The organism is Lysinibacillus sp. NPDC093692, assembly GCF_050280125.1.
Lineage (GTDB): Bacteria > Bacillota > Bacilli > Bacillales_A > Planococcaceae > Lysinibacillus.
In genome coordinates this window covers 173,015-230,685 of the sequence record NZ_JBNNUW010000005.1, presented here as the reverse complement: position 1 = coordinate 230,685, position 57,671 = coordinate 173,015, and the positions used below count along the sequence as shown (strand labels likewise).

Annotated in this window: 43 protein-coding genes and 1 other annotated feature (2 of these 44 running past the window's edge); of the genes, 33 read left to right on the top strand and 10 right to left on the bottom strand. The window is 37.9% G+C overall.

What is annotated here, in order from left to right:
- The 6 genes from dhaK to ACQKN4_RS08065 form a co-directional block, all read left to right on the top strand.
- Positions 1 to 1,446: the 3' portion of a dihydroxyacetone kinase subunit DhaK gene (dhaK, locus tag ACQKN4_RS08090; RefSeq protein WP_427483238.1), read on the top strand. Its footprint begins 306 nt before the window's first position; only the last 1,446 of its 1,752 coding nucleotides appear in the window; its start codon lies off the left edge, out of view; the stop codon is at positions 1,444 to 1,446.
- Positions 1,447 to 1,577: 131 nt separating this feature from the next.
- Positions 1,578 to 1,789, top strand: a binding site (T-box leader).
- A gap of 90 nt (positions 1,790 to 1,879) precedes the next feature.
- The gene (leuS, locus tag ACQKN4_RS08085; RefSeq protein WP_079561666.1) at positions 1,880 to 4,297 is read left to right on the top strand and encodes a leucine--tRNA ligase; all 2,418 of its coding nucleotides are present in this window, start codon (positions 1,880 to 1,882) and stop codon (positions 4,295 to 4,297) included.
- Positions 4,298 to 4,394: 97 nt separating this feature from the next.
- On the top strand, positions 4,395 to 4,916 hold the full coding sequence (locus ACQKN4_RS08080) for a sigma-70 family RNA polymerase sigma factor (protein ID WP_079561665.1): 522 nt from the start codon (positions 4,395 to 4,397) through the stop codon (positions 4,914 to 4,916).
- A complete protein-coding gene (locus ACQKN4_RS08075) occupies positions 4,903 to 5,838 on the top strand; it encodes a DUF4181 domain-containing protein (RefSeq protein ID WP_427483237.1) in 936 nt (311 codons plus the stop codon). The genes ACQKN4_RS08080 and ACQKN4_RS08075 overlap by 14 nt, the downstream gene beginning before the upstream one ends.
- Before the next feature lie 908 nt (positions 5,839 to 6,746).
- Positions 6,747 to 8,018: an L-lactate MFS transporter gene (locus tag ACQKN4_RS08070; protein WP_079561663.1), complete on the top strand. Its 1,272-nt coding sequence runs from the start codon at positions 6,747 to 6,749 to the stop codon at positions 8,016 to 8,018.
- A 419-nt stretch (positions 8,019 to 8,437) separates the two neighbouring features.
- On the top strand, positions 8,438 to 9,130 hold the full coding sequence (locus ACQKN4_RS08065) for an AIM24 family protein (protein WP_427483236.1): 693 nt from the start codon (positions 8,438 to 8,440) through the stop codon (positions 9,128 to 9,130).
- 245 nt (positions 9,131 to 9,375) lie between these two features.
- On the opposite strand, the gene ACQKN4_RS08060 is transcribed toward ACQKN4_RS08065, so the two are convergent.
- Positions 9,376 to 10,626, bottom strand: coding sequence for an NAD(P)/FAD-dependent oxidoreductase (locus ACQKN4_RS08060; RefSeq protein ID WP_427483235.1), 1,251 nt, complete (start codon positions 10,624 to 10,626; stop codon positions 9,376 to 9,378).
- A gap of 497 nt (positions 10,627 to 11,123) precedes the next feature.
- Between ACQKN4_RS08060 and asnB the strand changes: the two genes are divergently transcribed.
- The 4 genes from asnB (at position 11,124) to ACQKN4_RS08040 (ending at position 17,433) form a co-directional block, all read left to right on the top strand.
- Positions 11,124 to 12,971: an asparagine synthase (glutamine-hydrolyzing) gene (asnB, locus tag ACQKN4_RS08055; RefSeq protein ID WP_079561660.1), complete on the top strand. Its 1,848-nt coding sequence runs from the start codon at positions 11,124 to 11,126 to the stop codon at positions 12,969 to 12,971.
- A gap of 436 nt (positions 12,972 to 13,407) precedes the next feature.
- The gene (locus ACQKN4_RS08050; RefSeq protein WP_079561659.1) at positions 13,408 to 15,021 is read left to right on the top strand and encodes a putative polysaccharide biosynthesis protein; all 1,614 of its coding nucleotides are present in this window, start codon (positions 13,408 to 13,410) and stop codon (positions 15,019 to 15,021) included.
- Positions 15,022 to 15,030: 9 nt separating this feature from the next.
- Positions 15,031 to 15,744 carry a pseudouridine synthase gene (locus ACQKN4_RS08045; RefSeq protein WP_427483233.1) on the top strand — a complete coding sequence of 238 codons (714 nt, stop codon included), beginning with the start codon at positions 15,031 to 15,033 and terminating at the stop codon, positions 15,742 to 15,744.
- Positions 15,745 to 15,915: 171 nt separating this feature from the next.
- A complete protein-coding gene (locus ACQKN4_RS08040) occupies positions 15,916 to 17,433 on the top strand; it encodes a GGDEF domain-containing protein (protein ID WP_205756639.1) in 1,518 nt (505 codons plus the stop codon).
- A 200-nt stretch (positions 17,434 to 17,633) separates the two neighbouring features.
- On the opposite strand, the gene ACQKN4_RS08035 is transcribed toward ACQKN4_RS08040, so the two are convergent.
- Positions 17,634 to 18,809 carry an MDR family MFS transporter gene (locus ACQKN4_RS08035; RefSeq protein ID WP_427483230.1) on the bottom strand — a complete coding sequence of 392 codons (1,176 nt, stop codon included), beginning with the start codon at positions 18,807 to 18,809 and terminating at the stop codon, positions 17,634 to 17,636.
- A gap of 550 nt (positions 18,810 to 19,359) precedes the next feature.
- Complete coding sequence (locus ACQKN4_RS08030; protein WP_049667439.1) at positions 19,360 to 19,581, bottom strand: DeoR family transcriptional regulator; 222 nt, start codon at positions 19,579 to 19,581, stop codon at positions 19,360 to 19,362.
- Positions 19,582 to 19,936: 355 nt separating this feature from the next.
- Between ACQKN4_RS08030 and pepV the strand changes: the two genes are divergently transcribed.
- The 7 genes from pepV (at position 19,937) to ACQKN4_RS07995 (ending at position 28,100) form a co-directional block, all read left to right on the top strand.
- Positions 19,937 to 21,343: a dipeptidase PepV gene (pepV, locus tag ACQKN4_RS08025; protein WP_427483228.1), complete on the top strand. Its 1,407-nt coding sequence runs from the start codon at positions 19,937 to 19,939 to the stop codon at positions 21,341 to 21,343.
- 27 nt (positions 21,344 to 21,370) lie between these two features.
- Entirely contained in the window at positions 21,371 to 22,216 is an 846-nt protein-coding gene (dat, locus tag ACQKN4_RS08020; RefSeq protein ID WP_427483226.1) for a D-amino-acid transaminase, read from the top strand.
- 329 nt (positions 22,217 to 22,545) lie between these two features.
- Positions 22,546 to 23,550 (top strand): nuclease-related domain-containing protein, encoded by a 1,005-nt coding sequence (locus ACQKN4_RS08015; RefSeq protein ID WP_079561653.1) that lies wholly within the window; start codon positions 22,546 to 22,548, stop codon positions 23,548 to 23,550.
- Positions 23,551 to 23,553: 3 nt separating this feature from the next.
- Complete coding sequence (locus tag ACQKN4_RS08010; protein WP_427483223.1) at positions 23,554 to 24,486, top strand: diacylglycerol/lipid kinase family protein; 933 nt, start codon at positions 23,554 to 23,556, stop codon at positions 24,484 to 24,486.
- A 312-nt stretch (positions 24,487 to 24,798) separates the two neighbouring features.
- Positions 24,799 to 25,446, top strand: coding sequence for a tRNA (guanosine(46)-N7)-methyltransferase TrmB (trmB, locus tag ACQKN4_RS08005; protein WP_427483222.1), 648 nt, complete (start codon positions 24,799 to 24,801; stop codon positions 25,444 to 25,446).
- Between the two features lie 11 nt (positions 25,447 to 25,457).
- Positions 25,458 to 26,321 carry a YtnP family quorum-quenching lactonase gene (locus ACQKN4_RS08000; RefSeq protein ID WP_079561650.1) on the top strand — a complete coding sequence of 288 codons (864 nt, stop codon included), beginning with the start codon at positions 25,458 to 25,460 and terminating at the stop codon, positions 26,319 to 26,321.
- A gap of 552 nt (positions 26,322 to 26,873) precedes the next feature.
- A complete protein-coding gene (locus ACQKN4_RS07995) occupies positions 26,874 to 28,100 on the top strand; it encodes an ATP-grasp domain-containing protein (protein WP_079561649.1) in 1,227 nt (408 codons plus the stop codon).
- A 500-nt stretch (positions 28,101 to 28,600) separates the two neighbouring features.
- Here ACQKN4_RS07995 and ACQKN4_RS07990 read toward each other — a convergent pair whose 3' ends face one another.
- A complete protein-coding gene (locus ACQKN4_RS07990) occupies positions 28,601 to 28,915 on the bottom strand; it encodes a peptidase M4 (protein ID WP_053485038.1) in 315 nt (104 codons plus the stop codon).
- A gap of 338 nt (positions 28,916 to 29,253) precedes the next feature.
- Here ACQKN4_RS07990 and ACQKN4_RS07985 point away from each other — a divergent pair, with 338 nt between their 5' ends.
- The 9 genes from ACQKN4_RS07985 (at position 29,254) to ACQKN4_RS07945 (ending at position 39,914) form a co-directional block, all read left to right on the top strand.
- Complete coding sequence (locus ACQKN4_RS07985) at positions 29,254 to 30,330, top strand: M42 family metallopeptidase (protein WP_079561648.1); 1,077 nt, start codon at positions 29,254 to 29,256, stop codon at positions 30,328 to 30,330.
- 78 nt (positions 30,331 to 30,408) lie between these two features.
- Positions 30,409 to 30,930 (top strand): DUF84 family protein, encoded by a 522-nt coding sequence (locus tag ACQKN4_RS07980; protein ID WP_079561647.1) that lies wholly within the window; start codon positions 30,409 to 30,411, stop codon positions 30,928 to 30,930.
- 94 nt (positions 30,931 to 31,024) lie between these two features.
- Positions 31,025 to 31,543, top strand: a complete 519-nt coding sequence (locus ACQKN4_RS07975) for a hypothetical protein (protein ID WP_427483219.1) — start codon at positions 31,025 to 31,027, stop codon at positions 31,541 to 31,543.
- Between the two features lie 172 nt (positions 31,544 to 31,715).
- Positions 31,716 to 32,540 (top strand): DUF1444 domain-containing protein, encoded by an 825-nt coding sequence (locus tag ACQKN4_RS07970; protein WP_427483217.1) that lies wholly within the window; start codon positions 31,716 to 31,718, stop codon positions 32,538 to 32,540.
- Positions 32,537 to 33,151, top strand: a complete 615-nt coding sequence (gene ytpR / locus ACQKN4_RS07965; protein WP_427483215.1) for a YtpR family tRNA-binding protein — start codon at positions 32,537 to 32,539, stop codon at positions 33,149 to 33,151. The genes ACQKN4_RS07970 and ytpR overlap by 4 nt, the downstream gene beginning before the upstream one ends.
- A 663-nt stretch (positions 33,152 to 33,814) precedes the next feature.
- The gene (locus ACQKN4_RS07960; protein ID WP_427483213.1) at positions 33,815 to 37,120 is read left to right on the top strand and encodes a DNA translocase FtsK; all 3,306 of its coding nucleotides are present in this window, start codon (positions 33,815 to 33,817) and stop codon (positions 37,118 to 37,120) included.
- A gap of 228 nt (positions 37,121 to 37,348) precedes the next feature.
- On the top strand, positions 37,349 to 38,662 hold the full coding sequence (murC, locus tag ACQKN4_RS07955; protein WP_079561643.1) for a UDP-N-acetylmuramate--L-alanine ligase: 1,314 nt from the start codon (positions 37,349 to 37,351) through the stop codon (positions 38,660 to 38,662).
- Between the two features lie 111 nt (positions 38,663 to 38,773).
- Positions 38,774 to 39,280 (top strand): DUF948 domain-containing protein, encoded by a 507-nt coding sequence (locus ACQKN4_RS07950; RefSeq protein WP_079561642.1) that lies wholly within the window; start codon positions 38,774 to 38,776, stop codon positions 39,278 to 39,280.
- A 133-nt stretch (positions 39,281 to 39,413) separates the two neighbouring features.
- Positions 39,414 to 39,914, top strand: coding sequence for a YtxH domain-containing protein (locus ACQKN4_RS07945; protein ID WP_427483210.1), 501 nt, complete (start codon positions 39,414 to 39,416; stop codon positions 39,912 to 39,914).
- A 50-nt stretch (positions 39,915 to 39,964) separates the two neighbouring features.
- Here ACQKN4_RS07945 and ACQKN4_RS07940 read toward each other — a convergent pair whose 3' ends face one another.
- The gene (locus tag ACQKN4_RS07940; RefSeq protein ID WP_427483208.1) at positions 39,965 to 42,118 is read right to left on the bottom strand and encodes a cell division FtsA domain-containing protein; all 2,154 of its coding nucleotides are present in this window, start codon (positions 42,116 to 42,118) and stop codon (positions 39,965 to 39,967) included.
- Positions 42,119 to 42,299: 181 nt separating this feature from the next.
- On the opposite strand from ACQKN4_RS07940, the gene ACQKN4_RS07935 reads away from it, so the two are divergent.
- On the top strand, positions 42,300 to 43,385 hold the full coding sequence (locus tag ACQKN4_RS07935) for a bifunctional 3-deoxy-7-phosphoheptulonate synthase/chorismate mutase (protein WP_079561639.1): 1,086 nt from the start codon (positions 42,300 to 42,302) through the stop codon (positions 43,383 to 43,385).
- Positions 43,386 to 43,994: 609 nt separating this feature from the next.
- Entirely contained in the window at positions 43,995 to 44,999 is a 1,005-nt protein-coding gene (ccpA, locus tag ACQKN4_RS07930) for a catabolite control protein A (RefSeq protein WP_079561638.1), read from the top strand.
- Positions 45,000 to 45,104: 105 nt separating this feature from the next.
- On the opposite strand, the gene ACQKN4_RS07925 is transcribed toward ccpA, so the two are convergent.
- The 3 genes from ACQKN4_RS07925 to ACQKN4_RS07915 are packed head-to-tail and all read right to left on the bottom strand — an operon-like array spanning position 45,105 to position 47,568.
- Positions 45,105 to 46,265 (bottom strand): acetoin utilization protein AcuC, encoded by a 1,161-nt coding sequence (locus tag ACQKN4_RS07925; RefSeq protein ID WP_079561637.1) that lies wholly within the window; start codon positions 46,263 to 46,265, stop codon positions 45,105 to 45,107.
- Positions 46,262 to 46,912, bottom strand: a complete 651-nt coding sequence (locus tag ACQKN4_RS07920) for an acetoin utilization AcuB family protein (protein ID WP_079561636.1) — start codon at positions 46,910 to 46,912, stop codon at positions 46,262 to 46,264. Before ACQKN4_RS07920 ends, ACQKN4_RS07925 begins: the two co-directional genes overlap by 4 nt.
- Before the next feature lie 23 nt (positions 46,913 to 46,935).
- Positions 46,936 to 47,568 (bottom strand): GNAT family N-acetyltransferase, encoded by a 633-nt coding sequence (locus ACQKN4_RS07915; RefSeq protein ID WP_079561699.1) that lies wholly within the window; start codon positions 47,566 to 47,568, stop codon positions 46,936 to 46,938.
- 344 nt (positions 47,569 to 47,912) lie between these two features.
- Here ACQKN4_RS07915 and acsA point away from each other — a divergent pair, with 344 nt between their 5' ends.
- The 5 genes from acsA (at position 47,913) to ACQKN4_RS07890 (ending at position 54,485) form a co-directional block, all read left to right on the top strand.
- The gene (acsA, locus tag ACQKN4_RS07910) at positions 47,913 to 49,640 is read left to right on the top strand and encodes an acetate--CoA ligase (RefSeq protein ID WP_427483205.1); all 1,728 of its coding nucleotides are present in this window, start codon (positions 47,913 to 47,915) and stop codon (positions 49,638 to 49,640) included.
- 474 nt (positions 49,641 to 50,114) lie between these two features.
- Entirely contained in the window at positions 50,115 to 51,149 is a 1,035-nt protein-coding gene (gene argC / locus ACQKN4_RS07905; RefSeq protein ID WP_427483203.1) for an N-acetyl-gamma-glutamyl-phosphate reductase, read from the top strand.
- Between the two features lie 105 nt (positions 51,150 to 51,254).
- On the top strand, positions 51,255 to 52,487 hold the full coding sequence (argJ, locus tag ACQKN4_RS07900) for a bifunctional glutamate N-acetyltransferase/amino-acid acetyltransferase ArgJ (protein WP_079561634.1): 1,233 nt from the start codon (positions 51,255 to 51,257) through the stop codon (positions 52,485 to 52,487).
- Positions 52,450 to 53,223, top strand: a complete 774-nt coding sequence (argB, locus tag ACQKN4_RS07895; RefSeq protein ID WP_427483201.1) for an acetylglutamate kinase — start codon at positions 52,450 to 52,452, stop codon at positions 53,221 to 53,223. Before argJ ends, argB begins: the two co-directional genes overlap by 38 nt.
- A 131-nt stretch (positions 53,224 to 53,354) precedes the next feature.
- Positions 53,355 to 54,485, top strand: a complete 1,131-nt coding sequence (locus ACQKN4_RS07890) for an acetylornithine transaminase (RefSeq protein ID WP_427483199.1) — start codon at positions 53,355 to 53,357, stop codon at positions 54,483 to 54,485.
- A 346-nt stretch (positions 54,486 to 54,831) separates the two neighbouring features.
- On the opposite strand, the gene ACQKN4_RS07885 is transcribed toward ACQKN4_RS07890, so the two are convergent.
- The gene (locus tag ACQKN4_RS07885) at positions 54,832 to 55,713 is read right to left on the bottom strand and encodes an NAD-dependent epimerase/dehydratase family protein (protein ID WP_427483197.1); all 882 of its coding nucleotides are present in this window, start codon (positions 55,711 to 55,713) and stop codon (positions 54,832 to 54,834) included.
- 92 nt (positions 55,714 to 55,805) lie between these two features.
- Positions 55,806 to 57,671 carry the 3' portion of a transglycosylase domain-containing protein gene (locus tag ACQKN4_RS07880; protein ID WP_427483195.1) on the bottom strand. It continues 1,251 nt past the right edge of the window, so only the last 1,866 of its 3,117 coding nucleotides appear in the window; the start codon falls outside the window, past its right edge; its stop codon occupies positions 55,806 to 55,808.

Below are 57,671 nucleotides of genomic sequence, written 5' to 3'. Positions count from 1 at the left end.
AAAAATTACAGCGGAGATATAATGAATTTTAAAAATGGCGCTCACTTAGCCATGGAGGATGGCATTCAAGTAGAGTACGTCCGAGTAGAAGATGATATTGCAGTAGAAGATAGCCTTTATACAGTAGGGCGCCGCGGCGTAGCAGGAGTTGTGTTAGTACATAAAATTGCTGGTGCAGCCGCTGAAGAAGGTATGGATTTGATACAGGTCAAAGCTGTAGCGGAAAAAGCAGCGGCAAATGTTCGAACAATTGGTCTGGCGCTAACTTCCTGTACGGTTCCTGCTAGTGGATCACCTACTTTCAAATTGGGTGAAGACGAGATGGAATATGGTGTCGGTATTCATGGAGAGCCAGGAAGAAAAAGAGAAAAAATGATGGCTGCAGATGAATTAGCTTTACGTATGATAAATGACCTTTTAAAAGATTTAAGATTAGATAAAGATGCTGAAATTGCTGTTCTAGTAAATGGATTTGGCGGTACACCACTTCAAGAACTTTATCTGTTTAATAATGCGGTTTCTAGAGAGCTGAGTAAAAGAAATATACGAATCAATAGAACATTTGTCGGCAATTACATGACAAGTATTGATATGGCTGGAATCTCTCTTACAGTAATGAAACTAGATGATGAACTGAATACACTATTATCGAAAGAATGTAATACACCTGCATTTAAGGTAGATGGACCAGTTGGGCGTGTAGAATACGTAGATATTAATGATAACGTAGAAGAGAAACAAGTTTTCTTTGAGACGGAAACAGGGAAAGAACACGCTATCATCAAAAATGAGGTAATCACATTAAATAATATGATTTATCTTGTAGATAAAATGAGCGAGATTATTATTAAGAACGAAGTGCCTTTCTGCGAATTGGATACCCATGCAGGTGACGGCGATTTTGGAATGAGTGTCGCTAAAGGTTTTAAGGAATTAAAACGAGGATGGAGCTCGATTCTAAATCATGAACATTTAAGTATTGGGACTTTCCTTGATGGTTGTTCCATGATTATTATGGAACATTGCGGAGGAGCTTCTGGTCCAATTTGGGGCGGGGCTTTCCGAGCTGCTAGTAAAGCAGTGGAGGGAAAAATGGAATTAACTGTCGGAGAGTTTGCTGAAATGTTACAAGCTACGCTGAAAGGTATACAATCTGTCGGTGAGCGTTCTTTCGGAAGAGGGGCAGAGGTAGGCGATAAAACGCTTGTAGATGCGCTTGTACCTTGTGTAAATTCCTGGTTAGAAAGCGCTGCAACTGGTGCGGACTTTAAAACAGCTTTTGAGAAAGGGGCAGAGGCTGCTGTTAAAGGAGCGGAATATACAAAGGAAATCGTTGCTCGAATGGGTCGTGCCGGAACAGTTGGTGAAAGAAGTCTAGGTTATCCGGATGCCGGTGCTTATGCGCTAGGAGTTATCTTTACGGAACTTTCTCGTAGTTTAAAATAAAGCGAGCACTATGGATACAACTTATTTCGAATATTGTTACCTTCATAGGGATTTAATTTGTTCAAAAATGGTTAGTATGTAAACAAAGTCTTGTGCTTTTCAGTACTTTCCATTAGAATAAATGCAATACATGTAAGACAATGATGAGGAATAGTAAATTTGTGTTTCTTTTTAGAGAGCTAGCGGTTGGTGGAAGCTAGTAGGAAAGCAAATTGAACTCGCCTTCTGAGTCTGCCCGAGTGAAACAGCTCGTGCCGTTCCTTCCGCGTTAAGGAAGCTAAAGCCGAGTGTGATCACTAATGTGGGTGGTACCGCGGGAGATACGAATTCTCTCGTCCCTTTCTAATGAAGAGAGGGGCGAGTTTTTTTATTTTTTAAATATTTTGTCAATTCTTAAGTTGAAGAGCATGACACATTCAAAGGAGGAAGAATAATGAGTTTTAATCATCAACAAATCGAAAAAAAGTGGCAGCAATATTGGGCTGATAATAAAACGTTTAAAACTGAAAACGAAACAGAAAAACCAAAATTTTATGCGTTAGACATGTTCCCATACCCATCTGGTGCTGGTCTCCATGTAGGACATCCAGAGGGCTACACAGCGACAGACATCCTTTCACGCTTCAAGCGTATGCAAGGTTATAACGTCCTACATCCTATGGGCTGGGATGCATTCGGTTTACCTGCAGAGCAATATGCACTTGATACAGGAAATGACCCTGCAGAATTTACAGCGAAAAATATTGCAACATTTAAGCGTCAAATTCAAGAGTTGGGCTTTAGCTATGACTGGGATCGTGAAATTAACACAACAGATCCAGAATACTATAAATGGACACAATGGATCTTTATCCAACTTTATAAAAAAGGCTTAGCCTATGTAGATGAAGTAGCTGTAAACTGGTGTCCAGCACTTGGAACAGTACTTGCAAACGAAGAAGTTATTGATGGAAAGTCAGAGCGTGGTGGTCACCCTGTAGAACGTCGTCCAATGAAGCAATGGATGCTTAAAATTACTGCCTATGCTGACCGTTTAATCGATGACTTAGAGGAAGTTGATTGGCCAGAGTCTATTAAGGATATGCAACGTAACTGGATTGGTCGTTCGGAAGGTGCAGAAGTAACATTTAATATAGATGGAACAGATGAAAACTTCACAGTGTTTACAACTCGTCCTGATACATTATTTGGTGCTACATACTGTGTTATTGCACCTGAGCATAAATTAGTGGATCAAATTACAACTGCTGAACAACGACAAGCTGTTGAAGCTTATTTAGATAAAGTAAAATTGAAATCTGATTTAGAACGCACAGATTTAGCGAAAGAGAAAACAGGCGTATTCACAGGTGCCTATGCAATTAATCCGATTAACGGTAAAAAAATGCCGATTTGGGTTGCAGACTACGTATTAGTATCATACGGTACTGGTGCAATTATGGCAGTTCCAGCGCATGATGAGCGCGACTATGAATTCGCAACAGAATTTGGTTTAGAAATTATTCCTGTCCTTGAAGGTGGAGACATTAGCAAAGAAGCCTTCACAGGTGATGGTAAACATATTAACTCTGACTTCCTTGATGGCTTAAACAAAGAGGAAGGTATTGCTAAAGCAATTCAATGGCTTGAAGAAAAAAGCGTAGGAGAGAAGAAAATCTCTTACCGTCTTCGCGACTGGTTATTCTCTCGTCAACGTTACTGGGGTGAGCCAATTCCTATGATTCATTGGGAAGATGGTACAACGACGCCAGTACCGGAATCAGAATTACCATTAGTACTACCAAAAACAGATAATATTCGTCCTTCAGGTACGGGTGAATCTCCGTTAGCGAACATTTCTGAATGGGTAAATGTTGTTGATCCTGAAACAGGCAAAAAAGGTCGTCGCGAAACGAATACGATGCCACAGTGGGCTGGTTCTAGCTGGTACTTCATTCGTTATATTGACCCAACAAATAAAGAAGCAATTGCAGACCCTGAATTACTGAAACGTTGGTTACCAGCCGATATTTATATCGGTGGGGCAGAGCATGCGGTATTACACTTACTATACGCTCGCTTCTGGCATAAAGTATTATACGATTTAGGTGTTGTACACACGAAAGAGCCATTCCATAAATTATTTAACCAAGGAATGATTCTTGGTGAAGGTAATGAGAAAATGTCTAAATCAAAAGGTAACGTCGTTAACCCGGATGAAATCATTTCTTCACACGGTGCGGACACTTTACGTCTATATGAAATGTTCATGGGTCCACTTGAAGCATCTGTTGCATGGTCAACAAATGGCTTGGACGGGGCACGTCGTTTCTTAGATCGTATTTGGCGTCTATTTGTCAATGAAGAAGATGGTACAATCGCTGCGAAAGTTCAAGCTTCTGATGACAAAACATTAGAAAAATCATATCACCAAACTGTGAAAAAAGTGACAGAGGATTATGAAGGTATTCGCTTCAATACAGCTATTTCACAAATGATGGTATTCATCAATGATTGCTACAAAGCGGAAGTAATTCCAACAGCATACGCTGAAGGCTTTGTGAAAATACTAGCTCCAATGGTGCCACACGTTGCAGAAGAGTTATGGCAAATATTAGGTCATGATGAAACACTTTCATATAAGGAATGGCCAACATATGATGAGTCTAAACTTGTTGATGATGAAGTGGAAATCGCCGTACAAGTGCTAGGCAAAGTACGTGCAAAAATCATCGTAGCGAAAGATGCTTCAAAAGAAGAAATTGAAAAAGTAGCTCTTGCAGATGACAAAGTACAAGAGTATATGGCAGGCAAAAACTTAGTAAAAATAATTGTCATTCCAGGTAAGCTTGTTAATATCGTTGTGAAATAAAAATGTGAAAAGTGTCCAATATTTGGGCACTTTTTTCTTTTATACTGAAACCATCTAAGATTTCGATACGACTATAGTGTGAATAGGAGGTGTTTGTTTGGGTGAACATTTAGCAAATATTATGGAAGAGCATGGTGAGTACTGCCTTCGTGTAGCTTATCTATATGTTAAAGACTGGGCTATTGCAGAAGAAATCGTTCAAGATGTATTTTTTGCTTATTATCGGCAACAAGAGCGCTTTGAACAACGATCCTCGCTAAAAACATATTTAGTAAAAATAACAGTACATAAAAGTCATGACTATTTAAGAAGTTGGAAAAATAAGCGACATATTTTATTTGAAAAGCTGCACATTGGTGTTAGTAAACGATCGCCAGAAACAAATTTGATTGAAAAGGATGAACGAAGAATTGTGACAGCAGCTTTGTTTGAGCTTCCAATCAACTATCGAGAAGTAATTATTCTTTATTATTATCAAGAATTAAAGGTTCGAGAGATAGCGGAGGTTCTTGCATGTACCGAAAATACAGTGAAAACAAGATTGCGTAGAGCTAGACAAACTTTGCAGGAAAAACTGGACAAAAGCCATTGGGAGGTGCTAAAAGATGACATCTTTTAAGGATAAACTGGATAAAGAGCTTGGAGAAGCACCACGTTTCTCACAACAATTGCAGGAGCGTATTTTGCACAATGCATTTCAGCCAAAAAAACAACCTCGCAGATGGCAATATCCAATGATTTTCATAGGAGCAGTCGTGACGATCCTTTTCTTGATTGTAATTGGTCCATGGAAGCAAGGAGATTCATCTAAGCATGCTACGATTATTGAACTAACCCAACATGAGGTTAAACAGTTTACGAGTGCGTATAATTGGGAGGAAGAAACCTTTAAGGCCGGAAGAACTGGCTGGATTTTAGGACAACAGTCTTATAAAAATGATTCAGAAACAAAGCTCATTGCCAATACGCTTCAAAAGGCAGTTATTTCGAAGAAGGATGATGATTACTATGCATATCGTGATGTATGGGTAGAGTTTGACAATGAGCAGGTTGTGCAGCTAAAAATGTTCTTAAACGATGAGCAGTTAGCTTTTAGCGATCGACAAACAAATATCTTTTACAAGGTGGAAGATGCCGAAACTGCGTCAGCATTTATTACCCTAATGCGAAAAGATGATAAAGATTTTAGTTTCCGTGAGATGTTTATTTTTTTAATAATTGCTCTCTTTCTAGTATGGCTTACTGAAAAAGCTCTTCGAAAAATGTTTAGCATTCCGAAAGAGCCAAAATATATAAATACAGGTCATCAACGCACAACGTATATTGCTAAGTTTATTCAAGGGGCGTCTTTAATTTTATTTAATATATACGGTTTGTTTTTATATACGGCTACAATATGTGTATTTATAGCAGTATTCATGATGAGTTCTATTGTGATTGACTATTATTATGTGCGAGAGGAAAAAAGACATTATACATCGATTGGATCATCTATTATGTCACTAGCACTAATAATTGTATTTATCATTTACTTTTCATAAAAAGAAAGAGATGCTCAATTTATTCCAGAGCATCTCTTTTTGATATAGAAGTAAATTAATGGGGAACTTCATTTCGAAATATGCATTGAAGATCGTCTGAGATTGATTATCTCTAATAGAATGCATTTCTCCGTAAAAGCTAGTATTTACATAAACAAATCTAGAATTGAGTTTTATAAACATTAACAGTATTTGGTTTAAAAGTATGTTTTTACTTGTGTGCTATAGCAAATATTTCTGTTATAACTTATTGGTTTAGTTGTTTATTAGTTTGAAAAGTATAACTATCCATAGCTAAAAAGGATGTGTAAGATTCTTACTAAAAGAAAAAATATATATTTGAATAATAAAAATCAATAAGTAATGATTATTCGTTTTGAAGCATGCACAATGTGTATTGTATTTATTTAATTGAATATCCATTAAAAGTTAATTGAATCATTTAACATGATTTTCAGATTCTCTTTTGAGCGAACAGAATTTGTCTATTTTGGCTTTGTAATTCTCTTTTATCCACGTTATTTCTACTTAATGGATATTTGTTCATGACCCTTTATAGAAACACGAAGAAATAATAAGCGTTAGAAAAAGTGGAATATACATTAATTACATGTGAAAATATGAACAAATTTAATTATATTAAAATAGTTAATGTAAAGTTGGATAATAGAGTAGAAAAATAATAATAGCTAAAAAATGTTATGCTTTTTGTTTAAAAAACATCTATTTGCTTAGAGACTGTAGGGTTTTCATTATAAAATTATTGGGGTAAAAAATAAAATACTTTTTGCAGAAATAATATTTTTTTAAAAAACATCTTGCATTTGAATAATTCTAAGTGTTAAATTGTTTTACAGGACGTTCATAAAACTTTCACAGGTAGCAAAAGAGGGGAGAAAAGAGAAATTATGAATAAAAATAGATGGTTAATTGCATTATCTGCAATCGCTATTCACCTTTCAATCGGTGGAGCATATGCATACAGTGTATATAAGATACCGATTGTTACAGAAATGGGATGGAGTGAAACAAACGTAACGGTTGCCTTTACAATAATGATGGGGCTTGCTGGTTTTTCAGCAGCATTATTTGGTAACTTAGTAGAAAAAATGGGGCCACGTAAATCTGCGATGATAGCAGCTGTTCTATTTGGGGCAGGACAAGCTGGTGCAGGTGTAGCGATTTCAATGGATTCCGTAACATTGTACTGGTTAACATACGGTTTACTAAGTGGATTGGGTATGGGTATTGGTTACATTGCGCCTGTATCGACATTAGTAAAATGGTTCCCGGATCGCCGAGGATTAGCAACAGGTATGGCTGTACTTGGATTTGGTTCAGGAGCACTTATTACAGCGCCAGTCGCAGCTAACTTAATGGGGGCTGTGGGAATTTCTACAACGTACTTTATTTTAGGGGCAAGTTATTTCACGTTAATGATTTTAGGGGCTTCATATATAGCACCACCTAAACCTGGTTATATGCCAGCGAATATGAAGGCGGCTGCAGATAATGGTAAAGAAGTAGTGAAGAAAGATTTAGCTGTCATGACAGCACGCGAAGCTGTGAAAACTAAGCATTTCTGGATGCTATGGTCAATGCATTTAGTAAACGTTACAGCAGGTATTATGATGATTTCTGTTGCATCTCCAATGGCTCAAGAAATTGTAGGGTTATCAGTTGCAGGAGCTGCAGCAATGGTAGGTATAATGGGATTATTTAATGGTGGTGGTCGTTTAATATGGGCTGCTGTGTCTGACTATATTGGTCGTTCGAATGTCTTTGTAATTTTCTTTATCGCACAGCTAGTTACATTTATCGTCTTACCGCATACTACAAACGTTATTATTTTCCAAGCACTTATTTTCTTAGTTGTTAGTTGCTATGGTGGAGGTTTCTCTAATCTACCTGCATTTGCAAGTGATTTATTCGGTACGAAACAACTTGGGGTTATTCATGGTTATTTATTAACAACTTGGTCTTTAGGTGGTATTTTTGGTCCACTTTTAGTAAGCACTATTAAAAATGCTTATGGTAGCTATATTCCTGTATTCTATGTATTTACAGGGTTAATTGCAGCTTCATTAATTATTGCTTTAACATTACGTGCAGATGTACGTAAACGAACAGCATTAAAAGAAGCTTCTGAAAAGGTTGGAGACGTCTCCGCTACACAATAAAGTTTACTTTCAATTCGCACTTGAAAGTAATGGCCATATGAGTGTCATTTCGCACGTGACGCTTGTATGGTCTTTTTTTGTAGCTGTTGTTATATAACACTTGATTAATCTTTGTTTAATGTATAACAGTTGGTGTCTGCTGTCAATATCATTATGGGAAATAAAGTGAATTCGCTACTAAAAGAGAAATTTTGTAACGGAAAGCAAATGCGAGGTGTATGAAAATTTGCTAGTGGGTGGCCACAAACTAATGTTTTTAGGTCAACATCTTTGTTTTTAATTAATTTTGAAATTTTTGCGGTTTCATGAATAAAAGATTCAACGCATCATTCAATCGTTCGTTTTTACCCCTACGATAATTTGATTGAATCTTTCCGGAACTTAAAACGTATATAAAATAAATAAGGAGGCATTGAGATATGGGGAGATTTTCTTTAAATGAGTTTATTAATAAAACACAGCAGGATGATAGCGAAAATGAATATTTCGAGTTAGAAACTGAGCGTGTATTAGAGGTTAACCTAAATGGCGAGGTTTGGTCGAAAATGGGCGCAATGATTTCTTATGTAGGAGATATTAAGTTTGAGCGTGAGCGTGTGTTGGAGCATGGCTTAGGTAAAATGTTTAAAAAGGCATTAACCGGCGAAGGTACACAACTTATGAAAGCGATGGGTAAGGGGCGACTTTATTTAGCCGATCAAGGGAAAAAAGTAACGGTCTTCGATCTAAAGGGTGAAACAATTTGCGTAAACGGTAATGATTTACTCGCATTTGAGCCTAGTATTGATTGGGATATTCATTTAATGCGTAAAATGGCAGGAGTTATGTCAGGTGGGTTGTTTAATGTAACTTTAAAAGGAAGAGGGAAGGTTGCTATTACAACTCATTTCGAACCGTTAACCTTGTTAGTAAAGCCTGGTGAAACGGTTTATACTGATCCACATGCTACTGTAGCTTGGTCAGGTACTTTGTCCCCAGAGTTTAAAACAGATATTAGCTTCCGAACATTTATCGGTCGAGGCAGTGGTGAATCCATTCAAATGGCATTTTCAGGTGAAGGGTTTGTCATCATTCAACCATATGAAGAAGTATATATGTCAAAAGAAGGCTGAAAAAGCGTGTCCGTATTTTAAGGACACGCTTTTTTTAATGTGTTGATTTCCACCCCAGACTACTCACCGTAATCGAACAAAAGAGATATACAACAGTGATGTGATTGTACATCTGTTTGCTACTGCGGCCCCAGGAAAGCGCTCAGTCGGAACGGAAATCACCCCTACTCGCTTTGCCGAAGAGCTTCATTACCCAATAGTTTTTTGTGATAAAAACCACTAATAGAAGTCCGAAACAGAGTGTATTACTTTCCTGCATTCATCCCTGCGATACGTCCTGTAACGAGTGCAGACGTAATATTATAGCCACCTGTGTAGCCATGAATATCAAGGATTTCTCCACAGAAAAATAAACCATCTTTTTTCTTTGAAGCCATTGTCTTTGGCTCGATCTCTTTAACTGAGACGCCACCACCAGTGACAAATGCTTTTTCAAGAGATTGTGTCCCGCTAACTGTCATTGTGAAATTAACGAGTAATCTAGCTAAGTTGCGGACTTTCTCCTGTGATAATTCAGCGCCTGTCATTTGCACATCGATATTTGCACGCTCACATAAAAATAGTAGCCAGCGTTCAGGAGCAATACCCTTCCATACATTTTTTACAGCTTTTTTGGGATCTTCTTTAACGAGTCTGTTTAAATATTGCAGGCACGTTTCCTCATTATAATCAACAAGTGTTTGAATTCGCATTGTCACAGGCTCGTATCCTGTTTTCATTAATTCTTTCACGATAAATTGACTACAGCGTAAAACAGCAGGACCGCTTAACCCGAAATGAGTAAAAAGCATGTCCATTTGATGTGTTACGAGTGCTTTGCCCTTCTGATTTAAAACAGAGACAGCGACATCGCGTAACGCAAGTCCTTGTAGCTCACGAGCTTGAATGAAGTCTTCTTTTGATAGAACAGGAACCTCAGTAGGGAAAAGTGTAGTAATTTTATGGCCGGCACGCTCTGCCCATGGATAACCATCGCCTGTTGAGCCAGTTTGTGGAACAGCTTTCCCACCAACGGCAACGACTACTGCCTCACTACGAATTTCTGTGCCATCTGTAAGGCGTACCCCGAGTATTTTTTCTTCATCCATCAGAAGCTTATTAACGGGTGTGTTTAAGCGCACTTCAATATGTAGCCTCTGAAGCTGACGAATAAGTGAATCTACAACATCTTGCGCTCGGTTAGATACAGGAAACATACGTCCGTGATCCTCTTCTTTTAATGCCACACCAAGTCCTTCGAAAAATGCAATAATATCTTCGTTATTATAAACCGTGAATGGGCTGTAAAGAAAACGGCCATTTCCAGGTATGTGCTTGACTATTTCTTCAACGGGCAAACGATTAGTGACATTACAGCGACCACCGCCTGAAATGGCCAATTTTTTGCCGAGTTTTGTTCCTTTTTCTAGTAATAATACTTTCTTTTTACGTTCTCCAGCAGCGATAGCAGCCATTAAACCGGATGGGCCACCACCGATAACGATAACATCGTACATATATTTAAAAACTCACTTTCTTTTCAAATTAGGAATCTTTCCTATTATACATGAAGTCTATATAGAGAGGCTTCTTTCGCATTGAAAATACAACAAAAGTATTTTATAATTTCTTATCTTCTACTTTCACGCAGAGCTCGTCATCAAGTGTTGGGGGATGCCATTTGTTAAAACATATGCCATGCCATATTAGTTGATCTTCGTTACGACTGGGCGACTCCTTGGGGCTCATCGGACACCCCCAGGAAAGCGCCCAGCCGGAACGGAAATCAAACCCGCGTTTTAATGAGGAGCTTTCATGTGTGGATTTTGGATGGAAGATGTGAAATTGAAGTGTTTTTAAATGAGATAAAGTGCTCGTTGGTTGAACCAATAATCGGTGTGGAATAAATTCACTGATGAAAGTTTTACTTTATATGTATTGTCGGTATGAAATGAATGTCTTTTCATGCTATTATGGTAAAGGTTATGCACTAAATTATGAGGTGAAAAATAGAATGTGCGGATTTATAGGCTATATTAATGGAACAAATGTGATCGATCATCATCAAACGATCGAAAATATGATGAATACAATTATTCACCGTGGACCTGACAGCGGTGGGATTCACAGTGACGATAAAGTAACTTTAGGATTCCGTCGATTAAGTATTATCGACTTATCAGACGTGGCAAATCAGCCGTTATACAGTGCGGATGGTAACATCGTACTCGTATTTAATGGAGAGATTTTTAACTTCCAAGAGCTACGTGCTGATTTGATTGAAAAAGGTCATATCTTTAAAACACACTCTGACAGTGAAGTTATTATTTATGGTTATGTTGAATATGGTGTAGAATTTGTCAAAAAGCTACGCGGAATGTTCGCATTCTGTATTTGGGATAAAAAGAATGATTTACAATTCATCGCTCGTGATGGCTTTGGTATTAAGCCACTGTATTACACAGAAAACACAACAGATGGTACGTTTATTTTCGGTTCAGAAATTAAATCATTTTTACCACATCCATCATTTATTAAAGAGTTAAATAAAGATGCACTACGTCCTTATTTGACGTTCCAATATTCTTCAATGGACGAAACGTTCTTTAAAGGTGTGTACAAATTACAACCGGCACACTATATTCTTATTAAAAATGGACAAAAGAAAATTGTTCAGTATTGGGATAAAAAATTCCATGCGAAAGAAGCTCCAATCGAAAAGTATGTTGAAGACATTCGTACGACAGTTCGAGAATCTGTAGATGCGCATCAAATTAGTGATGTGAAGGTCGGTTCTTTCTTATCAGGTGGTATTGATTCAAGCTATATTACTTCATTATTACGCCCTGATAAATCCTTCTCTGTTGGTTTCTCTGACTACGAGGATATGTTCAATGAAACAAATTTAGCAAAAGAATTATCGGATACATTAGATATTCAAAATGAGCGTAAATATATTTCGGCAGATGAGTGTTTTGAAGCATTACCGAAAATTCAGTGGCATATGGACGAGCCACAATCGAACCCATCTTCTGTACCGCTATACTTCCTTTCTGAGTTAGCATCGAAGGATGTCACAGTAGTACTTTCAGGTGAAGGTGCGGATGAAATTTTTGGTGGCTATTCATGGTATCAAAACTCTGGCAAAATGCAAAAATATGAAAAAGTTCCATTTGGTATCCGTAAAGCGTTACGTGGCATAGCAGAGGCGTTACCTAAAAATCAATATACGCACTTCCTTGTTAAAGGTGGTCAAACAGTAGAAGAGCGCTTCATCGGGGAAGCGGTAGTATGGGATGAAGAAGATGCATTAAATGTCTTGAAACCAGACTATAAAAATGGTCCATCTGTAAAATCGATTACAAAACGTATTTACGATGAAGTTCCAGGCGATGATGATGTTACTAAAATGCAGTATCTTGATTTAAATCTTTGGATGCCAGGCGATATTTTATTAAAAGCAGATAAAATGAGTATGGCCCATTCAATTGAATTACGTGTACCATTTTTAGATAAAGAAGTGATGGAATTAGCGAAAAACATTCCTTCGAAATATCGAGTAAATGATATTGATACGAAATATGTTCTTCGTCAAGCTGCGCATCAGGAATTACCTGAAGAATGGGCAAAACGTCCAAAGCTTGGTTTCCCAGTGCCAATCCGTCACTGGTTACGTGAAGAAAAGTATTATAAACTGGTAAAAGAAATGTTTACAACTGACTTTGCCAATGAATTCTTTGATACAAAACAATTAGTAGGCTATCTAGATGAGCACTATGAAGGAAAAGCAAATCGTGGGCGTTATATTTGGACAGCCTATGTGTTCTTAGTATGGTATAAACAATTTTTCGTAGATATGTAATAGAGAGGTAGCTTTAATCGGTGGGGGTTTTCGTAATCTCCACCGATTATTTTGAAACTTCTACTTTCCTTTGGGAGGACATAACTGCTATTTTTTTTTGATTGCTAGAACTTTTTAATGTATTTATGCGTCTGTTTACCTAGTAAATATGTTAAGATTACAGATGGTTTACTTATTTAATTTTCTAGGGTTGTTGTTTTCTGAATTTTGTTAATGTAGCTTTGTAGTTTTTACAGCGATAGTAAGCTTTTATATAGCGGCGTTTACAAGTTTTGAAACAAGTGCTTTGGTCGCAGAAAGATCTGCTCAAGAAGTAGCTTAAACCTTGAGTGCGTTGGAATTTTGCCTAGGCATAATTGATTGGCAAATAGTTTATAAGTTTTTCTAAGTGTTAAGATAATGAAAATATTGACTTTAAAATGAATGGATGGTTACAATGTCCAATTTAATGAAAGGTACTGCGATATTAACGATGGGGATGTTTTTATCGAAGGTGCTCGGATTAATTTATATTTTTCCTTTTTATGCGATTGTGGGTGAGGAGAATGTAGCCCTCTATCAATATGCATATATTCCCTACTCGATTATGCTAGCAATAGCCATCTCGGGTGCGCCAATTGCTGTATCCAAGTTTGTTTCTAAATACAATGCAATGGGTGATTATCAATCAGGCCGCAAGCTTATGAAATCAGGCATACTTATTATGATGTGTACTGGGTTAGCGGCGTTTATTGTTCTCTTTTTATTAGCTACACCAATAGCGGGTCTTGTTATTAAAAGTGATGAACAGGCATTTTCGGTAGAACAAATTGCCTCAGTTATTCGCTGGGTTAGCTTTGCGTTAATTGTTGTGCCATTTATGAGCCTTTGGCGTGGATTTTTCCAAGGCTATGACAAAATGGAGCCTACAGCAGTTTCTCAGCTAGTAGAGCAAATTGTTCGTATTGTAGTGTTATTAGGTGGTTCATTCTTAGTTGTAGTAGTTTTTAATGGGAAACCAGAAACGGCTGTTTCCTTTGCGGTGTTTGCTGCCTTTATTGGAGCAATTGGCGGGTTGCTAGTACTCTATTATTATTGGAAAAAATATCAACCTGAATTTGATTTATTGCGCAGTCAAAGTGTTACATCTACACAGCTACCAATGTCCAACATATATAAAGAAGTAATTACGTATTCGATTCCGATGGTGTTTGTAGGTGTTGCTAACCCGTTATTCCAATTAGTGGATATGCTTACGTTTAATGGAGCTATGGCATCTATAGGCTTAGCGGAAGTAACGGATAAGTATTTATCAATGATTAACTTTACAACACATAAGGTTGTCATTATTCCAGTAATGCTAGCTACAGGTTTTTCAATGGCGCTAGTACCGACGATTACAAAATATTTTACGCAAGGTGAATATTTATCGTTACGAAATGCAATGGATAAGACATATCAAATATTAATTTTCATTACATTACCAGCAGTAGTTGGAATTTCGTTGTTATCGAATGAAATATATTTTATGCTCTATTCTGAAAGCGAGATGGGGGCTATGATTTTAGCCCATTATGCACCTGTTGCTATTTTATTTGCATTATTCCAAGTGACTGCAGCACTTTTACAGGGTATTGATTTCCAGAAGTGGATTGTCCTCAGCTTATTATCGGGGATTTTAGTCAAACTAGCGATTAATATTCCGTTAATTCGTTTGATGGAGGCAGATGGTGCACTTCTTGCCACAGCTATTGGCTATAGTGTTTCAATTATCATTAATATACTTGTGCTACGACAAACATTGAACTACAGATCGGAAATGGTTATTCGTCGTGTCATGCTCATTTCTCTTTTGACAGCGATAATGGCGGTAAGTGTATTCATCGTTCATACGCTTTTAGAGTTATTAATGGGACCAGTAAGTGGTAAATTCTCAGCATTAGTTTATTCTATTATTTGTGCTGGAGTAGGTATAGCAGTATATGGCTTCTTGTCTTTACGCCTAGGCTTAGCACAAAAGCTTCTCGGTGAACGATTGACAAGAATAACGAACAAACTGGGATTTAAATAGGAGGTACTAATGCGATTAGATAAATTACTTTCTAATATGGGTTACGGGTCACGCAAGGAAGTTAAATTGCTTTTAAAGCAGAAAGCAGTGACAGTAGATGGCGCATATGCGAAGGATGCAGCATTACATGTTGATCCTGAAAAGCAGGAGGTTTCTGTATTTGGGGAGCGTGTGAAATATACAGAATTTGTATATTTTATGATGAATAAGCCTCCTGGCGTTATTTCTGCAACGGAGGATTTAAGAGATGAAACCGTCATCGATTTGTTAGAACCTTTACATCAGCATTTCCAGCCTTTCCCTGTTGGTCGCCTTGATAAAGATACAGAGGGATTATTGCTAATAACAAATGATGGTTCTTTAGCACATAATTTATTGTCTCCTAAAAAACATGTGCCGAAGGTTTATTATGCAGAAATAGAAGGAATTGTGACTGAGGAAGATTGTGAGAAATTTGCTCAAGGTGTTGAGCTAGATGATGGTTATGTAACCAAACCAGGAGAGCTCATCATATTAAAATCTGCTCAACAATCTGAAATTGAGTTAACGATCCAAGAAGGTAAGTTTCATCAGGTGAAGCGTATGTTTGAGGCTGTTGGAAAACGTGTAACCTATTTAAAGCGTCTATCAATGGGCAACTTAAAGCTAGACGACAGTTTGAATTTAGGTGAATATAGAGAATTAACGGCTGAAGAGCTAGGTTGCTTACAAAATAGGGATTAGAGAATACCTCGATGCTAACGACGATTAGTATCGGGGTATTTTTTATATACATACTTATACCAGTAACTGTATAATTAATGTAATCTATGTGAAAAGCTATTTAGTCTATGGTACTAAAAATCACTAAAAGTTTCGAAAAAATGATGTTGAAAATAAGTAGAGGACACGTTAATGAGAAACCTAAGAATTAAATTATTAATATCTCTAATTGCCTTTGCATTAATACTTGTTGCTGTAATTTTTTATTTCAACAGGCAAATACTTACAGCTGATATTGAAAAACAAGAAGTTATGAATAGAACATTAATAGAAAATCATATTCTGACAGATATGCAAACGGTAGATAATGCACATTACTATTTTGATAAAACTCTCTCTGAGAAAATGGAAGCGTTACTACGAAAACTAATTACATATTATGAAGGAAACCCTCATATAGCAAAGTGGGATTTGGAGAAAATAAAAAACGAGCATGGAATGGATGTGTACATTCTCGATCAATCAAATACTGTAATTTATACAACTTTTGAAAAAGATAAAGGTTTTAATTTTTCTCAATGCTGCACACGTTTTTCTGCTTTACTAGACGAACGTCGAATAAGCGGGGAATACTTTGTTGATGGTATAGATGTTTCAACAACTACTGGGGGATATCGAAAATTTGGTTATTTAGCAACACCAGACAAGAAATATTTATTTGAGGTCGGTATAGACTTACTTAAAGATCCTGTATTCCAAACTTTTAACTTCGAAAAGACTGCTGACTATTTAATTGATAAATATGCTGATTTATTAGAAGTACAAACGATAACTGCGGGAGGGGTTTTCTTTTCTGATTCTAAATCTCGTAAAACTGTAAATGATCAATCGAAAAGATTTCAAGAGCATTATAAGCTAGCCAAAGAAACGATGAAGCCAACGGAATATCAAAAGAAGTTTGAAAATGGTTATATCGAAAAGCATCGTTTTTTACCGTATGAAGCAGAAGCAGAAAAGGTTCGGGGAGAATCCTCGAAAAGAGTTGTATATGTAAAATACGGTAATTTCACAGAAATTAGAGCGCTTACAAAAAATACAAAGCAGTTTCGAATCCTACTGTTTATTGCCTTAGTAACTTCTTTCATCATGCTATTAGTCATTAATAAACTTCTTTCCAAAACGATTCATCTCGCAACATATGATCCATTAACAAATGTTTATAATCGTGCTACCTATATTAGAAAAATGGATAATTTATTAAGAAAAAGGAAGACGAATAAACCAGGTTTATTGTTGTTAGATTTAGATAATTTTAAACAAGTAAATGATCGATTTGGACATGTTGAAGGTGACAAGATTCTGATTGAAACAGCCAGAACTTTAAAACAAGAAGTGGGGAAAAATGGCTTTGTCGTTAGATTTGGTGGAGATGAATTCGCAATTGTTTTATATGATACGGAAGATGAATATATGGAAAAATTAGCGCATTCTATTTTGGAGAAAATTCATCACTTGAAGTTTGCGGATAATATTTCTGTTGATAAATGGTCTGTGCTTTCAGTCAGTTTGGGCGGTGCCATTTGCAGTCATCCAGATGAGTCAGAAAGAAGCTTATTTGATCGTGCAGATAAAGCATTATATCAATCGAAAAATGCCGGTAAAGACCAATACACCATTTATGAAGAAGTTACAGTTGAGGAAGAAAGTTAAAGCCACTTTGAAATTTTGAATGTAATTGTAAAACCAATCATTAGCTCGCTCCAATCCTATTAGTAAGTTCAAGCAAGTATATCAAATGCTTGAGATTCGCTGATAGACATGGAGCGATTTTTTTGTCTGAATGTTAACTCCTTAACAACCCGATTGGTGAAGACTAATAATCAGTCGAGGAAAGAACTCGCTGATTTAATTTATCCCTGTTGTGGCTTATGTTTTGATTTGTAAAATATACAACTGCATAAAACAAGAACAGCAATAACCGCAAACATTGCATTCATGTAATGTGTTAAAAGCCACCCGCCAATAATTGGTCCAATAAAGCCGCCTAAATTTTTAAATTGAGCTGCTCCTAAATAGACTCCCTTTTGAGTATCAGGGGCAATTTCATCAATCATGATGCTCATAGTCGGAAAGGCAAAAATTTCACCAATCGTGAATATAACCATAGCGATCATATATAGTGGATAGTTATTCGAGAAGCCGAATAATAAAAGGCCAAATGCGAAGAACAGAATTCCTACTAATAGAGTAGCCGAAGATGAAAAACGTTCTGAAAGTATACTAATCGGTAATTGAAATAATAATACAACCGCTGCATTTAGTGAAATCAATACAGAATAGAGCTTGGCACCTTCTTCGATTTTAAGTTCAATGATTTGTGGCAGTGTTGAATCAAATTGAGAGTATCCAACATTTATTAAAATTGCCCCGAAAATAAAGCTTAGTAGTACACGATTCGTCAAAAGTATCGTGAAGGTTTGCAGTATTTTTGTAGGTGTTGGAGCTTTTGGTTGCTGCATTTCATAGTGATTTAAAACTAAAAATAAAAATACAGCATAAATAATATACATAATTCCTGTCAGCATAAATGGAATACTTGGGCTAGACAATTGAGAAATATAAACACCAATAACAGGACCGATGACAGCTGCTATGTTAATCGCTGTATAACGAAGCGAGAACAATCTTTTTCGTTTGTCTACAGGCGTAAAATCAATCATTAATGCTTGTGTTGAGGGTTCAAAGAAGGAGCGACATAAGCCATTTAAGGCATTCAATGCTACGAAGAACCAAACTGTATGAGCTGTAGCAAAGCCAAAGAACACAATGCTCCAAACAACAATAGTAAGTAAAATGATGCTTTTCCTGCCAAACCGGTCAGTTAGATAACCACCAAAGAATCCTCCTACAGTGGAGATTAACGGTGCAATACCAATCGTCAAACCTATTTGTAAAGGGGATGCTTCAATTTCATTATGTAAGTAGATGGCTAAAAAGGGCATTGCCATAAAACTTGCTATGCGTGTAAAAATAGTTCCACCTAAAATGATCCAAACTAGAGGATGAAACAGTTTAGAAAGCTTCATAAAAATCCTCCTTCCAAAATGTAGAATGTTTCGATTTTAACGGATTGTTAAGCGATTGTAAATAGTCAGAAAAAACATTTTAATATACCGCCAAGGAAGCAAATGTTGTAAAAATAAATGAATTCTTAGCGGATATAGGGCTTTGTATAAATAAGGTTCATCACCATAATGTGTGTTGATTTCCGACTAGGCGCTTTGTTGCTGACGCTACGCTTTCGCACAGTTAAAACATTTGTAGCTGCCGCTTTGCTTTCGCTACAGAAAACATTTGTTGTTGCTGCCGCTACGTTTTCGCACAGAGCATAGCTTCCTGAAGGCGTCCGATGAGCCGCTCAAGCCAACCGATGTCATCCTCAACTTTAATGATGAGCTAATGAATATTTATCGTTAGAGGGAAATTTCACTAAAAGTAATCGCGATTTTTTTGGAGTATTTACTTGGTAGCTTGATAAATTGTGGGGAATAAAAAAGTAGGAAACAAAAAAAGAATGACCACGACGAAAGGTCATTCTTTTCCAATACAAAATGTTTTACGTGTTACACGTAAAAACTAAGACGTCAATTTTACTTTTTTCTTCGTCGTTGTCCATTTGCCTCGACTTGGACTCATCACCAAATCGTTAAAGGCTAACACGTTCAAATCTCTTTGAACGGTGCGAGGAGTGATACTAAACTCTTCGACTAAATCCTGTGTAGACACGGTTCCTTTGTCTAAAATAAACATGTACACATCTTTAATACGATTAAGCATTCGATCAGTAGTTGGTTTCATAAATGAACCACTCCTTCATCTTAATTTTCTTGGCAAAGACTAGCGGACGACAATATGTGCGGAGTGCACTTAGGCTAATAAGTAGCTGCCTTAGACATCCCCTTTTCTAATTTTATATTCAGAAAAATAGTTCTGATAAGTTCATTATATAGAAAAACAAGTCAGTTTTCTAGTGAATGCAAGAGGAATTTACAAATCAGACATAAAATTTTCACTGTATTTTGTGGGAATACCTGAAAAACGTGCTATATGTGGTAGTGATTGAAGTAAGTTTTTGAAAACTTGCCAGAAAGATGATTGTAAATTATGTTGTAAAGAGTAGAATAATGTTATTACTTTAGAGGAGGTACATCATATGGATTGGTTACAAGCTGCAAAGGAAAGACAAGATGAATTGATACAAGATTTACAGGAGCTTGTGCAAATTAATAGTGTTCTCGACGAGAATACGATCACTACTGAAGTACCTTTTGGTGTTGGTCCATTAAAGGCTCTTGAATGGTTATTAACAAAGGGCGAAGCTGAAGGATTACTAACTAAAAATATTGATAATTATGCTGGTCATATACAGTTGGGCGAAGGTGAGGATTTATTAGGTATTTTATGTCATGTTGACGTGGTACCAGTTGGTGATGAAACAGATTGGACATATCCACCTTTTAGCGGCACTGTAGCAGATGGAAAGCTATTTGCTCGTGGTGCAATAGATGATAAAGGCCCAACAATTGCTGCATGGATGGCCATGAAACTTGTCAAGGATGCAGGTATTGAGCTTAATAAAAGAGTTCGTATGATAATCGGTACGGATGAAGAAACTGGCTTCCGCTGTGTCGACCACTATTTTAAACATGAGGAAATGCCGACGATTGGCTTTGCACCAGATGCGGATTTCCCGCTCATCAATGCTGAAAAAGGCATTGCAGAGCTAGTGTTCTCTCAAAATAGAACAGGCGATGCTTCGAAAGAACAGCTATTACTATTTAATGCTGGAAAGCGACCAAATATGGTACCAGATTTTGCAAAAGCAACAGTTCAATTTGTTTCCGAGCAATTCGAACAGAATTTTCACACATTTTTAAGCAAAAATCAGCTAGAAGGCTCTTTATTAATTGAGGGTTCTCACTATATAATAACTATCAAAGGTAAAGCAGCCCACGCAATGGAGCCGGAAAAAGGTGTCAATGCAGCTGTTTATCTTACAGCATTTTTACAACAAGAGTTGACGACAGAGGCAAGTAAGCAATTTGTCGACTTTACCGCAGATGTTTTTTATCAAGACCATTATGGCAACAAGCTTGATTTACAATTCGAGGATGAAATGTCTGGTAAAACTACATTAAATCCAGGAATTGTAACTTACGATGTAGCTAAAGGTGGTAGCTTGGTCATTAGCATGCGCTATTCTGTCACATATCCGTTTGATGAAAAAATCACGGAAGCACAACGTTTAGCTGTGGCAAAAGGATTTTCATTGGATATTCAAGATGACTCTAAACCTCATTATGTAAGCGAGGATGATGCATTTATCCAAACTTTAGCAAATATCTATAGACGTCAAACAGGAGATTATGAAACGCCTTTACTGTCTACTGGTGGTGGGACGTATGCGCGTGTCATGAAAAAAGGGGTAGCATTTGGCATGTTATTCCCAGGTGAACCTGACGTAGCGCATCGTGCGGATGAGTTTGTCGTCATTGAAAATCTTATAAAAGCAACAGCTATTTATGCTGAAGCAATTGTTGAACTTGCAGGAAATAAATAAATTAGATATGAAAAGGATGAACGAAACATGGCATATTCATTATGGAATGATCAAATCGTTGAAGAAGGATCTATTACAGTATCTCCAGAAGACAGAGGTTACCAATTTGGTGACGGCATTTATGAAGTAATAAAAGTATATAACGGAAATATGTTCACAGCACAAGAACACATTGATCGTTTCTATGCGAGTGCCGAGAAAATTCGTCTTGTCATTCCTTATACTAAAGACGTATTACACAAATTATTACATGAACTTATTGAAAAAAATAATTTAGAAACAGGCCATGTTTACTTCCAAATCACACGTGGTACAACTTCTCGCAATCATATTTTCCCAGATGCAAGTGTTCCAGCTGTATTAACAGGGAATGTTAAAACAGGAGAGCGTTCATATGAAAACTTTGAAAAAGGTGTTAAAGCTACCTTTGTAGAGGATATTCGCTGGTTACGTTGTGATATTAAATCATTAAACTTATTAGGTGCTGTAATGGCAAAACAGGAAGCATCTGAAAAAGGTTGCTATGAAGCTATTTTACATCGCGGTGACATCGTAACAGAATGTTCATCAGCAAATGTTTACGGCATTAAAGACGGTAAGCTATATACACACCCTGCAAATAACTTCATTTTAAACGGTATTACACGCCAAGTTATTTTAAAATGTGCTGAGGAAATTAATTTACCTGTTATTGAAGAACCAATGACAAAGGCTGATTTATTAACAATGAGTGAGATTATTGTGTCATCTGTATCTTCTGAAGTAACACCTGTTATCGATGTTGATGGTAACAAAATTGGTGCTGGAGTTCCAGGTGAATGGACTCGTAAATTACAACAAGCATTCGAGGCGAAATTACCACTTTCTATTTAATGGATAAGTGAATCTTGTAAGAGAGCTACCCTAAACTTTAGGTAGCTCTCTTTTTCTATAGAACAAATTATGGATGTTTTCTCCTGGAACGTCATGTAAAATAAAAACGATGACTACAGTTGTAGAATGATTGCCATCGGGATTTAATTTCAATGAGCAAATGTCGATGTAATGTATGCAATTGTCTATTTCTCTTCATTTAGCAATGTTTGCGACAACGCAATTACGTCAAGGCGAAATTGTTATTGCAATTGATTTGCTTTCTAAGCAAGAGTGGAGAAATTAGCAAATTAGATATAGGGCGAGTAGGATTGGAGTGACCAAAACACATGGCACAATTGGTGAAATTACAAGATTATATTTCACGCTATCAAATTGATTTAGCAAGATATCCAACACAATTTGTACGCTTAAAGCAAAGTCAGTGGGAGCGTGTTAAGCGACAGTGGGAGTTAGGAGAAGAAATTAGCGAGTGGCAACATAACGACGGCGATTCAGAAAATGATTCTTTTGAGGAAAAAGAAAGATTCTCTTTATTCAAAAAAATTTTTGCTGGTCGTCAGAGGGAAGAAATTGAGGATATTGAAGAGGTCGAAATAACGAATGAACTAGTGAGTGATGAAGATAGCATACCAGAAGAAGAAACGACTTTAACATTTGAACCAAAAATTGTTTACGCACCACAATCTATTCATGAATTAAAACGAATGTTTATCGATCAATTTTTCCATTTCCAAATGAAATGGGCAAGTTCAACACTACGTGAAAAGTCGTATGTGGATCCTCGTTTTATGCGTGATCCCTTGTTGCGAAATTTGTTACAAAAATTACCTGATAACTATTTGCTTTTTTATTATCCTATTTTACAAATTAGAAAAGCACCTATAGAGCTTGATGTCGTGCTAATGTCACCGACAGAATGTATTTGTATAACAGTACTAGAAGCTGAAAATCAAGCAGTTTATGTAGGAGGCAGTGAGCGATTCTGGATAAAGAAAGTAGGGACGAAGGATTCAAAAGTACTTAATCCAATGATAAGTTTAAATCGTATGGAGTCCGTATTAACTCAATTATTTAAGCAGGATAATATCAATATGCCGATTCGCAAGGTTATTTTATCACAGAATGGCTATTTCGATTATCCAGGCTCGCCTTACGGAATTCAATTTGTTGATCGTCGAAATTATGGAGAATGGATGGAGCATTTAAGGAAAGTTTCCTCTCCTATGAAGCATATGCAAATTCGTGCTTCTCAAACGATTTTAAGCAATGTACAAACAACTTCCTTTAATCGAGATATTTGGCAGCAATCTTCTCAACCAGCTGGGGATTAGTTAATGCAAGTATTATTTATTGTGAATGAAGCAGCAGGGCACGGGAAAGGTAAAAAAGTTTGGCATCGTCTTCAACAGCATTTAACAATTAACTATGACGTCGCCTTTACAGAATATGAGGGACATGGGCAGGAGCTTGCAAAAAATTGGGCGCAAGATGCTCAAACAAAAAAATTAATTGTTATTGTTGGCGGTGACGGCACAATACATGAGGTTATTAGTGGCGTTGTACATAATAAATTAATAGTTATTGGTGTAGTTCGTGCTGGTTCTGGTAATGATTTTGCACGATACTTTTCTACATTTCAAGATGCCTATCAAATTGAAAGCTATATACAAAATGAAATGGTTCACCTCCCAATGGATGTTGGTGCCATTCAGCTTGGAGATCATCAGCACGAGATATTTGTCAATAATGCGGGTGTGGGCTTTGACGCATTTGTCACTAAACGTATTAATACATCCCGTTTGAAGCTTTACCTCAATAAAATAGGGCTCGGTAAGCTATCCTATGCTGTGGCTGTTGTAAGGGGACTTTTTAGTTTTAGACGCTTTGATGTAAAGATACAAGCGGACAATCAAGAATGGCACTTTCAACAGGCATGGTTTGTTACGATGTGCAATCAACCTTATTTCGGAGGAGGAATGAAAATTTCACCTACTTCTAAACCTGATGATGGTCATTTCGAAATAACAATCGTTCACGGTATTTCCCGACTTAAATTGTTACTAGTATTTGTCACAGTGTTTTTTGAAAAACATACAAAATTTAAAGAGATTACTTTTTTGCAAGGCCATCAATTTAATATTTTCGTGCACGGAAATGATGTTGATTGTCATACTGATGGTAACTATATTGGAGAAATAAGAGAGGGAACGAGGATTCATAGTACAGTGCAACGCGATGCTTGGCAGGTACTATCGGAGAAACATTGATATAATCGGTCTCTAACTAAAAGTTGGGGATGACAATTGTTAAACTATGCTATGCATAAAAGTTGATCTTCGTTACGACTGGGCGACTCCTTGGGGATCAGCGATATAGAGGAACGAAGGCTAAAAGCATCACGTCCTGTGATAACGCCTTCGTGACCAACAACAAAGCGCCCAGTCGGAACGGAAATCAACCCCACGTTATAGTGATGAGACTGAAAAATACCATTTCGCAATAATTTCATGCGAATTTTATAGTAATACGTTATACTATAAAAAATTAATAATTTCATGAAAAAGAAATGAGGAAGAAAATTGAGATTAAGAAATAAGCCTTGGGCGGAGGAAATGATTACGGATCATCCAGAGGTGATTGTTCCAAATCCTGAAGACTTTAAAGGAAATTGGCAGGCTGTTTTCGGAAATGACAATCCACTACATATTGAAGTAGGTACTGGGAAAGGGCAATTTGTCACAGGTATGGCCTTACAAAATCCAGATATAAATTATATTGGCATTGAGCTTTATGATAGTGTAATTGTTTGTGCATTGGAAAAAATTTTAGAGGCTAAATCTCCAGCGAATTTACGACTATTAAAAGTAAATGGCGCAGATTTAAATAAATATTTTGAAAAAAATGATGTGGATCGTGTGTATCTGAATTTCTCAGATCCTTGGCCAAAAACGCGCCATGCTAAGCGACGTTTAACGCACGAGGGTTTTTTGAAATTATATGAGTCGATTTTGGTGGATAATGGGGAAATCCATTTTAAAACGGACAACCGTGGTTTGTTTGAGTATTCATTAATGAGTATATCTGAATATGGTATGTTACTAAAGTATGTATCACTCGACCTACATGCGAATATGCCCGAGGGTAATGTTATGACTGAATATGAGGAGAAATTCTCTGCTAAAGGACAACCAATTTATCGTCTAGAATCGCAATTCTTAACTAACTAGGGGGAGAATGGATGGATCAGTTAAAGTTTCACAATATGTCATTATCATGGCTAAACGGGGGTGTCACTTGCCTTGATGGCGGTGCTATGTTTGGAGTTGTGCCAAAGCCACTTTGGGCACGCAAATATCCAGTCAACGAAAAAAATCAAATCGAGTTACCAACTGAGCCAATATTAATTCAATATGAAGGCAAAAATTATATTGTTGATACAGGCGTTGGTTTTAACAAATTAAATGAAAAGCAGCTACGTAACTTTGGGGTAACTGAGGAGTCAACATTAGCGGCTAGCTTACAGGAGCTAAGATTAACAACTGCTGATATTGATGTAGTATTAATGACGCATTTACATTTTGACCATGCTGGAGGTTTAACGCAATGGGAAGATGATGTACTTGTGCCAACATTCCCGAATGCAAAAATTTTTGTAACGAAAATTGAGTGGGATGAAATGCGTGAGCCAAATATCCGCTCGAAAAATACGTATTGGAAAGAAAACTGGGAGCCAGTCCAGCACTTAATCGAAACGTATGAAGGTACGTTAGAGGTAGCTCCGGGTATTGAAATGATTCATACGGGTGGACATAGTGATGGACATGCCATTATAAAATTGACTCAAAATGGCGAAGTATTATTGCATATGGCAGATATTATGCCAACACATGCACATCAAAATCCATTATGGGTTTTAGCGTATGATGATTATCCAATGGCGAGTGTCTTTGCGAAGGAACGTATAATGAAAGAAGCGTTGGCGAATGGCTACGGCTTTATCTTCTACCATGACGCGTATTACCGCATGATTAAATGGGATGAAACAGGTAAAGAAGTTGTAGATAAATTAGAACGTAGCAGACAAGCTGTTATTACATTCTAAATAAAAAACGTGTGAACCTTTTGTGTTCGCACGTTTTTTATTGCGTTGAAAGTATCAATAAAATTAAGGAATTAAATAAAGTATTGCTCATTTGCAAAATTAGGTTTGATTTCCGTTCCGACTGGGCGCTTTGTAGCTGCCGCTTCGCTTTCGCTACAGAAAACATTTGTTGTTGCTGTCGCTACGCTTTCGCACAGAGCAAAGCTTCCTGGGGGCGTCCGATGAGCCGCTTCACTCGCGTTCCTCTATATCGCTAATCCCTAAGGAGTCGCCCAGTCGTAACGAAGATCAAACGCTTCACATAGTATGTCTCTCTGTTATGCCACTCTAATTTATAGTGATAAAACTGAACTTCAGCATTTGTTTTATATGCAAACGTATGCCATGCATATAAATTATTGAAGTTAAACTGTCGGAACGGAAATCAACTTTACGTTATGGTGATGAGCCTAATTGTCTATACTCCATCTTTTTGACACTTTTTTCGTGAACATTTTGGAAAATATGATACACTAAAAACTATACTAAAACACAAAAGAGAGTTGAAAATACATGGCAACGGAGCAACCATTTTTACCAGTATTACTAGGATCAGATATGAATGCATATGGTATGGCACGTGCATTTTATGAGGCATATGGAATTAAACCACTTGTATTAGGACGTTCACATTTAACGGCAACGCAAGACAGCCATATCATAAATTTCCAAGAAATTGATCGCTTAAATGAACAGGATGTATTTGCACCTGCACTTGCAAAGGTCGCAAAAAAATATTCTGATAAAAAACTATTGTTGTTAGCATGTGGAGATGATTATGCAAAGCTTATTATCAAAAATAAGCCAGCATTGCAGGAGCATTTTACAGTACCATATATTGACGAATCATTAATGGATGAAATTTTATTAAAAGAAAATTTCTATAAAATGTGTGATAAGTACGATTTTAAGTATCCAGGTACGACGACTGTGACAGCTGACAATTACGAAAACTTTACACCACCTTTTGAATATCCAATTATTTTAAAGGCATCGAACTCGGTGGATTACTGGGCATGTTCATTCCCAGGTAAGAAAAAAGTGTTTGTTGCACATGATGAAGCTGAAAAAACAGCTATCTTAAAAGCAATCTATAGCTCAACTTATCAGGATACAATGATTATTCAAGAATTCATCCCAGGTGACGATTCTTATATGCGTGTATTAAATGCATATGTAGGGAAAGACGGCAAAGTGAAGCTAATGTGTCTAGGAAATCCAATCTTAGAAGAGCATTCACCTGAAGGAATTGGTAGTTATGCAGCAATCGTTACAACATACGATAAAGAATTAATGGATCAAGTACGATTCTTCTTAGAGGATATCGGTTATACTGGCTTTGCTAACTTCGATATGAAATACGATATGCGCGACAAACAGTATAAGCTGTTTGAAATCAATTTGCGTAATGGTCGCTCAAGCTACTATGTTACAGCAAGTGGTCATAATTTAATGAAATATGTAGCTGATGACCATATGTTAAATATTGAGCAGGAAGTAACTTATGTTCAGGATAAGCATTTATGGATGATTATTCCTAAAGGTGTATTATTTAAATATGCATCTAATGAAAAGCTTAAACTAGAAGCTAAAAAATTAATTCGTGAAGGGAAATATACAAACTCCCTTTACTATAATCAAGATATGAATGCGAAACGTTGGGTGAAGCTAACGTTAAATAATTTAAATTATTACCGAAAGTATAAAAAGTACTTTAACAATAAAGGTTTGACTGAATAAAACAAAGAAGCCATCTCAATTAAATGAGATGGCTTTTTCGTAGAGTCGGAAAACTAAATTCCTTAATAAATGAGGGGGATTTCCGTTCCAGGCTACTCGCTTTGTTGTTGTTGTCGCTACGCTTTCGCACAGAGCAAAGCTTCCTGTGGGCGAGTGTCGAGCCGCTTCCTCCGCTAAAGGAACGAAGGCTAAATGCGTCATGTCCTGTGACAAGGCCTTCGTGACCAACATCGTGCTACTGCCGCTACGTTAGCACTACGCTTTCGCGCAAAAAACTTCGAGACCTTGCAGCGAAGCGAAGCGGCTCATCGGACGCCCCAAGGAAAGCGCTCAGCCAGAACGAAAATCAACCCCTCGTATTGCAGAAGGGCCACACTTTAATATGACCTTAATTTGATTGATATAATAGTTTTTCAACAACATGAAAGAAGCCCTCTCAAAAACTGAGATGGCTTCTTTTTAGGATTCTATAATATTTGTTCGAGTAATACTGTGTAAGATTATACTTCTTGTAGCTCTACTACAACACCTGAGCGAGCGTCAGCAGCAAATTCAAATGTTTGCATTTCACCCTCGTGTAAACGAGAGATACCTCCACGGTATACAGGAATTGTCATAATGCCGTTTGAGAAATTGTCTGTTTTCATAAAAATCCAAGAACCGTCAATCGGTGAATCTTTTTTAAATTCCTTTTTTATGTTTTCGAGTACTTGTCCTGCAGGTACATACGGAGAAACCTTTTCACTTGCTTCTTTAACAATGACTGCGGCAGCAAGGCCAGTAGCAACACCAATTAAAAAATCACGTAATTTCATGCTCTTTTCCTCCTTTTTCTATAGGTTCATTTTAACATAGCATACAGAGTGAATGCACGTTCACACGTTAGCACTTTTTTATGAAATGTATCATATTTGGAATTTGACATTCAATTTCACCTTGGCATAATTGTTGCTGTCGCTTCGCTTTCGCACAGAAAATAATTGTTGCTGTCGCTACAAATAAATACTTCAGCGAATTTGGGATACACTATGAAGAAAAACTACATGCGCACTTTTTCGCTACTCATTGGAAAATGGGAGTCTTCCGTTGAATATAGATACATATGTTACAATGGACAAGGAAGAATATTCTACTTCGTGGGGAGAGAGTCAACATGAATGAAGAAACATTACAATTATTTAAAACATTAACAGAATTACCAGGTGCGCCGGGTAATGAACATGCGGTACGTGCATTCATGCGTTCTGAGTTGGAAAAGTACTCGGATGAGATCGTTCAAGATAATTTAGGGGGTATTTTCGGTGTAAAGCATAGTGAAATTGCTGACGCACCAAAAGTGTTGGTTGCTGGTCATATGGATGAAGTGGCATTCATGGTTACTTCTATTACCGATAACGGGATGATCCGCTTTCAAACATTAGGTGGTTGGTGGAACCAGGTAATGCTAGCGCAACGCGTTGAGGTATTTACTAAAAATGGCGCGATTCCAGGTGTGATTTCATCAATACCACCACATTTATTAACAGATACTGAACGTTCTAAACCGATGGATATTAAAAATATGCTTATAGATGTTGGTGCAGACAATAAAGAAGATGCTATTGCACTTGGCGTTCGTCCAGGTCAATCAATTATCCCTGTCTGCCCATTTACACCGATGGCTAATCCGAAAAAAATTATGGCCAAAGCTTGGGATAACCGCTATGGCTGTGGACTGGCAATTGAATTGATGAAAGAAGTTAAGGATGAAAAGCTAGCTTCACATTTATATTCAGGTGCGAATGTTATGGAAGAAGTTGGTTTGCGCGGTGCGCAAGTGTCTGCAAATATGATTAAACCAGATTTGTTTTTTGCTCTAGATGCTTCACCTGCAAATGATATGTCAGGTGAAAAAAATCAATTTGGTCAGCTTGGAAAAGGGACATTATTACGTATTCTTGACCGTACGATGGTTACTCATAAAGGCATGCGTGAGTTCATCTTAGATACTGCTGAAACGAATCATATTCCTTATCAATATTTTGTATCACAAGGGGGTACGGATGCAGGACGTGTGCACACAGCGAATGACGGTGTTCCTAGTGCAGTAATTGGAATTTGCTCACGCTATATTCATACGTCTGCGTCGATTATTCATATTGATGACTATGCAGCTGCCAAAGCTTTAATTGTAGAACTAGTGAAAAATGCAGATCGTTCGACATTAGCAACGATTCGCGCTAATGTGTAAAATAAGACATCCGTTGAAATAAGTTAAAAGATGCCTTTAGGGGCATCTTTTTCTATGCAAAGAAAGAGGGATTAGAAAATGAACATAGCTATTGGTACAACAAACAAAGCAAAAACAGAGGCTGTTGAAGTTATAGCTAGAAAGTATTTTGATAAACCAATTTTCACCTGCGTTAAGGCTGCATCACAAGTGTCTGATCAACCGATGACTCATGAAGAAACACGCATAGGCGCAATAAACCGTTCGAAAAACGCAATTGATGAGACGGGTGCCCAACTATCGTTTGGATTAGAGGGTGGAGTGACTGAAATTGATGGTGTGATGTATGTTTGCAACTGGGGAGCTCTTACAGTATCAAATGGCACAACTTATACAGCTTCGGGTGCACAAATTATATTACCAGAAGAAATTGCCCAGGAAATAAGAGCAGGGAAGGAACTTGGACCTGTAATGGAGCAATATACACAACGTAGGGATATCCGGCAAGGTGCGGGAGCTGTAGGTATTTTTACACAAGGATTAGTAAGTCGTCAGATGATGTTCGAACATATAGTTTCACTTCTTGTTGGTCAATATTTATTCTCATTAGCGCATGAGTAGTGTTTGTTAATTAGTAAAAATGGAATAGTGAAGTTGCATAATTGATAAAGCTTTTTTAAAATAGAAAAAGGTTAGCAATGAAAGGAAGAAGAACATGTCTTTTACATCGGTGAGAGTTGTTGGCTTACTACTTTTACTTTTGGGGCTTACTGGTTGTAATCAATCGGTTGATGAACAAATTCAAGATGGACTTCAAAATACGAAGACCGTTTTTGCAGAACAACCAGAGGAGCAAACAGATCGTATTGGGGATGTAGAATTATACTTACCTTCAAACTTTAAAGTTGACGACAGTTCAGATGCATATAATATATTAGTAACGAAAGGAAAAGAGAGTTATATTCTTTTCATTAATGATCGTGAAGATGCAGATAGTAAACTATATTACAATCTATTAAAAGCTGATAGTTCAAAAAACATAATCGAAGAAAATACTTATGAAAAGAATGGTATTTTCGGCTTTGCTGCTGTTTTAAAAACTGATAATGAGAACGAATTTGAGCTTATTGTTAGTAATGGTGGTGTAAAAATGACGACCATTTCTCACGCGAAACATATTAAAGATAATCTACACGAGATGACGAAAATCGTTCATTCGGTTAAGATTAAATAATTGGATAGTTTTGAACAGAGCGGTTCACAAACATGTGAGCCGTTTTCTCTTCATTTGGTATATTTTAAGCTACAATAATAAAGGAACTCAGTTTATAAACGTCACATCCAGTGACATTATCTGCGCAACAGTGCTGAACCTAAATTGATTTTGAAGAAAGGATGTGAGCTAGGTGAAACAAATTAAATCAGAACAACTTGTGTCCCTATTAAAACAACAATTGAATGAGGAAAAGTTTGATTTTGAATTTGACAAAAAGCACGATAAATTACGTCTAAACCATAAAAAAATCGGTAAAGGGATGGAGCTTTCCCTGCCAGGCATTTTAGCCAAATATAATGACAAGCAAGAGGCTGCAATCGATGAAGTCGTTTATACAATCGAGCAAACCTTTAATGCGATGGAGCAAGAGATGGAACAAGGATTCCAAACGACTACAAAAATTTATCCAGTTATTCGTGCGACATCCTACCCTCAAGCTTCAAAGGAGGGGCATGCATTCATCAAAACTGAACATACAGCTGAAACACGTATTTTTTATGCACTTGATTTAGGAAAAACTTATCGTTTTATTGATGAATCCATGTTAGAGGTACTACAATTAACAGTAGAGCAAATTCGTGAAATGGCACGATTCTCTGTAAAGCAACTACCAACAGTTTATAAGAAAGATGAAGTTGCAGGGAATGTTTTTTATTTTGTTAATGCTAATGATGGCTATGATGCAAGTCGCATTTTAAATGAAAGCTTTTTGAATGAAATGCAGACTAAAATTGAGGGTGACATGACGCTATCTGTGCCACATCAGGATGTATTAATAGTAGGTGATATTCGTAATGAAACAGGGTATGATGTATTAGCACAGATGACAATGCATTTCTTTGCTGTCGGTACTGTACCGATTACGTCATTATCTTTTATTTATGAAGATGGGGAACTTGAACCAATCTTTATATTAGCAAAAAACAGAATTAAAAAGGAGCAAGAAAAACAATGAATGTATTTTACAACAAAGAGCATGTAGGCGATGTATTGCTAGTACAATTAGCGACAGAATCAATCGTTAAAACAGTGGTAGAGCGTGCGGGTGATATCGCTATTTTAAAGGAAGCACAAACAGGAGAAATTAAAGCATTTAATTTATTTAATGCTAGTAACTATATACAAACTGAAGCACAAGGTTTAGTTGAAGTTACTCCAGAATTAGCTGCACAGCTAGAGGCAGCTATCACAAAAAACGGAGCTGAACTCAGCTTAGATGTAGATTTTTCTCCAAAATTTGTTGTGGGCTATGTAGAAACAAAGGACAAGCATCCGAATGCTGATAAACTAAGCATTTGTGCTGTAAACGTAGGTGACGAAACATTACAAATCGTATGTGGCGCACCAAATGTAGAGGCGGGCCAAAAGGTTGTCGTAGCGAAAATCGGTGCAGTTATGCCTTCTGGAATGCTTATAAAAGAAGGTAATTTACGAGGTGTTGAATCATACGGTATGCTATGTTCAGCACGCGAATTAGCAATACCAAATGCACCTTCTGAAAAAGGGATTTTAGTATTGCCAGAAGATGCGATAACTGGTAGTGCGTTCGAAGCGCCAACTAAATAAAGTCTTGGGAAACACGGTTTAGCTTTGCGAAAGTAAGCGATAACCCAATTTACACCAATATCAAATTGATTATATGTACTTAAAATCGTTATGCTACTAATATGCTAGTAACATAACGATTTTTTTGTCTAGAATGAGCCTCTAAATACAAGTTTCTATTACATTTTTATGGTATGCTTTTTGTTATAGACATTTAACTTCTTTCAGCAAAATGTTTTCTGTAGCGACAGGTACAGAAGTCTCCTATCTCTATAGGTGGTAGATGAAAGCAGATTTAGGCTACTTTTCAGCTGGTGTCCAAATATCTGCTGAAGCAGAGGAACCCAGCCTAAGAACGCCGCGTCCTGTGGTAATGACTGACTGACCAACATCGTGTTGGCCCAAAGCCTCCGGCGGATGTCACTGAATCGGAAAGGTGCTCACATAGGATGTTAGCCTAAAACCATCGCATCCATGCGATATCGGCTAACTGACCTGCATCGGTAAAAACGTCACGTCCTGTGGCATTTCTGAAATGACCGACATCGTGTCGGCCCTCGTGCAGTCCCTAAGACAAAGCCGATTCCGGACGCAATTAATGCTGAGTCATAATTGATTTAGTTAATGCTATAAATGAAGTGTAAGAGAAATGAGTGAAACAATGTGAATTGGTTAAAAAAACAAATGGATAAATTTTTAAATAAAGATGACAATGATTACGAATATGAAGAGTTTTATGAAGACTATGAAGAAGAACAATCTGAGCAACAAAACTCATTTAAAGAAACAACAGCAGCAAAGCAAAAAACTTTTCGTTTTCCGTTAATTGATGATGATGAGTTTTCAACTCCACCATCATCAAAAGAAGCATTCAATCAAATGGACGATGTATTCTCTGAACAAATTGAAGATTTATCGCTACCGAGGCATTTAAATAATCATATTGTGGATTCAAGTGTGTATGATATTGAGATTTCAGGTATTCGAGAACTATTAGCAAATCGAACGAAAAGAACAGGTAGAACGACGATTACGCGAAGTCAGCCTGAACCAGAGAATCGTTCGAGGGCAAGTCTTGTTTTTCGAGATGCACAGAATGAATTACCTACATCGCCTAAGGAAACGAAGTATCCATTAGAAAAAACAGATGAAAGTGATTTACCCGCTAATCGCAAACGTTTTGTACCAACTGATGTTCCTTCACCAGTCTATGGTTTTACTAAGCCGAGCCCAATTGAGCAACTATTAGAGAAACGGAAGGAAGAGCACGACAAAAAAGAGTTAGAAATACCTACAGCAACTAAGTCTATAAAAGAAGCGACAACAAATGAGGCCATTGAAAATATACTAGAAGAAAAAGAGCCTATTAGCGCAGAGCAAAAAGATGGACTTGAACAGTTCCCTGAAACAATTGAAGCACTTACGAAGCAACCGATTACTTTTGATGATAAATTATCAGACGAAACCAATCATCCTAAAGATAAAACGACGGTGGAATTACCTGTACCGCTAACAACTTCTTTTGCCGTAGAATTTGAAGAACAAGTGAAAGAAGCTGTTCAGCATGAGCTGAATATTGAACAACTTCCGGTTGATCAATCAGAAATTCATGTGAAAGAAGTAGTTGTAGAACAAGTACAAATCGAAAATTCTACCATCCACATTGGTGAAGTTACTGTAGTCCAGCCATCCATGAATGAAGATAATGAGCAAGATATATTGCAAGAACAATCTGTAGAAGAGCAACCGGTAGAAAAGAAAGAAAAAAGTGGTGGCGTTCCATTCAATGTTTTAATGCTAAAAACAGATAAAGAGAAATGGAGAATTCGACAGCAATTAAAAAATACGAAGCCGACCCCTACAATTGTTGAAAATTATCAAGAGGAACAGGAGTCTTCTTCTGAGCCGTTTCATTTAGAGAAAGAACATCAATCTAATAAAGATCAGATTCAACAATCTATACATTTAGAAATTAGTGAGCTAAAGATGGATGATACAACAGCACCACAATCGTCGGAGGAAGACAAGGTTTCTATTCCAAATACTGCTCCATTCAATGCTACAACAGAGAGTGTGTCAGTCATTTCAATGGCACCAGTAACATCAATGTCGAACGTTTCGACATTAGAAAAGACTGTGATTGATGTTGGGAGCTCCGACGAAATTTCAGCGACTACTGAAAAGGAAGTAGAAGTACCCGAAAAGGAAGTGGAAGTAACTACTGAAGCGGAAATGGAAGCGACTGCCGAAAAGGAAGTGGAAGTAACTATTGAAACGGAAATGGGAGCGACTGCCGAAAAGGAAGTGGAAGTAACTATTGAAACGGAAATGGGAGCGACTGCCGAAAAGGAAGTGGAAGTAACTACTGAAACGGAAATGGGAGCGACTGCTGAAAAGGAAGTAGGGGTAACTACCGAAACGGAACTAGAATCAACTACTGAACAGGCGCTTACTACCGAAAATGTAGTGATTCCCGAGGAGAATGATATTGATCTAGAAGAGTATCCAGAACAACCTTCTAAATCAGCTGATACATTCGTGGAAAATCAAGTGATGGAAATGCCTCGAAAACCTGTGCATGTGTATCAAAAGCCAGATGATGAGTTTTTAGAGCCACCTGAGGAAAAAACACAGGATACGGAGTGGATGGAGCAACAGGGAGATACGCTGGTAGAAGCTTTGTCTTATTTCCAAGTCTCAGCTCAAATAGAATCCATTATGCAAGGACCTGCCGTGACGCAATTTGAAATAACAGTGAGTCATGGTACGAAGGTTAGTAAAATCCGTAATCTATCAGATGATTTGAAGCTTGCATTGGCAGCGAAAGATATCCGCATCCAAGCACCGATTCCTGGGAAGAGCTCAATTGGCATTGAGATTCCGAACCGTGTATCTCGCGCTGTTCGATTATCGGAAGTGACAAATAGTGCTTCTTTCCTTGAGTCAGATTCACCGTTAGAAGCAGCATTGGGTCTGGATTTAACAGGGAAGCCTGTAACCATTGATTTACGAAAAATGCCACATGGTTTAATAGCCGGAGCTACAGGTTCTGGTAAATCAGTTTGTATTAATTCAATTTTGGTTAGCTTATTATATAAAGCTGCACCACATGAATTAAAACTGATGCTAATCGATCCTAAAATGGTAGAATTAGCACCGTTTAATCATATTCCACATCTAGTTAGTCCAGTCATCACAGATGTTAAAGCGGCTACAGCTGCACTTAAATGGGCAGTAGAGGAAATGGAGCGTCGTTATCAGTTATTTGCTCATGCGGGTGCGCGTGATATTACACGTTATAATGCAATTGCGGATAAAAATAATGAACATAGTTTAAAATTACCGTATATTCTAATTGTCATTGATGAATTAGCAGATTTAATGATGATGTCTCCTGCAGATGTAGAGGAGGCAATTTGTCGTATTGCGCAAAAGGCACGTGCTTGTGGTATCCATTTAATTGTTGCAACTCAAAGACCTTCTGTTGACGTTATTACAGGGCTTATTAAATCAAATATTCCTACACGTATTGCATTCGCGGTATCTTCACAAATCGATTCGCGTACTATTTTAGATGGGCAAGGTGCAGAAAGATTACTTGGACGGGGCGATATGTTATATTTAGGCAATGGTATGTCTGCTCCAGTGCGTTTGCAGGGTACATTTGTGACAGATGATGAAATTGAAGCGATTATTGAGCATGTTCGTGAACAAGGAGAGCCGGATTATATATTCGATCAAGAGGAACTTTTAAAGAAGACGGAAGTTTCGGCTGAGCAAGATGATCTGTTTGAGGATGTATGTCGATTTGTTTATGAGCAGGGAGGTGCTTCTACGTCCTTGATTCAGCGCAAATACCATATTGGTTATAATCGTGCTGCTCGTTTAATCGATATGTTGGAATCACATGGTTTTGTGTCCGAGGCAAGAGGCAGTAAACCAAGAGAAAGTTATATTACAGAAGAAGATTTAATTGCTATGTTTGAATAAGAATTGTATTGTTTTCGTATAGATTATCTTAATTACGTCGAAATTAGTTTTTTTAGAAAAGTTACACATTTATCCTTATGCATAAATAGTGCTATAATAGACGAGATGTGTTGATTAGTACGTATTTTTTTGTACTTCCAAAGGTATTAATACCTAATAATTAGTGAAAAAATACGTTACACCTAATAGATGATAGAAGGGATATTGAATTCCCGGGGGGTTTAATTAATGACAGTTTTTCATTTCACAGGCATTAAAGGTTCTGGCATGAGTTCACTTGCACAAATCTTATTTGATGCTGGTGAACAAGTACAGGGCTCAGATATTGATAAATATTTTTTCACGGAACAGCCGTTACGTGAGCGTAATATTTCAATTTTTCCATTTAATGCAGATAATATTAAAGAAGGTATGACAGTTATTGCAGGGAACGCATTTCCTGATGATCATCCCGAATTAGAGCGTGCACGTGAAATCGGTGTAGAAGTTATTCGTTACCATAAATTTTTAGGTGAATATATCGGTAATTATACGTCGATTGCTATTACGGGTGCACATGGTAAAACATCTACGACAGGCTTAATGTCTCATGTTGTAGGAGGTTATAAGCCAACTTCTTATTTAATCGGTGATGGAACAGGAGCTGGGCATGAAAATGCTGACTTCTTTGTGATGGAAGCATGTGAATACCGTCGACACTTTTTAGCTTACAATCCCGATTACGCAGTAATGACTAATATTGATTTTGACCATCCTGACTATTTTGCAAACATAGAGGATGTATATTCAGCCTTTCAAGCATTAGCATTACAAGTTAAAAAAGCCATTATTGCTTGCGGTGATGATGAACATTTACAACGTATTCAAGCGAAAGTACCGGTTGTTTATTATGGATTTGGGGCTGAAAATGATTTTGAGGCTCGTAATGTTGAAAAAACAACAAAGGGTACAAAATTTGATGTATTTGTCCGCAATGAATTTTATAGTACATTCTTTATCCCGTTGTTTGGCGATCATGCGGTATTAAATACCTTAGCTGTTATTACGCTTTGCCAATATGAAGGTATTTCACCAGACATCGTTCAAGAACGTTTAAACACATATAAAGGTGTGAAAAGACGTTTTACAGAGACGGAAGTTGGGAATAATGTTTTAATAGATGACTATGCACACCATCCAACTGAAATCCGTGCAACGGTTCAATCGGCACGACAAAAATTTCCGGATCGTGAGCTAGTAGCTATTTTTCAACCACATACATTTACACGTACACAAGCTTTTTTACAGGATTTCGCAGATAGTCTAAGTCTTGCAGATACAGCATATTTATGTGATATTTTTGGCTCTGCAAGGGAAACACAAGGCGCACTTTCAATCCAAGATTTAGCGTCTTTAATTGAAGGCAGTGCAGTGATTACCACTGAAGGAATCGATGTGTTGACAAAGCATAAGGGCGCAGTATTTTTATTTATGGGCGCTGGCGATGTTCACAAATTCCAAGATGCTTTTGAAGACGTGCTAAAGAACAACGAAACAGCTTAATCCGCAAGGAATAAGCTGTTTTTTCTCAAAAAAGAGAAGGGATTCCGTTTTTTTTGTCGAAAATAAGGAAATGAATAGTAAAGAGAATTTGTACTTGCAGGAGGTCTAGTTATGGAAGTTATTTTGTATATTGCAGCAATCATCGCAGCAATCGGTTTTTTAATTTTTTGTGTGAGCGTAGGAATGACATTATTTTCGCTCAAACCAATCCTTAACAGTTTAGCAGGAACATTATCGGGTATAGAAGGTCAAATGGAAGGTATTACACGTGAAACGACTTCCTTACTAGCTAAAACAAATAGCTTGGCAGAAGATATTCAAGAAAAATCTGAACAGTTAAATTCTGTTGTTCATGCAGTCAAAGGAATTGGTGACTCTGTGAATGGTTTAAATAAATCTGTACAGCAAATTACTTCTTCAATTTCTACAAGTGTGGAACAAAATGAAGAAAAAATTGCACAGGTTGTTCAGTGGAGCAATGTCGCAATCGGCATTGCTGATAAGTGGAAAAAACGTAAAATTATCGAACAGGCCAATGAGGTGATTCAAGATGATGTTTATCCTTTTGAATCAGCGCAAACTGAAAAATCGAAAAGAAAATGGGGCCGTAAAAAATAATTATTGTTCGGTAGGCGTTAATGCCAGCCGAATAAAAATAAAGTCTTAGGCATAAGTTGAAGAATGCATCCGCAAAAGCAGATGGACAACCAGTCTAGGCAAATTAGATAATAAGATGGGGAGGAATTGTTGCATGACAACTCAAAAGCCAAATTTTAATGAAGTGAAGGAACAACAACTTGAAAGTTCATTGCCGCAGCTTTATCATCCGCAAGAATCGATTTATGAAGAGGAGCGAGTGAACATGAAAGATTTCGTTATTGGTGCATTAGTTGGGGGTATAGTAGGTGCAGCTGCAGGCTTATTACTAGCTCCGAAATCAGGAAAAGATTTACTTAGCGATGTAGCAGTACAAGCTGTCAACCTAAAAGATAAGAGTGCAGATTTCTCGACAACTGCAAAAGATAAAACCGTTCAATTATCTAAACAAATTCAAGAACAATCTACACAATTAGTAGAGAAAGTAAAAACATTAAAATCAGCAAAGGCACCAACTGTTTTTGACGATGGTACTGTATCTTTCGAGGGTGAAGAGCCACTGGAGGATTTCATTTCTAGCGAAGAACCTAAAGCGCAGGATGCTAGTGAAAAAAAGGAACAAGCTGAAGAAAAAAGTGAAGAAGTTCGCGCGTAATAGATAAAAGGGATACGATACATCTGACAACGATGTATCGTATCCCTTTTTTAAGATATAGGCGCTTTTTCTAGTAAAATTTCTAGTTTATCACCGCCGAAAATCTCCATATCGAAGCTTGCTGATTGACCATTTCGTAAAATCGTAAAATTACCTTTAAAAGTAGTAGGCAGTTGCCAATTAGAGAAGCGGAACACATCCTGGTATATCCAACGACTTCGGTCTTTCTCTTTAAATGAAATAGCGGCCCCATTTGGGACGGTTGAATGAGGTGATACCACTACTTGATTAACGAGAACTTCGTTAGCCATTTTTTTTAGCTCTACTACTTCGTTTTGAAAGTGTATGATGATTTTATCCTCAAGTAAAACACTCATTTGGTCAGCAATCCGTTGAACGGAAGGATATGTTTGTTGCTGAAATGTAAGTACATCACCATCTTGTACAGCATATGACATTTTTGATGGTTTACCATTAATCATTAAATGAGCTGAAAAATCTGGTAAATAAAGTGGCTTTCCATCCACTTGAATATAAAATGACTCAAATTGTTTTAATAACGCCCAATTATTTGTGAGCTTAAATACATCCTCGACTGTTTCAGCTATTTCAAACATCACAACATCTCGATCATTTAATGCACTATCGAGTGATGCAAGGGAACCATTAACAGTTATTTGTGGTTCAATTACATATTTTGTTTCTTGAATCGTAACAGTTTTAATGGCAGCATCATCTACAATATCTCTCACCGTAGCATTAGCTTGCTGACCGTCTTGGCCTTCAATTAGCTGGATGGCATCACCTGTTTTAATCATCGTTTTAGTGGATGCTTGGTGGCCATTCACTAAAATTTCTGCCGGTTGACCGTGACCACCAGGAATGAAAATATCTTGTCCATTTACATTCACTGATAGTCCATGCCCTGGTTTTCCATATAACTGCTTTGCTCGAATATTGGCTGCTAAAAATGCATCAGCAACAGTCATTTCTTTTAATTCAAAAAGGCGCACTACTTGTTCATTGACAGTTAGACTCATATATTGAATAGGCATTTTTTTTGCTGCAATCGCAATACCAATTGGAGTCACTAATTCAGGAGATGCTTTAATATGATCTTCCTTTGTTAAGTTTTGAATAGCGTCAATCCCTCGAACGGCAATGCGATTGGCAGGTAAATTTAGTATAAGTCCAAGTTCAGTTGTAAGTTTGGGTGTTAAGCTTCCTCCACCAACAAGCATTACCGCTTTAGGAGCTGACTGATTATTAAGACGTAATATTTCTTCTCCAATGGCTTTCGCCAGTTGCTTGACAGCAGGATCGATTGCTTGAAGAACTTCCTCTTTCGGATAATATTGATCAAAGCCTAAAATATCCTGAATTAATATTTCTTCTTCTGTTTGCAGTTGACGTTTCGCTTGTTCGGCAACTGGGAAGTCGAGTAAATAATGGTCACTTAATGCTTCTGTTATTTCATCACCAGCCGTTGGTACCATGCCATACGCAACAACAGTACTTTTATCGGTAATGGCAATATCAGATGTACCAGCACCAATATCAACTAGCGCAACATTTAAACGACGCATTGTTGGGGGGATAAGCACGTTAATAGCTGCAATAGGTTCTAATGTTAGTGCATCCATCTCTAAATCCGCCCGTTTAAGAGCTGCGATAAGTGATTCTACGACAACTCTTGGCAAGAACGTAGCGATAACTTCAATTTGTGCTTCATCGCCTTGCTGATCGAGTAGGCTCCCAATCTCCTCTCCATCTAAACGATAGTATAGAACTGAATAACCAACACAATAATAGTGGCTTATTTTAGCATCATCTTTGTGTTGAAGGAGCTGTTGCTGTGCCTGTTGAACAGCTTGTAGTTCTAAGCGGCTTATATCTTCTTCTGTAAAGATTGGCCGATTACGAATATTGATTGTCACGCTTGCTTGTTCTGTTTTCAGTGAGCGACCAGCAGCAGCGACACTCACTTTTGTTAAAGGACCATGCTTCTCTTCAAGTTCATGTTTAATTTCATTGATTAAATCTGCCACATACATGACGTTATGTATTTGACCATCTACCATGGCGCGTTCTTTATGTTCTTTTACTAAAATGTCTTCCACGTGAAAGTGGTCATTATCTTCTGCTAAAATAATGCCTACTACAGAACGTGTACCGATATCAAGTGCAAATAATTTTGAACTCAATGTACTCGCTTCCTTTCTCGTAATATGTTAATATAATTATATAATTTAGCGAGTTGAAGCGCTAAATTAAAAATGCGTGACATTCTGTGCAACATTGATTATAATGTTGCTATTATCTAAAAATGTAACATACATTTCAGAGTTCTGAAAGTGTCTGTCATAAGGAGAGGAGCAAGAAAGCATGAGCCAAAAAGATTTAGAAAGCTTACGTAGTCAAATTGACGGTTTGAACTTAGAAATTCTTCGTCTAATTAACGAACGAGCAGCAGTAGTAGATGAAATCGGTAAGATTAAAGAAAAACAAGGTGTGATTCGCTATGATCCATTGCGTGAACGACACATGCTTGATCTTATTAAAGAGCACAATCAAGGTCCATTAAACCAAATGACGGTAGATTATATATTTAAACAAATCTTTAAAACAGCTTTAAAACAACTTGAAGCAGACAAGAAAAAAGAGTTACTTGTATCACGTAAGAAAAAATCAGAAGATACTGTCATTAATATAAATGGTGAGCTAATTGGACAAGGAAAACCATCTTTCGTATTTGGACCTTGTGCTGTAGAGTCATACGAACAAGTAGCAGCGGTAGCAGAATCTATTAAAGCAAAAGGTGAAAAATTAATTCGTGGTGGTGCTTATAAGCCACGTACTTCTCCATATGACTTCCAAGGTCTTGGGTTAGAAGGACTTAAAATTTTAAAACGTGTGTCAGAGGAATACGGTTTAGGTGTTATTACGGAAATTGTTACACCAGGCCATTTAGAGGAAGCATTAGATTACATCGATGTTATCCAAATTGGTGCACGTAATATGCAAAACTTCGAATTATTAAAAGCAGCGGGGGCAACAAATAAACCTGTTCTTTTAAAACGAGGCTTAGCAGCGACAATTGATGAATTCATTCACGCAGCAGAATACATTATGTCTAAAGGAAATGAAAACATCATTCTTTGTGAGCGTGGTATTCGTACTTACGAAAAAGCAACACGTAACACATTAGATATTTCTGCTGTACCAATTTTAAAACAAGAAACGCATTTACCAGTATTTGTAGACGTTACGCACTCAACAGGTCGTCGTGATTTACTATTACCATGTGCTAAGGCGGCAATTGCTATTGGAGCTGATGGCGTCATGGCAGAGGTGCATCCAGATCCATCTGTAGCACTTTCAGATTCACAACAACAAATGGATATTCCAACATTTGATGCGTTCTACCAAACACTACAAAATTTCATGAAGAACCATGAAATCAATGCTTAACTTCTTTCAGCAATACCGGCTGAAATAGAGGAACTCGGTCTAAGAACGCCACGTCCTGTGGCAATTTATCTGTGCGAAAGCGAAGCGGCAGCAACACACGGCTGAGTGACCAACATTGGTGCTGTTGCTGGCGCTACGTTAGCACTACGCTTTCGCGCAAAAAACATCGTGCTGCTGACGCTACGTTAGCACTACGCTTTCGCGCAAAAAACATCTGTTGGCACAAAGCCTCCGGTGGATGTCACGGAATCGGGAAGGAGTTCAATATAGGAAATTAGCCTAAAATCATCGCAGCCATGCGATATCGGCTAACTGACCTGTATCCTGTTGTTGCTGCCGCTACGTTAATACTGCGCTTTCGCACAAAAAACATCTGCAGGCCTAAGCACAAAGCCGATCCCAGACGCAATATGCCGAGGCATAATTGATATGTTGATAAACACCGCTTGCTTTAATTGGCAGGCGGTGTTTACTATATAGTGACAAAATAATGTCTAGAAGAGTACTACTTGTACTTGGTTTTTCTTTTCATATACATACTGCTTCTTGAAAAGAATATGAAAATTATCGTATGATAAGGCTATTAAAGGAAAAAGGGAGGCACGTACGATGACTGTTACAATTTATGATGTTGCAAGAGAAGCAAATGTTTCTATGGCAACTGTCTCTCGTGTAGTCAATGGTAATCAAAACGTAAAACCGGCAACACGAAAAAAAGTATTAGAAGTGATTGAACGATTAGAGTATCGTCCAAACGCAGTAGCGCGAGGATTAGCAAGTAAGAAAACAACAACAGTTGGCGTGATTATCCCGGATATTGCAAACAATGTTTATGCGGAGCTGGCGCGTGGTGTTGAGGATATTGCAACAATGTATCGTTACAATATTATTTTAGCCAACTCAGACCAACATGAAGATAAAGAGCTTCAGCTACTGGATACAATGCTGGGGAAACAGGTTGACGGTATTGTCATGATGAGTGACGAAGTAACTGAAAAAATGCAACAAACTATGGATCACTCTCCTGTGCCAATTGTACTTGCAGGTTCAGTAGATGAATCACAAACAATTGCGACTGTTAATATTGATTATTACCAAGCAGCATATGAGGCGGTTACATTACTTATTCAAAATGGTCATAAGCGAATCGCTTTCGTAACAGGTCCGCTTTCGTATACTATTAATGGAAAATTCAAACTTGCAGCTTATAAAAAAGCCTTACAAGATGCAGGTTACCCTATAGATGAATCACTAATCGCTGCAGATGAATCGAGTTATGATATGGGCTTAGAGGCGTGGGAAACATTATCCTCACTTGAAAATCCTCCAACTGCTTATTTTGCAGGTAGTGATGAATTAGCAATTGGATTGATTCATGGTGCACAGGATGCAGGCAAAGATGTACCTGAGGATATCGAAGTAATTAGCTTTGAAAATTCAAAATTAGCTCGGATGGTTCGTCCACAGCTAACAAGTGTCGCGTTACCACTGTACGATATCGGAGCTGTCGCAATGCGCTTGCTGACAAAATTAATGAGCAAAGAGCCTGTTGAGGACGAAGCGGTTATTTTACCGCATCGTATTGAACATCGACAATCTGTCAAAAGTAAATAACGATACTTAACACGTAAATCTGTTTAAGGATTTACGTGTTTTTATATAGTCGTATAGATGACTAAGAGCAAACGAAAAGCCCCACGATTGTCGTGAGGCATATTGTTAAGCGCGGTTCTCATTGCGAATAATATGTAGCGCCTTGGTTAGCATTTGCGTGTTTTTTTCTTCAATTTCAGTCTTTCTAGGGATTGGCTCATATAGTGGGTTTGGATCCTCCCAAGTTGGAATCAAAGGCACTGGTGATTCAGGCTGCCAACGATCTAACCATGCTTGAGGGAGGGGTCCTGTTGGAAATTGCTGATCTGTCATTTCAAGCCAAAGCATAGACCATGCGCGAGGCACAACACGCCAAATATCGTAGCCTCCACCGCCAACAGCAATCCATTTCCCCCCACAATATTCATGTGCTAATTTATGTGCAAGCTTTGGAATTTCTCGATAAATTTTCATTGTTCCATATAAATGTGTTAATGGATCAAAAAAATGTGCATCTGCGCCGTTTTGTGTTAGCACAACATCCGGCTTGAAAAATTCAAAGACTTCTCGCATAGCTTTTTCATATATTTCTAGGAAACTCTCATCTTCCGTAAAAGCATCAATTGGAAAATTAAAAGAAGTGCCATAACCCTGTCCATTTCCACGTTCCGTAATATTACCAGTTCCGGGGAAAAGATAACGACCTGTTTCATGAATAGATAGTGTACAAACATCTGGATCTTCATAAAAACTCCATTGCACTCCATCCCCATGATGGGCATCGGTATCTACATAAAGTACACGAGCCTTGTATTTTTCCTGCAAATAGCGAATGGCTACAGAACTATCGTTATAAATACAAAAACCTGATGCACGGCCACGGAAGCCATGATGTAGCCCTCCACCTAGATTGAGGGCGTGCTCGGCCTTTCCTTCCATAACATAATCGACAGCTGTTAACGTTCCACCGACAAGCTGTGCACTTGCTTCGTGCATATTTTCAAAAATGGGTGTATCTTCAGTACCGATGCCATAGCTTTCACATTGTGCTTCTGAAAGCTCGCCATGTCCTGCTCTTTTAACGATATCAATATATTTTTGATCATGCGCAAGTAAAAGCTCTTCCTCTGTAGCGACACGAGCTGGAACGATATCCAAATCATTAAGAGCATCAATATTCTTTAGCAAATCCATTGTAAGTGTCAAGCGTTTATGATTAAAAGGATGAGTATCTGAAAATTTATATCCGAGTTGCTCTGGCGAGTAAACAAATACTGCTTTTTTCATTGTAATGAAACACCTGGTAAATTTGGCCATAATACATCGAAGCCTTCTTTACGAAGTTCTTCAATCATAGCTAGTGGATTCAGGGTTTTTACTCGGACACTTAATATTTTATTTTGCGTATTTTCAGAGTCAGGATAAACTAAGACGCTTTGGACATTTGCATGATGTTCGCTAAAAATTTTTGTGACTTCAAATAATATTCCTGGCGTATCGGCTACACGAATTTCAATTTTTGAGCCGGGTTCAGTGGCGCCTGTTAACTCTATATATGTATAGAGTAAATCTGTAGTAGTTACAATCCCAACTAATTTCCCCCCAGAGACAATGGGTAAGCATCCTATTTTGGATTCATAAAAAGTAAGAGCTACTTCTTCTACGAAATCAAGCGGATGACCGACAAGTGGATTTTTAATCATAATTTCTTCCACTTTTGCATTAAAAACTGGAGAGTTAGGCTCATCCCGTAATGAGGAAGGTAAAGCCTCTTTTATATCTCTTTCTGTGATAACCCCAAGAACGTGATGTTCCTCATCTACAACTGGCAAATGACGTACTTTTTTCTCACGCATTAATTTCAGTGCTTCAACGACTGTATTTGTCGGAGCCAGTGTGTGAGGCTCATCATTCATAATTTCTTCAACGATCATATACTCATCCCCTTGTGTTGGTTTTAATACATGAAGCGATTTCTAAAACGAAGTCTATCAAATCTTTCCATTGTCTCAGGGGGTACGCGTTTTCCTTCACGTGCCATCAAGCAGTTAGCAGGATGTGATGTAATTTCAGGGTCATCTGTAGCAAAATATTCGAAGTTGGCAGAGCCCATCATTTTCTCCATCATTTTGCGATAATCCCAAACATTTAAACCAGTCCCTTTTAAGTCCCAATGCCAATAATATTCGGTAGTGATAACAAGATAATCTTCCATTTCATCTCCCATAAAAGACACGGCTAGTAGTGCCTTACCAGCACCTGTACCACGATATTCTGGAATGACTTCAATAGCACCTAGCTCAATCATGTTATCAATTCGATCTTCCGCCCATCGTTCAAGTGGATCGGGATATAAATAAGTGACGTAGCCTACAATAATGTTTTCATTTCGAATAATAATAATTCGTCCTTCAGGAAGCCCTGCAATTTCTATAATGGCTTGCTGTTGTTGCTTTGGAGGTCTAAAAGCAACCAAGCCTTCGTGGAATGAATATGTAGCTAATTTTTCTGGAGGAACAGGTCCTTCCACATACACAGTACCATGCTTTGTTTCCTTTGTGACAGAAAAAAAAGTTCTTTTATGTTCCATGATTACACCACCTGAGTTTAATAATTCCATTATAGCTGATTTCCTGCGGAAAAACGCTATTTATTGCAAAATATACCCGAGTTTTTAGAAAAATAAAAATATTAAGACAATCTTGATAAATTCGTGTAAAATATATGTATATTGCAACTGTTATTAAACAGATGAATGTAGTGTGAATAAGCATCCACTAATTTTATATTACCTAAACTGTTGTATAACAATTGCTACATAACGTATTTGTCTTTGGAGATGGTGGCGGATTTTGAAGGGGGAAAATAATGAAATTACCATTTGAAATTTGCTTACTAATATACTAAGGCGATAGCAAAGAGAGGGGTAGTTTCATGGGGATGAAAATGTTGGAGAAGTTGAATGCTTTACCGGGGCAATACAATTTGCTTGATTATGAAAAAGCTGCGGCAACACATGAATGGGCAGAGACAGAAAAGGGATTTAGTTGGTATGAAACAGGGCTTGTGAATATGGCATACGAGGCAATTGACCGTCATACGGAAACGCATCGAAAAAACAAAGTTGCACTTTATTTTAATGATGGAAAACGTAAAGAGGCTTATTCTTTCAATGAAATGAAGAAGCTGACAAATAAAGCTGCAAATATTTTTAAGGCAGCAACAAATTTAGAAAAAGGTGATCGATTATTTATTTTTATGCCCCGTTCACCGGAGCTTTATTTTTCTTTATTAGGCGCTTTGAAAATGGGCGTTATCGTAGGTCCATTATTCGAGGCATTTATGGAAGGCGCTGTTTATGACAGACTTGCAGATAGTGAAGCTAAAGTATTAGTGACAACACCAGAGTTACTTGAACGTGTACCTTTAGAAAAACTACCACATTTGCAGCAAGTCTTTTTAGTAGGGTCTGATATAGAGGAAACAACACAAATTTTAGATTTTAATAGACGCTTGAAAGAAGCATCTTCTCTATTTGACATTGAATGGGTGGACAGAGAGGATGGTATGATTCTTCATTATACGTCTGGATCAACAGGAGCACCAAAGGGAGTATTGCATGTTCATAATGCAATGCTTCAACAATATCAATCAACACAATGGGTATTAGATTTGCGTGAAGACGATATTTATTGGTGTACGGCTGATCCAGGATGGGTGACAGGCACAGCATATGGCATTTTTGGTCCATGGTTAAATGGTGTCACAATGCTAATTGTTGGTGGGAGATTTTCACCACAAGCTTGGTACCAAGCTATTGAGGATTATAGTGTAACAGTTTGGTATAGTGCACCAACTGCTTTCAGAATGTTAATGGGTGCTGGTAGTGGTATACTTGAGAACTATGATCTATCTTCGGTACGTCACATTTTATCTGTTGGTGAGCCGTTAAATCCAGAGGTCATTCGTTGGGGGACTGATGAGCTAGGTCACCGTATTCATGATACATGGTGGATGACAGAAACGGGTGCGCATATGATTTGTAACTATCCTTCTATGGATATTAAGCCAGGTTCAATGGGTAAACCATTACCAGGTATTCATGCGACGATTGTTGATGACGCTGGTAATGAAGTACCGCCTTTTACAATGGGAAATCTAGCAATCCGACGCGGTTGGCCAGCGATGATGCGTCAAATCTGGGGAAATCCAGAGCGTTATGAATCCTATTTCTTAAAAGGTGAATGGTACGTGACTGGGGACTCTGCCTATATGGATGATGATGGTTACTTCTGGTTCCAAGGACGTGTAGATGATGTTATTATGACAGCTGGCGAGCGGGTAGGTCCTTTCGAGGTAGAAAGTAAGCTACTAGAGCATCCTGATATCGTCGAGGCAGGGGTGATTGGCAAACCAGATCCTGTACGAGGTGAAATTATTAAAGCGTTTGTATCCTTACGTGAGGGTGTAGAACCTTCAGATGCATTGACTGAGGATATTCGCAATTTTGTTAAGAGGGGCTTATCTGCACACGCAGCACCCCGTGAAATCGAATTTAAGGATAAGCTACCAAAAACGCGTAGTGGTAAGATCATGCGTCGAGTGTTAAAGGCGTGGGAGTTAAATTTACCAACAGGTGATTTATCTACGATGGAAGATTAATTTTGTAATATAAGAAGCAGGAATTTATTCGGTCGACGAAAAATTCCTGCTTTCTTTTTTGAGAAAGTATAACTTCATTCAACGGGATATTTACTTCAATTTTACCGTTAGTTACTAAAAAAGCAGAAAAGAGTATACAAAAATTATTTGCATAATAAAACATCTCCTTTTAAGTAGAAAAATGCCTTACTCGATATAAAAGTAGTTATTTTAAAACGTATGCCATGTTGATTGGAGTGGAGACTGGGCGACTCCTTGGGGATCAGCGTTACAGATGAGACCCTGGAGCGAGCAAGCGAGTGAAGCGGCTCATCGGACGCCCCCAGGAAAGCGCCCAGTCGGAACGGAAATCAACCACACGTTATGATGATAATTGGTAAATATTTAGAAAAGTTTAAATATAAATAAAAATTCAATTGACTTAATAATTATGCAGACGTATACTAATTTTAACTTAATTCAGAGGTGAGTGCATTGAAAGTAGGAATTGTTGGTGCAACCGGATATGGTGGATTAGAGCTTATTCGATTTTTACATAATCATAAAGCGGTGGAGCGGATCGATTTATTCACATCCTCAGAAGAAGGTGTTATTTTTTCTTCTAAGTTTGGTCATCTCGTTCATATAGCCGATACACCTTTACAAAAAATAGATTATGGGGCTTTAGAGAAATTTGATGTTGTTTTTACAAGTACGCCTTCAGGGGTGGCAAGTGAGCTATTACCTCCGCTGGTAGGGAAAGGTCCTAAATTAATAGACTTGTCTGGTGACTTTCGTTTACAAGATCCAGCGAGCTATGAAGCGTGGTACGGTAAAAAAGCGGCACCATTGGAAATCATTCAACAAAGTGTATATGGCTTAACCGAATGGAATGCAGAAAATATTCAACATGCTTCTCTTGTCGCAAATCCAGGGTGTTACCCAACAGCGGTATTACTTTCGTTGTTACCGTTGCTAAAAGAAAGATTGATTGATTCGAGCTTTTTAGTAATTGATGCAAAGAGTGGGATTTCAGGAGCCGGAAATAAACCATCGCAAACAACGCATTTTAGCGAGGTGAATGAAAGTTTATCAATCTATAAAACGAATACACATCAGCATATACCAGAAATTGAGCAGGCCATTTCAATGTTTACAGGGGCCAATACAACTATTACTTTTAATACGCATTTAGTGCCAATGACTAGAGGGATTTTATCTACCTCATATGCCCCTGTTATGCCTGGTGTTACAGAAGAGCAGCTAGTAGCTTGTTTACAGAGTGCTTATGAAAAGCATCCGTTTGTACGGATTGTTACAGATGCTAATAGTCTGGGAACAAATCGCGTTAAAGGTTCGAACTATTGCGATATTTCCGTGAAAGTAGATAGCCGTACGAATCGTGCCACAATCGTTGGCGTCATCGATAATTTAGTCAAAGGGGCTGCTGGGCAAGCCATTCAAAATATGAACGTTCAATTTGATTTACCACAAATTACAGGACTAGATGTCGTTCCATTCTTTATTTAACTTCTTTCAGAAAAATGTTTTAAGTAGCGAAAGTATAGCGTCAGCTTCAAATGTTTCTTATCTCTTATGTCGAGGATAATTGATTAACTAAGGAGGAAAGATTTTATGACATTAATAGCATCCGCAAGTATGATGAAAAAATTATCAATTAAAAATATTGTTTCACCAAAGGGCTTTAAAGCTGCGGGTTTACACTGTGGTTTAAAGCATAAGAAAAAGGATTTAGCTGTATTAGTCAGTGAAGTACCGGCGAGTGTAGCAGGTGTCTTTACAACGAATGCTGTGCAGGCAGCACCATTAAAAATAACGAAAGAAGTAGTGTACACAACGAAAAAAATGCAGGCGATGATTGTCAACTCCGGAAATGCTAATGCGTGTACAGGGAAGCAAGGGGCGAAGGATGCACAAACAATGCAATCCCTAGTAGCGGAAAAGCTTGGTATCGAGGCAAATTTAGTAGGAGTTTGCTCAACAGGTGTCATCGGTGAAATTATGAATATGGAGCCAGTAGCAAATGGGATTAATCAGTTAGAGCCAAAGGATAATTTAGAAAGTGCGATTGATTTTGCCCAAGCGATATTAACAACAGATACCGTTATGAAAAACACAAGTTACAGCACTATCGTTGATGGCAAGGAGGTTATTATCGCTGGTGTTGCAAAAGGTTCGGGGATGATTGAACCAAATATGGCGACAATGCTAGGTTTTATTACGACTGATGCAAATATTGAATCAGATGTTCTACAGGCTACTTTATCTGATATAACAAATTTGACTTTTAATGCAATTACAGTGGATGGAGATACATCTACAAATGACACAGTAGTTGTGATGGCAAACGGCTTAGCGGGCAATGAAGCTCTAACTCCTAATCATCCGGATTGGCAAAACTTCTACTTTACATTGAAAACAGTATCTCAAGACTTAGCGAAAATGATTGCCAAAGATGGTGAAGGTGCAACGAAGCTGATTGAGGTAGAAGTCGAAGGGGCAATTTCGGATGAAGAAGGACGTAAAATTGCTAAAACAGTAGTCGGTTCACCGCTTGTGAAAACAGCAGTATTTGGCTGTGATGCAAACTGGGGACGTATTATTGCAGCTGTAGGCTATAGTGGCGCAACGGTTGATCCGGAAAAAATTACGATCAAAATTGGCGGTGTAACTATGGTTGAAAACGGTGAGCCAGTTCCATTCTCGGAGGATGAGTTAATTCAAATTTTAAAAATGCATGAAGTGAAAATTTATGTGTCACTTGGTATTGGAGAAGGCAAGGGGCATGCTTGGGGATGTGATCTAACTTATGACTACGTTCAAATCAATGCCTCGTATCGCTCGTAAACGAATGGTCATTAAGCTTGGGGGTAGTACGCTAGAAGGCTTACATGAATCATTTTTTGAGAATTTTAAAAAACTTCAAGAGAGCGGTGTAGAGCTTATTATTACCCATGGTGGTGGCCCAGCTATCAACCGTGAACTTGCGGAGCGTGGAATAAAATCACATGCTATAAACGGTATTCGTGTAACGAGCGAAGCTGTAATTGATATCGTACAGTCAACGTTATTAGGAAAGGTCAATCCAGCGCTTGTTCATGAATTAACAACGGCTGGCATAGCTGCAATTGGTTTAAACGGATTTGATGATCAGTTGATTGTAGCCGATTACCTAGACAAAGATATATTCGGTTATGTTGGTGAAGTAAAGACCGTTAATACATCGTTACTAGAAGCATTAATAAATGCAGGGGTAGTACCAGTTATTGCTTGCGTTGGAGCGGATGTACATGGTCAGGCATTGAATATAAATGGAGATACGGTAGCAAGTGAAATAGCACTAGCTTTAGAGGCAGATAGCTTATTACTTGTAACAGATGTAAATGGTATTCGAATAAACGATGAATATCAATCGAAAGTAACACCTTCTTTCATCAATCAGTGGATTAATGAGGGGCATATTTACGGTGGGATGATACCTAAGGTTCAAGGAGCTCTCGAATGCTTAAATGCAGGTATTCCATCCGTGCAAATTGTTGGGGAATCCTTAGTAGGTACGACAATTTTATCTCATTTGAATTAAATGCTTGTCTTCACCTTTGAAAGTTACTCTTCGTTATAGTTGGAATGACTGTTCTAATGGCATAGAGGTAGCAATATAGTTGAGTAAGATTGAAGATTTTTTTAGCTATGAATTTAAGTAGGGGTGATTAGATGAGTGCTTTATTTGGAAACTATGGCAAACGCCGCGCCCAAATTGTCAAAGGGCAAGGAACAGTTGTTGAAGATGCTGCTGGGAAGAAATATTTAGATTTTACAAGTGGAATTGCAGTAGTGAGTCTTGGTCATGCACATCCTGCGATTGTGGAGGCTATTCATGATCAAAGTAGAACGCTTTGGCATACTTCTAATTTATTTGATATTCCTGGTCAGGAGAAGGTTGCACAAAAATTAATAGCTGATACACATTTTTCATATGCATTTTTCTGTAATAGTGGTGCGGAAGCAAATGAGGCAGCCATCAAGCTTGCACGTAAGCATACAGGGAAAAATCATATTATTACTTTCGAGAAATCCTTTCATGGACGAACTTTTGGAGCAATGTCCGCAACAGGTCAGGGCAAGGTACATAATGGCTTCGGACCACTTGTTGAAAAATTTACAATTCTTCCTTTTAATGATGTGGCAGCACTTGAAGCAACGATTGACGATACTGTCGCAGCAATAATGTTGGAGATGATTCAAGGTGAGGGCGGCGTTAACAGTGTATCACCAGAGTTCGCAGCAGCAATAGCTAAAGCTTGTGACGACAAAGGAATATTACTAATAATCGATGAGGTTCAAACGGGTATTGGACGAACAGGAACAAAATATGCTTTTGAACAAACGATTTTAAAGCCGCATATTGTGACGTTGGCAAAAGGGCTAGGTGGAGGCTTCCCTGTCGGTAGTATGATTGGCACAGCAGAGCTATATGAAACGTTTAGTCCTGGCACACATGGGACAACATTCGGTGGAAATCCACTTGCAATGCGTGTTGCTGAAACTGTGCTAGATCATGTCTTTGAACCTGCATTTTTACAAAATGTACAGGAGCTATCCGCATATTTTGTGAAGGAGTTAAAAGCGAATCTCCCTTCTACGTTTACCGTACAGGGCCAAGGCTTACTTCTTGGCATTTGCTGTGGTGATACTGAGGTAGCCTCGTATATAACTGCGGCAGAAGAAAACGGCTTATTGTTAGTAGGTGCAGGGCCAAATGTTATACGTTTATTACCTCCATTAACCGTGTCAAAAGCAGAAATCGATGAAGCAATTGCGATTTTAAAAACGATACTGCTGTAGTATCTGGACAATTATATACGATAAAAAAATCTGCTAGACTTCTTTGCAAGAAATCTAGCAGATTTTTAATGCTTATCTCCAAAATTGGGGATGATATTATTTAAAAAATATGCCATGTATATAAGTTGATTGGAGTGGAGACTGAGGGGCAGCGATAGAGGAACGAAGGCGAAAAACATCACATCCTGTGATATGCCTTCGTGACCAACGTCGGTGCTGTTGTTGCCGCCGCTGCGCTTTCGCACATTCCAAAACCTTTTGCTGTCGCTGAGCTTTCGCACAAACAAAACCAAAGCCTTCGCTATGGTGATATGTCTTTTAGTTAGTAAGATCTTATCCTGTTATGTTATTGCAGCTCTTTTACTAATGTTTTTACTAGTGTAGGGAGCCAATCGTGAAGTTGACTAAATGTAAAGCCTGCCGCTTCTGCCTTTGCAGTTGACATGTACCAATCTGCTGGAATCCCATATGGTGACTGCGACTTTTCATTGCCACCTACAAGAGATATTTTTGCATGCTTTCCGGTTGCATCTTCAATAAGACCTAGCAAATCCTTTAATGAAATTGCACCTTCCGCTGTTGCGTTATAAGTGCCTTCAATTGGTGTAATACCAGCAAAATACAAAAATGCAGCTGCTTCGTCATCTGTAATAAAGCTCATTTTTGCTTCAATATTTGGCAATGAAATAGGCTGTTCCTGTAAAATTCGTTCAACATGAAAATGTAAACGGCGTGTATAGTCGTTCACACCCATAACAATTGGGAAACGAACGGCGACAACAGGAAACATAGCTTCTTTGAAAAGTACTGCTTCTGCTAGACGCTTACCTTCACCATATGAAAAATCTTCGCGATTCCCCATTCGAATTTCATAATTAAATGGATTAAAATCTTCTTCTGTTTTGACAATCCCGTCTATTTCGTAAGTAGATAGAGTAGATGTAAAAACGAGCTTTTTCGTTTTACCTTCTAAAATTTCACATATTTTAAGAGCTTCATTCGGAGAGTAGCAAATATTATCATAGACAATGTCCCATGTAGTACTTGATAGCGCCTGTGATAATGAATCGGCATTATCTCGATTAACAATTAGCTGCTTCACCTTTGTACCAAAAGGATTTCCACTTTGTCCACGTGTTAAAATAGTTACATTATGTCCATTTTGAAGACAAAGCTCAACAAGTTTTTTACCAAAAAGGCGGGTGCCTCCTAAAACTAAAATGTTCAATTATTTCCACCCCTTCGAATTTATAGTCACCTATATAATGACAAAAAAACAGGCATACTACAATTACTTTTTAAATGTAGTATGCCTGTTTATTATTGTTTAGGTGGGTCAGTCGGCGGAGTAGTATTTCCGTTGTTTCCTCCATTAGAGCCGTTCCCAGTGTTACCGGAACCGTTGCCGTTTGAGCCATTCCCAGTGTTACCGGAACCGTTGCCGTTTGAGCCATTTCCAGTGTTACCGGAACCGTTGCCATTTGAGCCATTTCCAGTATTACCGGAACCGCTGCCGTTATTAGAGCCATTTCCAGTGTTACCGGAACCGTTGCCGTTATTTGAGTTGTTCCCGTTACTACCATCAGACCCATCGCCATTCTCTGAGCCGTTTCCATTTTGGTCCGAGTCATTGCCGTCAGTCGGTGGAGTAGTTGTTGGGACCTCTTCTTCCTTGTCTTTTTCAGGTTGTTTTTCACTTGCGTCGCCACCCGTAGAAACGGTATTGGATTGCGCTGAAGTTAAACCTGTAATATCTACAGCGACAACAACATAGGCATGACCACTTGCTACCGTCATGCTTTGTGAAGATTCAAGCACTGATCCAACAAGGGTTCTTTCGCCATTTGTTACTCGATAAATTCGGTAACCGACTACATCGTTTGAAGAGCCTGTCCATGATAATGTATTTCCATTAATTGAAGCAGATACTGCTGCTGGTGCATTATTATCTGCTGGGAAATCAACACCTGATACCGATGAATTCGCTAATGTCGAATTTTTTGGTAATAGGCTGGCCGGATTACCGCCAAGTGGGCCTAGCATTCGTTTAATAAATGCCTGATTTATTCCTGCACCGCTTGCTTTTACAAATTCTGATGGTGTGCTAGGAAGGGCATTATAGGTTTTACCTTTTATTGTAACAACGCTTGAAGAAGCTAAGCTATCATCAGCTTGTGAAGGTAAAAATACTTTTGCATTAAACAAATCAGAGCGCACGAGACCAGCATTAGCACATGCTGCAGATGGCGCTAAACCAGAAATACCACAGAATGATGCAGTGACAACGTTTTTCGGTTGCACAAATCTATTTTTAGGGGCGATTAACTGTGGATCTACATCATATACAGAATTCATTAATGTTCCCCATAGCTTGTTAATTCGCACACTAGGCTGCTGATACGTATTATTAAATGTATACAGTGACTGATTGTTATCATATCCCATCCATACACCAAGAGAAACATTCGGGTTATAGCCAACTAGCCACACGTCTTTGTAGTTTTGTGAAGTACCTGTTTTAGCGGCAAAGTCAGAAGAGAATTTTAATGTATTTCTTGCGACTGTACCTGTTCCTTTTGTTAACACATCTCGTAACATATCTGTAATGATATATGAAGTTTCAGGACTAAATACTTGTTCAGGTTTAACTTCGTGTTTATATATGATATTTCCATTTTGGTCTTCAATTCTATCGATCATATAAGAGTCTATGAATTGACCACCATTTGCAAAAGTTGCAAAGGCATTGGTGTTCTCTTCAACAGTAATACCTTCTTTTACGCCTCCGATACCAGCTGCAATGTTTGTGAAGTCATCGGGCTTTAGGGTTGTAATCCCCATCTTTACTAAATAATCGGCAGGGCGTCTGTTAAGAATACTATGATATAGTCGTAAAGCTGATAAGTTTTGTGAATCTGCTAATGCCTCACGTGCTGGAATTAGTCCTCGTTCATCACTAGTAATATAGTTGCTCGGGCTCCAGCTACCAATCGAGAATTTTACGTCGACTAATGGGCTACCTGCACCGATTACACCGTATTCTATTGCAGGTGCATATACGAGTAAAGGTTTCATTGTTGAGCCATTTGAGCGTTTTGCCTGTGTAGCATAGTTATAACTTTTTAATTCAAAATCACGACCACCGACAAAGCTTAAAATACGTCCGGTAGTATTTTCAATTAAAAT

Coding starts and splice junctions, on each gene's coding strand:
- leuS (WP_079561666.1), top strand. CDS start 1,880: ATGAGTTTTAATCATCAACAAATCGAAAAAAAGTGGCAGCAATATTGG.
- ACQKN4_RS08075 (WP_427483237.1), top strand. CDS start 4,903: ATGACATCTTTTAAGGATAAACTGGATAAAGAGCTTGGAGAAGCACCA.
- ACQKN4_RS08070 (WP_079561663.1), top strand. CDS start 6,747: ATGAATAAAAATAGATGGTTAATTGCATTATCTGCAATCGCTATTCAC.
- ACQKN4_RS08065 (WP_427483236.1), top strand. CDS start 8,438: ATGGGGAGATTTTCTTTAAATGAGTTTATTAATAAAACACAGCAGGAT.
- ACQKN4_RS08060 (WP_427483235.1), bottom strand. CDS start 10,626: ATGTACGATGTTATCGTTATCGGTGGTGGCCCATCCGGTTTAATGGCT.
- asnB (WP_079561660.1), top strand. CDS start 11,124: ATGTGCGGATTTATAGGCTATATTAATGGAACAAATGTGATCGATCAT.
- ACQKN4_RS08050 (WP_079561659.1), top strand. CDS start 13,408: ATGTCCAATTTAATGAAAGGTACTGCGATATTAACGATGGGGATGTTT.
- ACQKN4_RS08045 (WP_427483233.1), top strand. CDS start 15,031: ATGCGATTAGATAAATTACTTTCTAATATGGGTTACGGGTCACGCAAG.
- ACQKN4_RS08040 (WP_205756639.1), top strand. CDS start 15,916: ATGAGAAACCTAAGAATTAAATTATTAATATCTCTAATTGCCTTTGCA.
- ACQKN4_RS08035 (WP_427483230.1), bottom strand. CDS start 18,809: ATGAAGCTTTCTAAACTGTTTCATCCTCTAGTTTGGATCATTTTAGGT.
- ACQKN4_RS08030 (WP_049667439.1), bottom strand. CDS start 19,581: ATGAAACCAACTACTGATCGAATGCTTAATCGTATTAAAGATGTGTAC.
- pepV (WP_427483228.1), top strand. CDS start 19,937: ATGGATTGGTTACAAGCTGCAAAGGAAAGACAAGATGAATTGATACAA.
- dat (WP_427483226.1), top strand. CDS start 21,371: ATGGCATATTCATTATGGAATGATCAAATCGTTGAAGAAGGATCTATT.
- ACQKN4_RS08015 (WP_079561653.1), top strand. CDS start 22,546: ATGGCACAATTGGTGAAATTACAAGATTATATTTCACGCTATCAAATT.
- ACQKN4_RS08010 (WP_427483223.1), top strand. CDS start 23,554: ATGCAAGTATTATTTATTGTGAATGAAGCAGCAGGGCACGGGAAAGGT.
- ACQKN4_RS08000 (WP_079561650.1), top strand. CDS start 25,458: ATGGATCAGTTAAAGTTTCACAATATGTCATTATCATGGCTAAACGGG.
- ACQKN4_RS07995 (WP_079561649.1), top strand. CDS start 26,874: ATGGCAACGGAGCAACCATTTTTACCAGTATTACTAGGATCAGATATG.
- ACQKN4_RS07990 (WP_053485038.1), bottom strand. CDS start 28,915: ATGAAATTACGTGATTTTTTAATTGGTGTTGCTACTGGCCTTGCTGCC.
- ACQKN4_RS07985 (WP_079561648.1), top strand. CDS start 29,254: ATGAATGAAGAAACATTACAATTATTTAAAACATTAACAGAATTACCA.
- ACQKN4_RS07980 (WP_079561647.1), top strand. CDS start 30,409: ATGAACATAGCTATTGGTACAACAAACAAAGCAAAAACAGAGGCTGTT.
- ACQKN4_RS07975 (WP_427483219.1), top strand. CDS start 31,025: ATGTCTTTTACATCGGTGAGAGTTGTTGGCTTACTACTTTTACTTTTG.
- ytpR (WP_427483215.1), top strand. CDS start 32,537: ATGAATGTATTTTACAACAAAGAGCATGTAGGCGATGTATTGCTAGTA.
- ACQKN4_RS07960 (WP_427483213.1), top strand. CDS start 33,815: ATGGATAAATTTTTAAATAAAGATGACAATGATTACGAATATGAAGAG.
- murC (WP_079561643.1), top strand. CDS start 37,349: ATGACAGTTTTTCATTTCACAGGCATTAAAGGTTCTGGCATGAGTTCA.
- ACQKN4_RS07950 (WP_079561642.1), top strand. CDS start 38,774: ATGGAAGTTATTTTGTATATTGCAGCAATCATCGCAGCAATCGGTTTT.
- ACQKN4_RS07945 (WP_427483210.1), top strand. CDS start 39,414: ATGACAACTCAAAAGCCAAATTTTAATGAAGTGAAGGAACAACAACTT.
- ACQKN4_RS07935 (WP_079561639.1), top strand. CDS start 42,300: ATGAGCCAAAAAGATTTAGAAAGCTTACGTAGTCAAATTGACGGTTTG.
- ccpA (WP_079561638.1), top strand. CDS start 43,995: ATGACTGTTACAATTTATGATGTTGCAAGAGAAGCAAATGTTTCTATG.
- ACQKN4_RS07925 (WP_079561637.1), bottom strand. CDS start 46,265: ATGAAAAAAGCAGTATTTGTTTACTCGCCAGAGCAACTCGGATATAAA.
- ACQKN4_RS07920 (WP_079561636.1), bottom strand. CDS start 46,912: ATGATCGTTGAAGAAATTATGAATGATGAGCCTCACACACTGGCTCCG.
- ACQKN4_RS07915 (WP_079561699.1), bottom strand. CDS start 47,568: ATGGAACATAAAAGAACTTTTTTTTCTGTCACAAAGGAAACAAAGCAT.
- acsA (WP_427483205.1), top strand. CDS start 47,913: ATGGGGATGAAAATGTTGGAGAAGTTGAATGCTTTACCGGGGCAATAC.
- argJ (WP_079561634.1), top strand. CDS start 51,255: ATGACATTAATAGCATCCGCAAGTATGATGAAAAAATTATCAATTAAA.
- argB (WP_427483201.1), top strand. CDS start 52,450: ATGACTACGTTCAAATCAATGCCTCGTATCGCTCGTAAACGAATGGTC.
- ACQKN4_RS07890 (WP_427483199.1), top strand. CDS start 53,355: ATGAGTGCTTTATTTGGAAACTATGGCAAACGCCGCGCCCAAATTGTC.